Origin of the sequence: Synechococcus sp. CS-205, from assembly GCF_025128255.1 — a bacterium.
In the GTDB taxonomy this organism is placed as follows: Bacteria; Cyanobacteriota; Cyanobacteriia; order PCC-6307; family Cyanobiaceae; genus Regnicoccus_A.
In genome coordinates this window covers 1-53,381 of the sequence record NZ_JAHLZB010000014.1, presented here as the reverse complement: position 1 = coordinate 53,381, position 53,381 = coordinate 1, and the positions used below count along the sequence as shown (strand labels likewise).

The window sequence follows — 53,381 nt, the reverse complement described above, 5'->3', positions numbered from 1 at the left end:
CCACCAGGCCCGTGGCCAGCACCATGCCGAACAGGCTGAGGGTGTTGATCGAGCTGTCCGTCAGGCGCAGCACCGTGAAGCTCCCCACCAGAGCCACGGGAACCGCGACGGCGGTGATGGCCGCCAGGCGGCTGTTGCCCAGGGCCATCAGCAGCACCAGCAGCACCAGCAGCACCGCATCCCGCAGGCTCCTCCAGGTGAGCTGGATGCTTTCCCGCACGCTGTCGGCCACATCAACGATGCGCTGCAGCTCCACCCCCAGCGGGAACTCGGGCTCCAGCCGGGTCAGCGCTGCGTTGACCGCCTTGCTCACCTCAAGGGCGTTGCTGCCGTCGCGCTGGAAGATCAGCACTGCCAGGGTGGGCTGCCCAGCCAGGTTCATGGCCGTGCTCTCGAAGCTTTCCTCATCGAGGACGACCCGCCCCACGTCTTTGAGCTGCACCACACCGCCATTGCCGGCTCGGCTGATCACCAGACCCTCCAGTTCACTGGCGCTGCGCAGCCGCCCTTCCATCTCCAGGGGCAGAGTGATCTCCTGACCGGGTGGGCTGGGTGCATCGCCCACCTGGCCCAGGGCGGCAAGAACGTTCTGCTCCTCCAGGGCGTCTTCGATGTCGGTGATGGTGAGGTTGCGCTGCTCCAGAGCCACGGGATCGAGCCAGAGCCGAAAGGCCAGTTCACTGCCGCCTGCGACCGCCACATTGCCCACCCCGGGCACCCGCTGAAGCTCATCCCTCAGGCGCTGGTCGAGCCAGCCGCTGAGGAAGGCATCGCTGTACATCCCCTTCGGGGTGCTGAAGCTCACCACCATCAGCAGGTCGTCGGAGCTGCGACGCACCTGAACGCCCAGACGGGCAACCTCGGGCGGCAGCCGGCGATTCACCAGAACAGCTTCGTTCTGGGCATTGATCTGGTTGAGCTCAGGATTGCCCCCCTCGAACGTGAGGGTGATCGAACTGCCGTTGGCGGAACTGGTGGAGCGGATGCTCTCCAGCCGTTCCAGCCCATTCAGCTGCCGCTCCAGTGGGGTGGTGACCCCCTGCTCCACAGCCAGAGCCCCACCCCCTGGATAACTGGCGCGCACGTTCACCCGCACAGGAGCGATCGGGGGCAGGTTCTCCACCTGCAGGCCGGGGAGGCTGAGCAGGCCCGCCATCACGATCAGCAGGCTCACCACCAGGGTGAGCACCGGCCGGCGCAGGAAAGGATCGGAGACCGACATCGAAAGGGCCGCTCGGAGCACGCCCGGGGAGTCTGCCTGTCCTGACCATTGTTCTGGGGCCCTCAGTCCCGGGGGCTGACCTCGTCCCATGAAAAACCCCGCCGGAGCGGGGCTTGGCACAACACCACCGACTCACCACGTGAGCGGTTGATTCAGGCCCTGCGGCGGTTGGCTCAGCCGATGCCGGAGAGGTCGACCAGCGGGGAGATCAGAGGCGACCCGGCCAGGAACCAGGCGAAGGCTGCGCCACCACAGCCACCCAGCCAGAAGCCGCTGGCGAATTCGGCCCAGCCCGCTTTGGTGAAAAGATCAGCGGGAGGGTTGTCGATCGTGACGTCGGGCGGCTGCACGCTGGGGCCTGTGCCGGCGGTGCCGTAGATCGAGAGACAGACCGTGAGGATCGTGACCAAACCGATGGCAGCGAGAAGGCCCGAGGTGCTGGCGTAATCGGTGTTGCGAAGGGGCCCCGTCATGGCAAACGGGCCGTACAGCAGGAAGCCATGGGCCATTCCGACCTCAAGGCCCCGGCGGTTGGGCGACAGGGAGGGCCGATAGGCCGGCAGAGCGTTCAGGAACGCCTTGGTGAAGTAGCTGCTGTTGACGGGGGTGGCCAGATTGCCGACGGTGGGGTCGGCGACGGGTTGCACGGTCATGGAGAAGAGAGGAAGAAGGAACGAACGCAGCAGGGTCGCAGGGGTGAATCGAGCCGCACAGGATCGTTGATATCAGTCGCGGGCTTCGATCACGTTGAACAACAGGGCCATGGCCACGGCAGGGCCAAGGATTCCAACGAAGGGAACAAGGATGGACGGCAGCCAGGCGGCGGCGAATTCTCCAGTCATGGCGCGGGCCAATACAGCAACCGCCGGTACTGTAAAGATCACTGCGGGGCAGGCCTTGTCGGCCTGTCGTTGCGACATAAAAGTTCAATCCGATGCAGCAGGTCCTCCCCGCCGCCGCCGCTCTCCTGCTGGCGTTCTGGCTGCTTCGGCGTCGCAGGCACCCCCTGCTGCCCTTCAGTGACGGCAGGGCTGTCGCCGCTCTCAACCGAGCCCAGGCCACCCAGGTGGAGCAGGTGGAGCCCCCTGTCGCTCCCTTTGACGTGGAGGAGCGGCGTCAGGCTCCCCTGCCCGCGGTGGCACCAGGGCTGATCGAGCTGGCGGCTCCCGGCTCCGGACGACTCCTGGATCCCCGTGGGCGGCGGCAGCTTCTCTCAGCACTTCGTGCCGCTGCTTCAAGCAGCGACCAGGAGCGTCTGGCCGCCATGAGCACCTGCCTGGCCTGGGGCGATCGGGCCAGCCTGCCGCTGCTTCGGCGGGCCCGCTTCGATCCCGACCCTCGGGTGGCTGCCCTGGCCGCCGAGGGGATCGCGGCCTTCCGGGGTCGGCCAGCCGCTGCGGCCCTGGGGCCTCAACCCGCCAGGCTGCCGCGCAATGTGGCGCGCACCCGGTAGATCGGGCGGCCCTGACTTTCGTGGTATGTGCGCATCTGCAATTCCGCCAGCAGCCCGAAGCAGAACAGCTGGATGCCGGCCACGATCGCCAGCACCGCCACCATCAGCAGAGGCCGGGCGCCCACGTCGGCATTGAGGAAGATCTTCTCACCGAGCAGCACCACCCCCAGCACAAGGCCAATCGCCAGGCAGGCCAGCCCACCGAAGCCGAACACATGCATCGGACGGGTCAGGAAGCGCTTCATGAACCAGACCGTGAGCAGATCCATCAGCACCCGAAACGTGCGATCGATCCCGTACTTGCTCTGGCCGAAGCGGCGGGCGTGGTGGTTCACCTTCACCTCGGTGATGCGGGCCCCCTCGATGAAGGCCAGCGCCGGCAGGAAGCGATGCAGTTCTCCGTAGAGGTTCATGTCCGCCACCACTTCGCGTCGGTAGGCCTTGAGGGAGCAGCCGTAATCGTGAAGCCGCACCCCGGTGACGCGGGCAATCAGCCGGTTCGCGATCTTGGAGGGCAGCAGGCGCTGGATGGCTGCATCCTGCCGCTGGTGACGCCAGCCGCTCACCAGGTCGTAGCCCTCCTCCAGGCGTTCCAGCAACAGGGGGATGTCGGCGGGATCGTTCTGCAGGTCGCCATCGAGGGTGACAATCACCGCGCCGTGGCTGGCATCAAAGCCGGCGGCCATGGCGGCGGTCTGGCCGTAGTTGCGGCGCAGCAGCACAGCCACCAGCTCAGGGGTCGCTGCGGCAAGCGCCTCCAGCCGCGCTGCGGTCCCATCACTGGAGCCGTCGTCGACCAGCACCAGCTCGAAGCGGCGACCGAGGGGCCTCAGGCTGGCGAGCACCTGCTCCACCAGTGGATCCAGGCTGTCCTCCTCGTTGTAGAGGGGGATCACCACCGAGAGCTCGGGTCCGCGCGACGCATTCATGACGGCCGGTGCTGCATCGGCATGCAACCTACGGGAGCCCCTGGTCAGGGCAGGGTGGTGCCGTCATGGCTGCGCACCACCCGCCCGGCCCCGCGCAGCTCTCTGCGGTAATGCCGCGACACGGGGTGGTCGGCTTCCGGGCTGAGCTGGTCGACACCAAGACCATCGCGGCCATGCTCCCGGCCGGAGCTGTGCAGGTAGCGCCCCGCGCCCAGATACAGCCCCACATGGGTGCAGCGCTGGGGGCGGCCGAAGAAGATCAGATCCCCCGGCCGCAGCAGCGCGAAGACCCCGGGGCGGACCGCCACCGGCTGGCAGAACCGCTCCTGCTGGTAGGCGTCGCGGGGGATCCAGATCCCTTCGCTGGCAAACGCGCTCTGCACGAAGCCGGAGCAGTCGTAGTCGGGGCCGAGTGTGCCCCCCCAGAGATAATGGTTGGGCTGGTGGCGGGCTTTCTCGGCAAAGGCCAGCACCGCCGGCAAGCGGGCACTGATGCGGCTTGACCCCAGGGGGTGGGGGCGGCGGGGCAGGGCTGGGACGGCCCGCTCCAGCAGGTCACTGATCTCCAGCCAGCAGGGGTAGCCATCCTCCAGCAGGCGAGCCCGCACCCGGTTCCCCTCCCGCTGGACGAGCAGCTGCAGCGCGCGGCCGCGACGGGCCTGGGTGGCCAGTCCAGGGCCGCTGGAGCGGGCATGCCCATCGATGTCAGCCGTCAGCCGCCAGCAGCGGCCGGGGACCAGCCCAGCCAGGCTCGTCTCGGTTCCTACGCTCTCCATGGCAGCTGACGGTACCGATGGCGTTCTACAGCCTTGATGCGGCGATGGGCGCGATCCTCGAAGACCACCTCCATGCCATGGAGCTCCAGGGCCGCCCGGGTCTCACCTCCCAGGTTTCGATCACCTGGTTGCGCTACCCACGCAGCCTGATCGGTGCGGCTGAGGCCAACGAGACGTCCGGTCCCTGGCTGCAGCACCCGGCAGGGGCCTCCTGGGCAGGGTCCCGGGCCCGCTATCCCGCCAGCGTGGTCAAGCTCTTCTATCTGGCCGCCACCGAAGCCTGGCTGCAGCGTCAGCTGCTGGAAGACGGGGCTGAGCTGCGCCGGGCGATGGCAGACATGATCCGTGATTCCAGCAACGACGCCACCGCTGTGCTGGTGGACTGGCTCACGGGCACCACCAGCGGCCCCGACCTGCCGGAGCGGCCGCTGCAGGCCTGGATCGAGCGCCGCCAGCTGGTGAACCAGTGGTTCGCCTCCCTGGGCTGGCCGGAGTTCGATGGGTGCAACGTCTGCCAGAAAACCTGGGGGGATGGCCCCTATGGACGGGAGCGGCAGTTCTACGGACCGGCACTGGAGAACCGCAACCGCCTGAGCACCGATGCCACCGCCCGGCTGCTGCACCTGATCATGGCCGGGGGTCTCGTGTCCCCCCCCGCCTGCGCCCGGATGCGGGACCTGCTGGCCCGCTCGCTCGATCCCGGGCTGCTGGCGGCGGATCCTGAAAATCAGGTGGACGGCTTCATCGGTGCAGGCCTCTCGGCCGGCGCACGGCTGTGGAGCAAGGCAGGCTGGATGAGCCAGGCCCGCCACGACGCGGCCTACGTGGAGAGCGAAGGACGCGCTCCTTTCCTGCTGGTGATCTTCAGTGAAGGGACGGAGCGGGCCTGCGATCAGGAGCTTCTGCCCGAGCTGAGCGACGCTCTCAGCCAGGCCAGTGTGCTGAGCTGAGCGCTGCCTGCCGGGCAAGCTGGGATGGCAGGGCCAGGCCGCCGGGGGCAGGACCTTGAAACGGAGAGGGAGGGATTCGAACCCTCGACAGAAGTTGCCTCCTGTAACTCCTTAGCAGGGAGCCGCTTTCAACCACTCAGCCACCTCTCCAGGGGGCCCGCTGAGCTTATCAGCGATCGCGTTCAGCTTCGTCGGTGCGCAAGCGGGGCAGGCGGTGCTTGAAGCCGCAGAGAATTTCCCAGGGGATGGTGCCACTGGCCTGCGCCCACTCCTGGGGCCCGATGCGCTCGCCGCCGTCCTCCCCCAGCAGGGTGACCACGGAGCCCACCTCCAGCTGGGGAGCGTCGGTGGCATCGATCAGCAGCTGATCCATGGTGATGGCCCCCACCTGGGTCAGCCTGCGCCCGGCGAAGAGCACCTCCAGCCGGTTGCTGAGCAGCCTGGGAACCCCATCGGCATACCCGATCGTGACCACCGCCAGACGGCTGGCTCGGCGGGTGCGGTATTGATGGCCGTAGCTGACTCCCACCCCCGCGGGCACCTCGCGGATCAGGCAGACCCTGGCTCGCACGCTCATGGCGGGCTGCAGCGGCACGCGGGCACTCAGGTGGGGAGCCGGCGACTGGCCGTAGAGGGCCAGGCCGACGCGCACCAGGTCGTAGTGGAGCCGGTGGCTGCTCAGGGTGCCGGCGGAATTGGCCAGATGACGGCTGCCGGTGGTGAGCCCCAGCTCTCCGGCGCCACGCAGCACCTTCTCGAAGCGATCCTGCTGGAGGCCCGTGAGGCCATCAGGGTCCTGGTGGGGGGCATCGGCATCGGCCAGGTGGGAGTAGACCCCCGCCACGTTCACCGCGTCCAGTTCATGGAGGGCCTTCAGCAACCTGACCCCATCGCTCCAGTCCACCCCGAGCCGCGCCATGCCGGTGTCGACCTTGAGCTGAAGCGCCATGGAACGGCCACTGCCACTGGCCAGGTTCTGGCAGAGGAGGGCTTCGCGCATGCCGCTGATGGTGGGCATCAGCTCCCAGTCGAGGCAGCTGCGCAGCTCATCCGGGTTGATCAGGTTCCCCATCACCAGCAGCGGCACCTCCAGGCCCGCCTGGCGCAGCTCGATGCCTTCCTGCAAGGTGGCCACCCCCAGCGATGTGGCGCCGCCGTCCAGGGCGGCTCGCGCCACCGGGGCCGCGCCATGGCCGTACCCATCGGCCTTGACCACGGCCATCAGGGATGATCCCGGAGCGAGCCAGCGACTCAACGCCCGGGCATTGCGCTCAATGGCTCCCTCATCCACCTCCACCCAGGCCCTCTGCCGCGGATGCAGCCCTGGGGCTGGGGCCGTGAACGGCTGGGGATCCTCAGGCGGGCGCTGGCTGGGCTGGGGCATCGGTGCCTTCACGAACGGGCATCACAGCAGAGATCGCTGGGTTGTGAACCGTACGACCAATCTCGTGCCAGATGGTTGAGACCCGTTAGCATGCCGGCCATCTGGGGAGCTGGCACCCCTCCCATGGACCATGCGCGGTGAGCCAGGTTCTGGTCCTGAATGCGTCTTATGAGCCACTGAACATCACCAGCTGGCGCCGCGCCACGGTGATGCTGCTCAAAGGGAAGGCCGAGGGCCTCGAGCACGACCCCATGCATCCCATCCGCGGAGAGATGCTGCTCCCTTCGGTGATCCGCCTGAGGCAGTTCGTGCGGGTCCCCTACAAGCAGTTGCCGCTCACTCGCCGCAACATCTTCCAGCGCGACGGCCACAGTTGCCAGTACTGCGGCTATCACGGGGAGCTCCTGTCGATCGACCATGTGATCCCCCGGAGCCGCGGCGGCATGGACACCTGGGAGAACGTCACCACGGCCTGTCTGCGCTGCAATGTGCGCAAGGGAAGTCGCACCCCCCGGGAAGCGGCCATGCCCCTGGCCCGGGTGCCCCGCCGGCCCGTGAGCACCCTTTATTTCGAGGCGACCCGCCACATCCGCTCGGGCCGTCAGGAGTGGGCCAAGTATGTGATCGGGGCCTGAGAGGGCTCTTCCGAACAACCCCCCCTCAGCTTGAGCCCTCCTCAGCCAGCTGCTCCAGCTGGATCTTCTGTTCTTGCGCCACGCAGGCGCCGATCACATCGGCGAGCTGCCCCTGCAGCACCGGTTCGAGGGCGAAGTTGCGGCCCAGCCGGTGATCGGTGACCCGGTTGTCCTTGGCGTTGTAGGTGCGGATCTTTTCGCTGCGCTCTCCGCTGCCCACCTGGGCGCGGCGGGCGGAACTCTCGGCGGCGGCGGCCTCTGCCAGTTCCCGTTCCAGAAGCTTCGCCCGCAGGATCTCCAGGGCACGCTCACGGTTCTGCAACTGTGAGCGCTCCTGGGTGCAGAAGACCCTGATGCCAGTGGGTTTGTGCAGCAGATCCACGGCTGTTTCCACCTTGTTGACGTTCTGCCCGCCGGCGCCGCCTGAGCGGGCCGTGCTGATCTCGAGGTCGCCCGGATCGAGCTCGACTTCCACCGGATCGGCCTCCGGCATCACCGCCACGGTCGCGGTGGAGGTGTGCACCCGTCCCTGGGACTCGGTCGCGGGCACCCGCTGGACCCGATGCACGCCTGCTTCGTACTTGAGCTGGCTGTAGACCCCCTCTCCGCGGATGGCCAGGATCAGTTCCTTGAAGCCGCCCAGGTCGGATTCGGAGGCACTCAGCGGCTGCACCCTCCAGCCCAGGGTCTGGGCAAAGCGTTCGTACATCCGTGCCAGATCGCCCGCCCACAGAGCGGCTTCATCCCCCCCGGTGCCGGCGCGGATTTCCAGCATCACGCTGCGCTCATCGCGGGGGTCCCTGGGGAGCAGGGCAAGGGTGAGCTGCTGCTCGAGCGCGTCGATCTGACCCCCCAGCTCCCTGAGTTCCTCCTGGATCAGGGCATCCATCTCAGGGTCCCCCTTGCTCTGGCGGGCCAGCTGACGGCTGTCCTCCAGCTGGCCCTGGAGGCTGTGCAGGTGGTTGAGTCCCGTGGCCAGCGGTTCCAGCCGGGCCCGTTCCTTGGAGAGCCGACGCAATTCGGCGGGGTCGGCCGCCACGGCGGGATCGGCCAGCTGACGTTCCAGCACGTGGAAGGTGCGATCGGCAGCCTCAAGGCGCTGACGCAGCAGGGATGGATCCATGGGAGCGGGGACCAGACAGCACAAAGCCGGACACCCGTGGGCGTCCGGCTTCCAAAGACAAACCAGCGGGGATCAGGCCTCGGCCTCGCCCTTCGCTTCTTCGCTGCTGGGCTTGGTGTTGGCGCTCTCGGTACTGCCCATGCCGTACTTGCGCATGAAGCGGTCCACGCGCCCCTCGGTGTCGAGGATCTTCTGGGTGCCGGTGTAGAAGGGATGGTTGCCACTCCACACGTCCACGTGAAGCTCGGGCTGCGTGGAGCCGGTGGTCATCACCACCTCTCCGTTGCAGATCACCTTGGCATCGGGAAACCAGGTGGGATGGATGTCGGCCTTGGGCATGGCTGGGTGGGCTGAATGGAGAGGGAAAGGATCAGCGCTTGGAGAACTGGGGCGCTTTACGGGCTTTCTTCAGTCCGTACTTGCGACGCTCCTTGGCCCGGGGATCACGGCTGAGGTGACCTTCAGTCTTGAGGGGTTTGCGGTTGTCGGGGGAGAGCTCGCAGAGGGCGCGGGCAGCGCCCTGCTTGATCGCATCGGCCTGGCCGGTGAGTCCGCCGCCTTTGACGTTGACCAGCAGGTCGTACTCGGCGGAGAGCCCCAGGGTGTCGAGCGGCGACTTGACCGCGCTGAGGTAACTGGGATTGTAGTTGAGGTAGTTGTCGCCGGGGCGGCCGTTGATCGTGATCGAGCCTGTGCCGGGAACGACACGCACACGGGCTACAGCCGTTTTACGACGACCTGTGCCCCAGTAGACGACGCGGTTGGAAGCGGTGCTCATTGGGCGGTGGCGGAAGGATCGAGGGACAGAACCTGAGGCTGCTGGGCGGCGTGGGGGTGCTCGGCACCCTTGTACACCTTCAGCTTGCGGAACAACTGTCGGCCGAGGGCGTTGTGGGGAAGCATGCCCTTGATGGCCTTCTCGACGATCCGTTCGGGCAGGCGCGCCTGAAGAGCGGAGAAGGTTTCAGTCTTCATCCCGCCAGGACGGCCGGAGTGACGGCGGTAGATCTTCTGGCTGGCCTTGTTGCCGCTGATGCGGATCTTGTCGGCATTGATGATGACCACGAAGTCACCGGTGTCCAGGTGGGGGGTGAAGGTGGGTTTGTTCTTGCCACGCAGCACGCTGGCCACCTCACTGGCCAGACGGCCGAGGGTCTGATTCTCGGCGTCCACCAGATACCACTGGCGGTCGAGGGAATCGAGAGAGGGAACGGAGGTCTTGTTCATCGCACCGGCAGGCCGGATCGGAGTAAGGCACCATCCCGAAGGATGGGGCTGGACAGAGGTGGAAGGGCCGTGCCGGCGGAGAGGCTCCAGCGGCGTGACGCGCAGTTCCTGAGCCTAAACCTTGGCCCATTGGCCCGTCTCCGGGACTCCGCTGGACGTATCCAGTGGCGAGCACGCCTCGTTGCTGTCAGACAGCGGGGGTGGGCTCAGGGAAGGAAGCTCCGGCGGATCCTGGCATTCCAGCCAGAGCCGCGGTTGGCAATCATACCAGGCTGAGTGCGGGAAAGGCGATGTGGGATAGCCAACCCGCAGCAGGCAGAGCCCGTGGGCTGGGGCCGCCTCTTTCACCTCCGAGCGTGCACGCCGTCGCCAGCGGGTCTCAAATCCGTCCGGACTCAAGCGATCCTCACCCACGGCCACCAACTGGCCCATGATCAGGCGCACCATGCCGTACAGAAAACCACTGGCCTGGATCTCGGCCACGACCAGGTCGCCGTCACGTTCCAGACTCACGGCCTGCACCTTGGTGCGGGCGTGGGGGCGGCGGCTGCCGGCCCGCTGGTAGGCGCTGAAATCATGGGTGCCGAGCAACCCACGCAGGGCCCGGGCCATCGCGCCCTCGTTCAGACGCCTCTGGTAGCGGTGCCAGCTCCAGGGGGAGAGGAACAGGTTGGGCCTGCGGCCGTTGTAGAGGGTGTAGCGGTAGCGGCGGTAACTGGCGGAGAAACAGGCGTGCCAGCTGGAGGGAACCACTGCGGCCGCCCTCACCCGGATGGAGGCGGGCAGCCGGCCGTTGATGGCCGCGGCCCAGCGCTGGGCGGGGATCGGTCCGCTCGCCTCAAAATGCACCACCTGGCCGGCCGCATGGACTCCGCTGTCGGTCCGTCCGGCGGCCATGGCCCGCATCGGCCGGTGCGGATCAAGTTGGGCCAGGGCCTGCTCCAGGGTCTCCTGCACACTCAGCTGCCCTGGCTGGCGCTGCCAACCACAGAAGGAAGACCCCTCGTACTGCAGACAGAGGGCGATTCGACGAATCCCCTCCTGCGTGGACAACAGGGATGCTGGAGCGAAGTCGTGGGGCGTCAGACCAGCTCGATGATGGCCATTTCGGCGTTGTCACCCCGGCGGGGGACAGTACGGATGATCCGGGTGTAGCCGCCGCTGCGCTCGCCATAGCGCTCCTGCGCCTTGTCAAACAGGGAGTGAACCAGCTGCTTGTCGAAGATGTAGCCAATGGCCCGCCGACGGGCGGCCAGGCTGCCGTCCTTGGCCAGGGTGATCATCCGCTCCGCCTCATCACGCAGGGCCTTGGCGCGAGCCTTGGTGGTGGTGACACGGCCCTCGCGGATCAACTGGGTGGTGAGGCCCCGCAGGAGGGCTTTGCGTTGGTCGGCGGGACGTCCGAGCAGGGGGACGCGGCACTGGTGTCGCATGGTTCCGGGAGAGGAAAGGAAAAGGGAGGAAACGGTGCCGCTCAGGCAGTGGTCCGGCTCTGGGGCAGGGAGATGCCGATGCGCTCCAGCGCTTCGATCACCTCATCAGCCGATTTGGAGCCGAAGTTCTTGATCTCGAGGAGATCCTCGTAGCTGAAGCCCATCAGGTCGGAGACCGAATTGACCTGCGCCCGCTTGAGGCAGTTGTAGGCCCGCACCGAGAGGTTCAGCTCCTCCAGGGGGATCTGGCTTTCAGCCGATGGCTCAGGCTCGAGGCCAGGCTCCTCGACCATGGTCAGGCTGGCCAGGGGCTGGAACAGGGCAATCAGCTGATTGGCTGCCTGGGCCATGGCGTCATCGGGAGTGATCGAGCCACTGGTGACGATCTCCAGGCGCAGGCGTTCCCGGGCCGAACCGCCTTCGCCAACAGCTGTTTCGTCGACCGTGTAGTTCACCCGTCGAACGGGCATGAACACGGCATCGATCTGCAGCAGGTCGATGGCGCTGGTGTCTTCATGGTGGCGATCCACCGGCCGGTAGCCGACCCCACGCTCCACGTGCACCTCAAGCTCCAGGGAGTGACCTTCGGCCACGGTGGCGATCGGGCGATCGAAATCGATCACCTGAACCTGGGAGGAGAACTGAAGATCACCTGCCGAGACGCTGGCTGGACCATTGACGACCAAGCGGCCGATCTCGAGGTCGCGGTTTCGGCTGTTGACCACGACTTCCTTGCAGTTCAGCAGGATGTCGAGGACGTCTTCACGAACACCGGGGATGGTGGCGTACTCATGGTTGACCCCGGCGATGCGCACGGCAGTGATGGCACTGCCTTCCATGCCGCCCATCAGAACCCGGCGCAGGGCGTTCCCCAGGGTGATGGCTTGGCCGCGGTCGAGGGGCCCGATCACGAACACACCGGTCTGGGAGCGGTCGTCGGCGATGGAATGCTCGACCCGATCGATCTGATACTGATGCACGGCCTGATGGTGGTGAGGAGGAACGCCGGGAGGCGGTTGGAAGCGGGGATTCAGACCCGGCGGCGCTTGGAGCGGCGGCAGCCGTTGTGGGGCAGGGGGGTGACATCCCGGATCAGGGTGATCTCGAGTCCGGCCACCTGCAGGGCACGGATGGCGGTTTCACGCCCGGAGCCGGGGCCACGGACCAGCACTTCGATCTGGCGCATGCCTTGGTCCAGGGCCCGGCGGCCGGCGGCCTCGGCAGCCGTCTGGGCGGCGAAGGGGGTGCCCTTGCGGGCTCCCTTGAAGCCGCTGGCCCCGGCCGACGACCAGGAGATCACCTCACCGGCGGTGTCGGTGATCGACACGATCGTGTTGTTGAAGGTGCTCTGGATGTGTGCCACACCGTTGGGCACGTTGCGCTTGGTCTTTTTTGCGCCGGTTTTCTTGGCTGGCTTCGCCATGGACGGGGGCCTGGTGGGGTGAGGTGGTGAGGGATCTGACCGCCGTGGTGGGGTCGGACGGGAGAGTTACTTCTTCTTGCCGGCCACGGTCTTGCGGGCGCCGCGGCGGGTACGGGCATTGGTGCGGGTGCGTTGGCCACGCACGGGCAGGCCCATACGGTGACGGCGACCCCTCAGGCAGCCGATGTCCTGGAGGCGCTTGAGGGCCATGCCCTCCTGACGACGCAGGTCGCCCTCGAGAGTGAAACTTTCGGTGGCAGCCCGCAGTTTCTGGACATCAGCGTCTTCGAGGTCCTTGACGCGGGTGTCGGGGTTGACGCCGGCTTTGGCCAGGATTTTCTGGGCACGGGTGAGCCCGATCCCGTAGACGTACGTGAGAGAAATCTCGACCCTCTTGTCACGAGGGATATCGACACCGGCAATCCGAGCCACGAAGAAAACGATTCAGTAGGGCAGAGGGAGCCCGGCCGTTGAAGGCAGGGCGGTGTGCCCGAAGGGGCACTGGGAAAGAAGAGCTCGGCTCAGGTCAGCCCTGACGCTGCTTGTGCTTGGGGTTGGTGCAGATCACCATCACCCGGCCGTGGCGACGAATCACTCGGCACTTCTCACACATCTTCTTGACTGAGGCACGCACCTTCATGGGCGGCGGCACTCCATTTTGCAAACAGCTACCGTATCACATGGGTCAACCCAGGATGCTGCTGATCCTGGAGGCCACCGCCTCCACCGATCCTTCGGCCTCCACCTCCCGGATCAGGCTCAGGTTGCGGTAGAAGGCGATCAAGGGCGCAGTCTGTTCACGATAGACCTCCAGACGGTGGCGGATCACCGCTTCGTTGTCGTCCTCGCGGCCTCGGCTGAGCAGGCGCTGCAGGAGGATTCCGTCGTCGAGCTGGAGCAGGATCACGTGCTGGATCGGCTTCTGCAGTTCGTCGAGCAGCTCGCCGAGGGCTTCGGCCTGGGCCAGGTTGCGGGGAAAGCCATCCAGCAGCCAGCCACCGTCATGGCCGAGCAGGCGAGCCCGCACGATCGCCAGCACCAGTGCGTCGCTCACCAGCTCACCCCGTGACATCACGGTCTGGGCTTCGGCTCCCAGCTCCGTTCCCGCCTGCACTTCCGCCCGCAGCAGGTCGCCTGTGGAGAGGTGGAGCAGCTGGCGACCTTCGGCCAGCTGCTGGGCCTGGGTGCCCTTGCCGGCGCCGGGGGGGCCGAGGAAGAGAAGACGGTCGGACATGACGGGTGAGGGCGTCTGGGAATGGCGGCCAGGGCTGGAGGGGATCACTCCCTCACCATGCCCTCATAGCGCTGGGAGATCACGTATGTCTGGACCTGTTTGGCGGTGTCGATGGCGACACCGACCAGAATCAGCAGGGAGGTGGCACCCAGACCCTGGAAGGTGCGCACCTGGGTGGCGCCTTCCACGGCGGAGGGAATGATCGCCACCGCCCCCAGGAAGAGACCACCCAGCAGGGTCAGTCGGTTCTGCACGCCGCTGAGGTACTGGGCGGTGGCGGAGCCTGGCCTGACACCGGGAATGGCCACACCCCCTCGCTTGAGGTTGGTGGCGATGTCGATCGGATTGATCGTGAGCGAGGCATAGAACAGGGAGAAGCCACAGATCAGCGCAAAGAAGATCAGGGCATAGAGCCAGGGGGTGCTGCTGTTGGGGTTGAGGTAACCGGCCAGCTGGATCAGCCAGGGAGCCCTGGTGATGTTGGCGATGGTCAGGGGCAGGAAGACGACAGCGGAAGCGAAGATGATGGGCATCACGCCACCGGCGTTCAGCTTGAGCGGCAGGTAGCTCTGGCGACTGGCGAGAGCCGCCTGGCCTGCCTGACGCTTGGCGCTCACGATCGGGATGCGCCGGCTGCCCTCCTGCACGAAGATGATCCCCACGATCGTGACCAGGAAGATCAGAACGAGCACCACGATGCCGCCGATGGTGGCCCGGTCACCACTCTCGGCGAGCTTCACGGTGGAGCCGAGCGCCCTCGGCAGGGTGGCCACGATGTTCACGAAGATCACCAGCGAGGCGCCTTGGCCGATCCCCCGTTCGGTGATCACTTCACTGATCCACATCACCACGATCGCGCCGGTGACGAGCGCCAGGGTGGTCTGGATCACGAACACCGGTACCGGGATGCCGGGAAGGGCGTACTGGCGCAGGATCAGGGCGAAGACGGTGCTCTGAAGAAGGCCCCAGCCCAGGGCCACATAGCGGGTGATCTGGGCGATCTTGCGTCTCCCGGCTTCCCCTTCGTTCTTCTGGAGATCCTCCAGCTGGGGCAGGGCGGCTGTGAGCAGCTGCAGGATGATCGATGCGTTGATGAACGGCAGGATCCCGAGGGCGAACACCCCGAGGGTGGAGATCCCTCCGCCGGTGAAGATGTCGAGGAAGCCGATCAGCTGGCCACCCTGCTGAATGAACTGCTGAAAGGCCACCCGATCGATGCCCGGCACGGGGATGTAGATCCCCAGACGCACAAGCAACAGCAAGCCAAGGGTGGTGAGGACCCGATCCCTCAGTCCCTTGGACTGGACCACCTGGGTGAGGATTTCCGCGGCACTGGGGTTGCGGCCCCGGCTGACGAGCATGGCGAGAAGGGATGAGGGACGGGCTGGCGAAACGGGAGCTGCTATGGCAAAGCCGCCTGCACGGCCATGGGGCGGCGGCAGGCGGCTGGTTGCTCGGCGCACCCTTGAAGAGCAGGGGGCGGACCGTGACCGATCAGTCGATCAGCTCGCAGCTGCCACCTGCTGCCTCGATCTTGGCGCGAGCCGAGGTGGTGAAGGCGGCCGCCTCGACAGTCAGCTTCACATCCAGATCACCGCTGCCGAGGATCTTCAGCGGATGCTTGGGGCTGGTGACCAGACCCGACGCCACGAGGGTGTCGAGGTTGACGGTGCTGCCGGCCTTGAGCCCTGAGAGCTTGGCCACGTTCAGCACGGTGAAGTGCCGGGGGTTGACCAGGGGGAAATGCTTGAGCTTCGGAATCCTGCGGTAGAGAGGCATCTGGCCGCCTTCAAAGCCTGGACGGGTGGGTCGGCCCGAGCGGGACTTCTGGCCGCGCATGCCGAACCCGCAGCTGGCGCCCTGGCCGGCGGCGATGCCACGGCCTTTGCGCAGTTTGCGCCGACGGGCACCGGTCTGGGGGGTGAGGGTGCTGAGAGAGAGGGTCATGGGGCTCAGGAGTAGATCTGCTCGAGGGAGATGCCCCGTTCCTTGGCCGTCTCCTTGTGGGTGCGCAGAGACTGCAGCGCCTGAATGGTGGCGCGGGCATTGTTGAGGGGAGTCTTGCTGCCCAGGCGTTTGGCCAGCACATTCTTGATCCCGGCCAGCTCGAGCACAGTACGGATCGAGCCGCCCGCGATCACGCCGGTGCCAGGGGCCGCCGGGCGCATCAGGATGCTGGCGGCACCGTCGACGCCATGGCCGTCGGTGGGGATGGAGCTGGTGCGGGTCAGGGGAACCTTCACCAGGTGCTTCTTCCCATCGGCGACGCCCTTGCGCACGGCGCCGATCACATCACCCGCCTTGCCGACGCCCACACCCACCTGGCCGCGTTCGTTACCGACCACGACGATGGCTCGGAAGCTCATCTTCTTGCCGCCTTTGACGGTCTTGGAGACACGGCGGATCTGCACCACCCGCTCCTGCCATTCGGAGTCGCGCTCCTGGCCACGGCGGTTGTCGCGGCGTCCGCCGCCACCACGGCGGTCACCACCACCGCCACCACGGTTGCCGCCACCGCGGCGTTCCTGCTGAGCTTCGGCAGCAGCGGGAACGCCGACGGCCGCGGATGGCACGTCGCTGGATTTGGTCTGTTCGTTGGTTTCGGTCATGGTTGGAGGCGGTTCAGAACTGAAGGCCCGCTTCCCGGGCGGCATCGGCGAGGGCCTTGACCCGGCCGTGGTACAGGTTGCCACCGCGGTCGAAGACCACCTGCTGGATTCCCCTGGCGATGGCGCGGGTGGCCAGCAGCTGGCCCACGGCGACGGAGGCGTCGCGGGTGGCACTCGACTCGAGGCTGGTGCGCAGATCCTTGTCGAGGGTCGAGGCTGCACAGAGGGTGGCCTGGGCCGCGTCGTCGATGACCTGGGCGTAGATGTGGTTGTTGGAGCGGAACACGGCCAGGCGAGGACGATCGGCGGTTCCGTTGAGATGGCGACGCAGACGGCGGTGACGCTTCTGGGTCTGCTGTTTTCTGGAAAGGGTGGACATGGCAGTACAGGGTGGGAACGCTCAGGCAGGCCTCATTTCTTACCGGACTTGCCGGCCTTGCGCAGGATGCGCTCACCCGCGTACTTGATGCCCTTGCCCTTGTAGGGCTCAGGAGGACGGATGGCGCGGATCTTGGCGGCTTCATTGCCCACCAGCTCCTTGTCGGCCCCGGACACCATCACCTGGGTGGTGCCCTCCACCGTGAAGCTGACGCCCTCAGGGGGAGTCACCTCCACCGGGTGGCTGTAGCCCGCACTGACCACCAGCTTGCGTCCCTGGACCTGGGCGCGGTAGCCCACTCCCACGATCTCGAGCTTGCGGGTGAACCCCTGACTGACACCCTCCACCATGTTGGCGACGAGGGTGCGGCAGAGGCCGTGACGTTCCCTGGAGCGGCGGCTTCCGTTGGAGGGGGTGACCACCAGGGTGTTGTCCTGCTGGCTGACCGCCACCCCATCGGGGAGGGTGCGGCTGAGCTCACCCTTGGGACCTTTGACCGTTACCGCCAGACCCGCCAGGGTGACATTCACCTTGTCGGGAACGGGGATCGGCGATTTACCAATACGAGACATGGATCGACTCCCTGATCAATAGATGTAGCAAAGCACTTCGCCGCCAACGCCCTGCTTGCGGGCATCGCGGTCGCTCATCACCCCTCTGGAGGTGGAGATGATCGCCACACCCAGGCCGCCAAGGACCTTGGGAAGCTGGCGGGTGTTCTTGTAGATGCGCAGACCTGGCTTGCTCACCCGCTGCACCGAACGGATGGTGGGCTGACGGTGCTTGCCACTGTATTTCAGCTCAAGAACAAGAAAGCGTTCAACGCCTTCTCCCTCCTCGCTGATCTGGGCGATGAAGCCTTCATGCTGCAGCACCTTGGCGATGCTGTGGGAGAGGCGTGAAGCAGGCACCTTGGTGGTCTGGTGCTTCTTCTCACTCGCATTGCGGATGCGGGTGAGCATGTCGGAAATCGGGTCGTGATTAGCCATGGTTGGGATCCGAAGAGGGGGCTCAGTTGCTGCGGAACGGCATTCCCATCTCGCGGAGGAGGGCCCGGCCCTCTTCGTCGTTGCGGGCGCTGGTCACGATGGTGATGTCCATGCCACGGATGGCGTCGATTTTGTCGTAGGAGATTTCGGGGAAGATGATTTGCTCCCGCACCCCCAGGGTGTAGTTGCCACGTCCGTCGAAGCTTTTCGGGCTGACGCCACGGAAGTCGCGGATGCGGGGCAGGGCCAGGTTGATCAGGCGCTCCAGGAAGGCATACATCCGATCCCCGCGAAGGGTGACGGCCACGCCGATCGGCATGCCTTGGCGAATCTTGAAGCCGGCGATGGCTTTCTTGGCGCGCGTTACCACAACCTTCTGACCGGTGATGGTGGCCAGTTCGCTGATGGAGGCTTCAAGAGCCTTGGCGTTCTGGGCGGCTTCGCCGAGTCCCCGGTTGATGGTGACTTTCACCACCTTGGGGACTTCATGGACGTTCGAGAGGGTGAGATCCTTGAGCAACTTGGGCAGGATCGTCTCCCGATAGCGCTGTTTGAGTGACATGGCGGGGATGGGGGGATGCGCTTCTGGGCGTTGTCAGAAAGCGGACAGGGTTCGTTCAGCGGTGGGAGCGGACGTGCTTGCCGTCAGGCAAGAACTTCACCCGTCTTCTTGAGGCGGCGCTTCTTGGTGCCGTCGGCCTCGACGACAAGCTCCACCCGGCTGGGGACGTTGTTGGCGGTGGAGAACACCATCACGTTGGAGGCATGGATGGAAGCCTCTTCGGTGAGGATCCGGCCTGATTCGCCTTCCTGGGTGGGCTTCATGTGACGGGTGCGCAGGTTGATTCCCTGCACCACAACACGGTTCTCGTTGGGAAGGGTGCGCAGGACCTCCCCGGTCTTGCCCTTGTCCTTACCGGCGATCACCTTGACGGTGTCGCCTTTGCGGATGCGCATCTTGACCCGCTGGAGGGGCCTGGTTTTTGGTGTGGCTGTGGCCATCTCAGATCACCTCCGGGGCGAGAGACACGATTTTGGTGAAGTTGCGCTCCCGCAGTTCCCGGGCCACAGGGCCGAACACCCGGGTGCCTTTGGGGTTGTTGTCGGTGCCGAGGATGACGGCGGCGTTGTCATCGAAACGGATGGCATTGCCGGTGTCACGGCGCAGGGTGGCCCTGGTGCGGACTACCACGGCCTTGACCACATCAGACTTCTTCACCCCCATGTTGGGCATGGCGTCCTTGACGGCAGCCACGATCACATCCCCCACGTGGGCATAGCGACGGTTGGTGCCCAGCACCCTGATGCACTGGATGCGCTTGGCGCCGCTGTTGTCAGCGACATTGAGGAAGGTTTCCTGCTGAATCATGGTGGGATCTCCTCAGCTCGCGCCGGATGTGGTGAAAATCTCGGCCACGGCCCAGCGCTTGGTGCGGCTGAGGGGACGGGTTTCTGTGATGCGGACCCGATCACCCACGCGACAACGGTTGTCCTCGTCGTGGGCTTTGTAACGGGCGGTGCGGCTGACGGTCTTCTGGTAGATGGGATGGGGGAAGCGGTTCTCCACCGCCACCACCACCGTTTTGTCCATCTTGTCGCTGACGACGACGCCGACCCTTTCCTTGAGTGCCATGGGTGGTGTGGGGGGATCAGGAGGCGGAGGGGGTGGAGCTCTGACGCTCCTTCTGCACCGTCAGCAGCTGGGCCAGCTTGATGCGGCTCTGCTTGAAGCGGTGAGGATGTTCCAGACGGCGGGTGGCCTGCTGGAAGCGCAGATCGAAGAGATCACGGCGGGTGCCGTTGATCTGTTCGCTGATTTCGGCGTCGGTGAGCTTGTGCACCTCGGCGATGTCAGGACGGGCCATGGGTTCAGGACTCCACAGGGACGGTGATCTCCGGTTCGACCGCACTCACCTGCTCGTCAAGGGCCAGGAACTTGGTCTTGATGGGCAGCTTGTACTGGGCCAGGCGCATGGCCTCCTTGGCGATGGTTTCGGTGATTTCGGCACCGCCCATCTCGAAGAGGATGCGACCTGGTTTGATCACGGCCACCCAGAACTCGGGGTTGCCCTTACCGGAGCCCATGCGGGTTTCGGCGGGGCGCATGGTGACGGGCTTGTCGGGGAAGATCCGGATCCAGATCTTCCCGCCCCGCTTGACGTAGCGGGTCATGGCCCGGCGGCTGGCCTCAATCTGGCGGGAGGTGATCCACCCGCATTCCTGGGCCTGCAGCGCAAACTGACCGAAGGCAATGGTGTTGCCCCGGCTGGCGACACCGCACATGCGGCCTCGCTGCTGTTTGCGGAATTTGACGCGACGTGGACTCAGCATGGTTCAGGCTTCCTGCTCACTCCTCGTTGGAGCGGTCTTCGAACTGTTGGGGCCGCCGGTTGGCGCGGCGCCGTGGTGCTGCCCCGACGGGGAGTTTTTCCTGCTGACCAGGAAGCACTTCACCTTTGAACACCCACACCTTGATGCCCAGCACCCCGTAGGTGGTGGTTGCCACCTTGGTGGCGTAGTCGATGTCGGCGCGCAGGGTGTGCAGCGGAACCCGGCCTTCCCGGGTCCATTCGGTCCGGGCGATCTCGGCGCCATTGAGGCGCCCGCTCACCTGGATTTTCAGGCCGAGCACGCCGGCCCGCTGGGCCCGCTGCACGGTCATGCGCATGACCCGGCGGAAGGCCACCCGCTTCTCAAGCTGCTGGGCGATGTATTCGGCCAGCAAGAAGGCGTCGGCGTCGACCCGCTCCACCTCCACCACGTTGATGCGCACCTGGCGGTTGCGATCACCGACAGTTTTCTGAATGCCGGCGCGCAGGTCCTCGATGCCGCTTCCCTGGCGCCCCACCAGCACTCCGGGTCGGGCTGTCTTGAGCTCCACCTCCAGCTGGTCGGCCTTGCGGGCGATCAGCACATCACTGATGCCGGCGGACGCGTACTTCTTGTGGATGAAGCGGCGAATCCGGTCGTCCTCCTGGAGGAGGGTCGGATAGGTCTTGCTGGGGGCGTACCAACGGGAGTGGTGGTCCTGGGTGATCCCCAGGCGCAGGCCGGTTGGATGGATCTTGTGTCCCATCGGGCGGTGTCCTCGGGGGTCAGGCGGAAGGAGCCACAGCAATGCTGATGTGGCAGGTTTGCTTTTTGATGGCGTAGGCACGGCCCTGGGCCCGTGGCCGGAAGCGCTTCAGGGACGGACCCATGTCGGCGCTGGCGGTGCTGATCACCAGGGTGGTGGGATCGAGGCCCATGTTGTGCTCCGCATTCGCCACCGCCGATCGCAGCACCTTGGTGATGGGGCCGGTGGAGCGGTAGGGCATGAACTCGAGCAGGATCAGCGCCTCGCGATAGGTGCGGCCGCGGATCTGATCGAGAACCCGGCGCACCTTGGAGACGGAACCGCGGATGTAGCGGCCGTGGGCGCGGGCTTCTTGGCTGGGGGTGGTGGTGTTGGCCATGGTGAATCGCTCCTTAACGGGCACCTTTCTTGTCTTTGATGTGGCCCCGGAAGGTGCGGGTGGGGGCGAATTCCCCCAGCTTGTGGCCCACCATCTGCTCGGTCACGTAGACCGGCACATGGCTTTTGCCGTTGTGGACGGCAATGGTGTGGCCGATCATCATCGGCAGGATTGTGGAGGCCCGCGACCAGGTCTTGATCACGGTTTTGTCGCCAGCACTGTTCTGCGCTTCGATCTTGCGCAGCAGATGGTCGGCGACAAAGGGTCCTTTTTTGAGTGAACGTCCCATAGCGAATCAGGCAGACAGCAGAACGGTGTTGAGCATCAGGAATCCCGTCCGCCACGGCTCCGCTTGGAGGTGCGGCGACGCTTCCGCAGCACAAACCGGTTGCTTGGCTTGTTGCGCTTGCGGGTTTTCAGGCCCAGGGCGGGTTTTCCCCAGGGGGTGACAGGGCCGGAGCGGCCGATCGGTGCCCGACCTTCGCCACCTCCATGGGGGTGATCGCAGGGGTTCATCACGCTGCCGCGCACCTGCGGGCGGCGGCCCAGCCAGCGGGTGCGACCCGCCTTGCCGAGGCTGGCGTTGCGCACTTCGGCATTGCCCACTTCGCCGAGGGTGGCGAAGCACTCGCGACGCACCAGCCTTACCTCGGTGGAGGGGAGCTTGAGGGCGACATAGTCGCCTTCCTTGGCCATCACCTGGGCGCTGGCACCAGCGGTGCGGACCATCTGGCCACCACGGCCGGCATAGAGCTCGACGTTGTGGACGCTGGAGCCGAGGGGAATGGCCGAGAGCGGCAGGGCATTCCCCACTTCAATCGGGGCGTCGGGGCCGGATACGACCGTCTGCCCCACGCTGATGCCGGCAGGAGCCAGGATGTAGCGCTTCTCTCCATCGGAGTAGAAGAGCAGCGCCAGCCGCGCATTGCGGTGGGGGTCGTAGTGGATGGCGGCCACCCGGGCGACCACGCCGGTCTTGTCGCGACGGAAGTCGACCAGGCGGTAGAGGCGCTTGTGGCCACCGCCGCGGTGGCGGCAGGTGATCACACCGCGATTGTTGCGGCCTTTCTGACGGTGTTTGGCCACCACAAGCGTGCGCTCGGGGCGTCGCTCCGTGACTTCACTGAAGTCGCTGGAGGAGCGGCCGCGAGTGCCGGGGGTGTAGGGGCGGTAGTTGCGGATTGCCATAACGATTCAGACCCCTCAGGCCTCTGGGAACAACTGGATGGCATCGCCGGCGGCCAGGCGCACCACGGCTTTCTTCACCTGGGCGCGCTTGCCGGCGAAGCGACCGACCCGCCGGCTTCTGCGCGGAGGATTCATGGTGCTCACCCCGATCACATGCACGTCGAACAGATGTTCGACAGCGGCCTTGATGTCGGGTTTGGCTGCCCGGGGGTCCACCTCGAACGTGTACTGGTTGAGTTCCAGGGCACGGGTGGCTTTTTCAGTAATCAGCGGCCGGCGGATCACATCCGCGAGCCGGCCATTGAAACGCTCAGTCATCGCCGTAGATCTCCTGAATCTTCGCCAGTGCCTCTTCGCTCAACACCAGCACATTGGCGTGGAGCAGGTCGAACACATTGAGCTGATCCGCGGCGATCAGCTTCACCTTCTCGAGGTTGCGCACCGAGCGGCGCACCACATCGCTGGGGGCATCAAGCACCAGAAGGACCTTCCTTCCGGCCGGCACGTCCCAGCGCTCCAGCGCGTCCACGATCTCTTTGGTCTTCGGAACCTTGAGATCGGTTGCGAAGCCTTTGACCACGAGGATGTCGGCAGCACGGCTGAGCAGGGCCGTGCGCAGGGCCAGGCGACGTTCCTTGCGGTTCATCGCCAGGCTGTAACTCCGGGGCTTGGGCCCGAAGATCACACCACCACCGGGACGCAGCGGGGTGCGGATCGAGCCCTGACGGGCCCGGCCCGTGCCCTTCTGCTTGTAGGGCTTCCGGCCGCCACCGCGGACTTCCGCCCGGGTGAGGGTGCTGGCGGTGCCCTGACGGGCGTTGGCCAGCTGACGCACCACCGCCCTGTGCACCAGGTCGGCAGCGGAGGATTTCTTGGCGACCTTCAGGTCAAGGCTGGCCTCGCCGGCCTCCTTGCCCTGCCAATCGCGAACAACACAATTCACCATCTGATTTCTCCTCAGTTCGCGGCCTTGGCGCCGACCCGCAGGGCGGGGCGGATGCTGAGCAGGGTGCCGGGCTTGCCGGGCACCGAACCTTTCACCACCAGCAGATTGCGGTCCTGATCCACCTTGAGGATGGTGAGGCCACGGGTGGTGATCTGCTTGCCGCCGTAGCGGCCCGCCATGCGCTTGCCCGGATAGACACGCCCTGGAGTGGTGCCGGCACCGGTGGACCCAGGCTCGCGGTGATTCTTGGAGCCGTGGGTCATCGGACCCCGGCTGAAGCCATGGCGCTTCTGATAGCCGGAGAAACCCCGGCCGACGGTGTCGCCACTGACGTCCACCTTCTGTCCGGCTTCGAAGGCCTCGACCGTGATGGAAGCCCCCAGCTCAAGCCCATCAAGGGAGTCGAGCCGGTACTCCTGGAGATGGCGGAGCAGCTCGTCGCCCGACTTGGCTAGGTGGCCGGCAGCAGGCTTGTTGACGAGCTTCTCGCGGACCTCGCCAAAACCGATCTGCGCGGCGCTGTAGCCGTCAGTGGCGGGAGTCTTGAGTTGAGTGATGCGGCAGGGGCCCGCCTCGATCACGGTGACCGGGATGGATTTGCCGTTGGGGTCGAAGTACTGGGACATGCCCAGTTTCTTCCCAAGGATGCCGAAGGACATAGGAGGGAGAAACGCCAGCGGGACAGCGGCACGCACGGAGGGTGCGAACCACTCGGGACTGAATCGGGCAGACGCGCTGGGCCAGGAACCTGGCTCCGGAGCCGCTGGAAGGCAGATCCTCCTGAGCGGTTTCGGGTGGGCTAGCGGTTGGCGAAACAGTTGGCTGGGACTTGTCCGCACCTGCTGGGCAAGGCGGCAGTATCCCGGCGGCTGTGGCGTTGCGCGGAGCAATCCGGCAAGCCTGGCCGCACTGGCCAGAAGAGACCGTCGCCAGCGACGATCCCGTGCACAGCTCCGGAGGCCCGGCTAGCGGTCGGGCGCAGATCAGTTGCACAAGCAACCAACATACCCCACGGCCTTCACCCAGTCCCGTCACTCCCTGCCAGACTGCCGTCACCAGTTCTGGTGCCGCCCCATGCCTCTGCTGCTCTCCGGACGTCGCTTCCGTGAGGACCTTGAGCAGGCCGGAGCCCTGGCCCTCTATGCACCCCTTGAAGGCGGCGCCGAGACCAGGCTGCTGCGGCGTCTGCGCGCCGCCGGCTACGGCGCCCAGATCACCTCGGCCCGTGGACTGGGCGATCCGGAGGCCTTTCTGTTCCAGAGCCACGGCGTGCGCCCCCCCCATCTGGGTCACCACAGCGTCGGCCGTGGGGCTGCCGTGGGAGAGGTGCAGAGGGTGATGCCCCAGCTCGGAGCCCTGCTGGAGGGCGTCAAGCCGATGGTCCTGTGGTTGCTCGAAGCGCAGGTGCTCTCGTCTGCTGAGCTGCAATCGTTGTGCACGCTCACCCGGCGTGAGCCCAGGCTGAAGATCGTGGCGGAGCTGGGCGGTGCCCGCAGCCTTCGCTGGAGGCCGCTGGAGCAGATGGTTGCGGCCTGAGCAGGCCCTGGCCTGCGGTCGCTGGGTCAAGCTGATCTGCGGGGCCAGCAACCAGGATCTCGCCGCCATCGAAGATCTCTGTGGGCTTTATGCCCTCGCGGGGGTCCACTGCATCGATGTGGCCGCCGATGAGGCGGTGGTGGCCGCCGCCAGGCGCGGCCTGCGCTGGGCCCGTTGCCAATGTCCGGAGCTGGTCACCCCCTGGCTGATGCTCAGCCTCAGCGACGGGGAAGATCCCCATTTCCGCAAGGCCTGGTTCGATCCCAGCCGCTGTCCAGCCGACTGCCCCAGGCCTTGCGCCCGCGTCTGCCCTGCCGAGGCGATTCCGTCCGGCTCGGGCGTGATCGCGGAGCGCTGCTATGGCTGTGGCCGCTGCATCCCTGCCTGCCCCCTGGGATTGATTGAGCCCCGGAGCCATGGGCTGGAGGCCCGGGCGGTGCCGGCCCTGCTGGCGCGTCTGCGCCCGGACGCTGTGGAGATCCACACCCGCCTGGGTCGGGGAGACGCCTTCGCCAGGCGACTGGAGCAGGTGGTGGCCTCGGGACTGCCCCTGCGGCGGCTGGCTGTGAGTTGTGGACTGGAGGCAGGCGCCGGTGCCACCAGCGCTGATGCCGACGCCGACGCCACCCCCGCTCGCCTGGCCCGGGAGCTCTGGCAGCGGTTCGCCCTGCTGCGCCGCCATCAGATGCGCCCCCTCTGGCAACTCGATGGCCGCCCGATGAGCGGAGACGTGGGCCACGGCACCGCCCATGCCGCCGTCAATCTGCTGGTCGCCGTGCGCCCGCTGGCTCCCCCGGGACCCCTGCAACTGGCGGGTGGTACCAATGAACGCAGCCTGCCGCTGCTGCGCCAGCGCAGTGGGGGCATCCGTGCTGCCCGGGCGACAGCCGCAGGCGTGGCCTTCGGTGGTCTGGCCCGCCGAAGGCTCGCCCCTCTGGTCCAGGAGGCGGCGCGCCATGGCCGGCGTGTGCTCGACGATCCAGACCTCTGGCCCCGGGGCCTGGGGCTGGCCCGGGAGCTCGTCTCTCCCTGGCTGGTCGCCGACGGCTAGAACGGCAATGCAGAGGGCCCCCATCCATGCCCAGTTCAAGTGTCGCCGGTCGTCCCTCGGATCCCCTCCCGATCACGCCCCAGGGGATCACCGACGATCTCGACCGCCTGCTGGAGGTGCTTCCCGATCGGGTCGGGGAGGCTCTGGCCAGCCTGGGCAGCAGGGAGCAGTTGCTGGAGGTGGTGCTGGATCTGGGCCGAGCTCCTGAGGCTCGCTACCCCGGACGGGCCAGCGTGCTGGATCAGCGACCGATCGATCGGGCCGATCTGGCGGCCGTGGTCCAGCGGCTCGGGGCCTTCGGCGGCGACAACCGGGCTGGGATCGAGCGCACCCTGCACCGCATCAGCGCCATCCGGAACCGAGCCGGTGAGGTGGTCGGGCTCACCTGCAGGGTGGGTCGGGCTGTGTTCGGCACGGTGGCGATGGTGCGCGACCTGCTTGACAGCGGCCAGTCGCTGCTGCTGATGGGGCGCCCCGGCGTCGGCAAGACCACGGCCCTGAGGGAGATCGCCCGGGTGCTGGCCGACGACCTGGAACGGCGGGTGGTGGTGATCGACACCAGCAACGAGATCGCCGGTGACGGTGACATCCCCCATCCCGCCATCGGCCGTGCCCGGCGGATGCAGGTGGCGCGTCCTGAGCAGCAGCATCAGGTGATGATCGAGGCGGTGGAGAACCACATGCCCGAGGTGATCGTGATCGATGAGATCGGCACCGAACTCGAGGCCCAGGCCGCCCGCACCATTGCCGAGCGGGGCGTGATGCTGGTGGCCACGGCCCACGGCAACGAGCTGGCCAACCTGATCAAGAACCCCACGCTCGCCGATCTGATCGGAGGCATCCAGTCGGTCACCCTGGGCGATGAAGAGGCCCGCCGCCGCGGCTCCCAGAAGACTGTTCTGGAGCGTTGCGCCGAGCCCACCTTCCCCCTGGCGGTGGAGATGCACAGCCGCCACCGCTGGTCGGTTCATGCCGACGTGGCCCGCACCGTTGATCAGCAACTGCGGGGCCAGCCCGTGCGCCCCCAGATCCGTGAGTTGGACAGCGACGGCCGCCTGCGCCTCAATGATCCCGAGCCTGCCCCGCCCTCCCCCCGGATGCCCCGGCGGGGCCTGGCCCCGGTCGCCACCCCGCCCTCCCGCCGCCCGGCCCTGGCGCCGGTGCCCCTTCCCGATCCTTCGCTGCCCCCGCCCCATCGCCGGACGGCCTCTCCCACCACGGCCGCGGCGCCCCTGCGCCTCTACTGCTGCGGGGTCAGCCCCCAGCTGCTGGAGCAGGTGGTGCGCAGCCGTCAGCTGCCCGTTCAGCGCGCCAGCCAGGTGGAGGAGGCCGACGCGGTTCTCAGCCTGCGCCAGCAGCTGGGCCGTGATCCACAGGTGCGCAGCCAGGCCCTCGAGCGCCATGTGCCGATCCTGGTGATCAAGGCCGACACCCTCCCCCAGATCCAGCGGGGCGTTGAGCGGCTGCTGCGCCGTCGCGGGGGTGATGGGGTTCCCCCGCCCACTGGTCGTGCCAGTGCTCCTGACGACGCCCATGGCGCCATGGAGGAATGCCGTCTGGCGGTGGAGCAGGTGGTGCTTCCCCAGGGGCGGCCGGTGGAGCTGTTGCCGCGCAGCCCATCGGTGCGCCGCATCCAGGCCGATCAGGTGAACGGCTACGGCCTGCGTAGTGCCGAGTTCGGCAGCGGCGACCAGCAGCGGCTTCGGGTCTTTCCCCCCTGACAGTCCCGGCCCTGGTGCACCGGGTTCCCCACCGGTCCGGAGAGATTGACGAAGGACGGCCCGCTGTGGGTAACTAACAAGGCAACCGGCCAAGCCCCTTCCCCTCGAGATCCATCCGCTTGGATCCCCTCGATCGGTAGGTCGCTGCTGGAGCGTTGGGCCGTCGCCAAGTGGTAAGGCAGCGGGTTTTGGTCCCGCCATTCCTAGGTTCGAATCCTAGCGGCCCAGTTCTGAGAGATTTCTGTGTGGCCCCCGGCCCTCTGCTGGTGTTCGACTTCGACGGCGTACTCGTCGACGGCATGGCGGAGTACTGGTGGGCGGCCCGCCAGGCGGCCCTGAGGCTGTCTCCGGATCTGCCCCTCCCCGAGCAGGCTCCCGCCGCCTTCGCCCGGCTGCGCCCGCTGATCCACAAGGGGTGGGAGATGGTGCTGGTGGCCGCGGAGCTCGCCCGCCATCCCAGCGCCCTCAGTGCCCCTGGCGTCGCTTACGACCAGGCCCTGCCTCTGGCCCTGGCCCACTGGGGCTGGAGCCCGCCGATCCTGCAGTCCACGCTCGAGGATGTGCGCCGGGAGGCGATCCAGGCGGATCGCTCCCACTGGCTGGCGTTGCACCGGCCTTATCCAGGAGTGCCACAACGGCTGCGGGCCCTGGCGGCGGAGAGGGCCGACTGGGCCGTGCTCACCACCAAGGGCGGCGACTTCGCCAGGGAGCTGCTGGCGGCCCAGGGTCTTGTCCCCCTGCAAACCTTCGGCCACGAGGACGGCACCAAGCCCGAGGTGCTGCTGCGCCTGCTTGCCCTGCAGCGTCCGCTCTGGTTCATCGAAGACCGCCGAGCCACCCTCGAGGCCGTTCGGGCCACCGCAGGCCTCGAGGCCGTGCGTTGCTTTCTCGTGAGCTGGGGCTATCTCGGCCCCCGGGATCTGGCCGATCTGCCCGAGGGCCTGACGGTGCTGGAACCGACGGCCTTCGCCGCCCCCTTGGCGGAGTGGCCCTGACCCGTTAGCGTACGCCTGTACTAATCTCCGGGCGTACGGGTCGTCGCCCTGATACATCCGACGGCTTTGGTGGCACCTGTAGCTGTGAGGCCGCAGGACGACATCCCCTTCAGGGTCCGTCCCTTTCCGGCCTGTTCCTTCATCCTCCACTGACCATGCCTGCCGACCCCAAGAGCACCGATCTCAGGTCCGCCCAGCCCCGTTCCGCGAGCGCCGCGGCGTCCTCCGGCGCCGCCGGTGCCGCCGAGCGCGACAAGGCCCTCAACCTGGTGCTGGGCCAGATCGAGCGGAACTTCGGCAAGGGCTCGATCATGCGCCTGGGGGATGCGTCCCGGATGCGGGTGGAAACGATGTCCACCGGGGCGCTCACCCTGGATCTCGCCCTTGGTGGCGGCTATCCCAAAGGGCGGGTGGTGGAGGTGTACGGGCCGGAGAGTTCCGGCAAGACCACCCTCACCCTCCATGCCATCGCCGAGGCCCAGCGCCGCGGCGGGGTGGCCGCTTTCGTGGATGCCGAGCATGCGCTCGATCCGGTCTATGCCGCCGCCCTCGGCGTCGATGTGGAGAATCTGCTGGTGTCGCAGCCCGACACCGGTGAGATGGCCCTGGAGATCGTTGATCAGCTGGTGCGTTCCGCTGCGGTCGATATCGTCGTGGTCGACTCGGTGGCGGCCCTGACCCCCCGCGCCGAGATTGAGGGGGAGATGGGCGACCTGGCTGTCGGCAGCCAGGCCCGACTGATGAGCCAGGCGATGCGCAAGATCACCGGCAACATCGGCAAGTCGGGCTGCACGGTGATCTTCCTCAACCAGCTGCGTCAGAAGATCGGCGTCACCTATGGCAATCCTGAAACCACCACCGGTGGCAACGCTCTCAAGTTCTATGCCTCCGTGCGGCTCGACATCCGTCGCATCCAGACCCTCAAGCGCGGCACGGAGGAATACGGCATCCGCGCCAAGGTGAAGGTGGCCAAGAACAAGGTGGCTCCCCCGTTCCGCATTGCCGAATTCGACATTCTCTTTGGCCGTGGCATCAGCACCCTGGGCTGCGTCCTCGACCTGGCCGAGGAAACCGGTGTGGTGATCCGCAAGGGAGCCTGGTACAGCTATGGCGGCGACAACATCGGACAGGGGCGTGACAACACCATCACCTGGCTGGAGCAGAACGCCACGCAAAAGGAACAGATCGAGGCGGAGGTCCGGCAGAAGCTCACGGAGGGAGCTGATGTCACCGCCAATTCGATGAAACCGCTGGCGGAGGCTGCCGCCAAGCTGGCGACCTCCAGTGGAGCAGGCGAGCCGAAGGCCCCAGCCGGTGGTTCTGTGCTTGAGGCTGCCTCCCGATGAACGGCCTGACGGTGAGCTGGATCTCTTGATCAGCTCAGAGGAGCCCCAAGCTTCTTGGCTTGGGGCGGTTCGCTGGTGTCAGGGCTTGCCGCAACAGGCTGGGACTGTTGCAGAAACGTGGCCACCCGCTGCAGTTCCTGGATGGCCTCGGCACCTTCCAGCTTCACCAGTTCGCAGCCGTTGCGCGATTCAACCCAGCTGATGCCGAAATCGGAGACAAGAAAGCGGACCATGTGGGCATCCCCGAGGTCGGCCACGAAGGACGCTCCATGGCCATCACGGCCATCACCGCAGACATAGCAGGTGGCCACAAGGCCCTTGCGCTGCAGGCTGCTGGCCAGGGCCTGCAGGCTCATCACCAGATCCAGCACCACGGAGCGGTACTGCTCAGCGAGGCGGGGAAACATCGGCCAGCTCTGAAGTTTGAGCGATCCTAAGGTTTTCTTCCACTTCCTGCCAGCTCTTGAGGCTCTGTGGGCAAAGGCGCACCCGATCAGTCGGCGAGGGTCCACCAGCCGGCAGCCGGTCCGATGAATCGCACCGTCACCCAGAACAGCACCAGAGCCGCGATCCCCACCCAGGCCCCCCGGGTGGACACCTCAACGAAACGGTCTGCCTGGCGGCGGGTCAGCGGAAGCCAGGGGGCCAGCCGGGGGGAGCTCTCCTGAGCAGCGCCGGGCTTGTTCTGTGGCCCTCGGGGTGGCAATCCCTGCTCCGTGCGACGTCTGGCCTCTCCCATGCTTCTCGGCGTCATCCTGGCGGCCACCAGGCTACGGGCTGCTCCTCGAGCTCTTCAGCCCTGTTGTCCTCACGGTGGCAGCAGACGCTGCAGGGCCACCCATGGTTCAAGAGCGCTGAGCACCTGCTGCCCCCAGCTGCGGCTGCGCAGGCGTCCGTCCAGCACCGCCAGCCGCCCGCCGCCCCGGCGCAGCCCCGCCAGTGCCAGCTGCAGACGGGTCATGGCCTCCGGCAGCAGCAGCTCTCTGAACCAGTCGTGGCCGGCCTGGCGCAGCCGGGTGACCCTGGCCTCCGTGAGGGGATCTTCGAGACTGGCGATCGGCAGAGGTCCGACGATCACCTGACGGGGCAGTGGCAGGCGCCCCTGGTGCTCCAGCCACCACACCCAGCCGCAACAGATCACTCCATTGCTCTCGGGGGCCGTGGTCTCGTGGCCCACCCTGCGGCCGAATTCCGCCGCCAGGGCGCTGGCGAGGCTGAGCCGCTGGGGAAGCTCGTCCACCAGCACGATCGTCAGTCCGCTCTGGCCGAGCACGAGCCGTCTGCAGTGATCGAGCAGATGGGTGCCGAAGTGGGGGCTGTTGGGGAAGGGTTGCCCCAGGGGCGCATAGAGCGGCAAAGGGTCGCAGAGGGGCGGATCCGCCAGGTTCACGCTCACCTGCGGAGTGATGCCCGCCAGGCTGTCGCTGCGCCCGAACTGGCCCACCAGCACGGCGCCGCGGTTGTGCAGCAGACCATCCATGGCCTCCAGGGGCTCCAGGGGCTGGCGGTGCAACCGCCACTGCAACAGGTCCCGGTCCACGCTGGCCCAGCTGGTCCAGCCGGGTCCGGCGGCGGCCCGCCAGAGTTCCCAGGGTTCCGGCAGCGGCCCGAGCAACGCCAGCAGATGCCGGAGGGGGGCTTCCTCTTCGGGGCTGATCGGCACCAGACCCGAGGGTGTGGGCGGATGGGCGAAGATCCGCCGGCTCATGCGTTCATGCAGGGTCAGCAGGCTGGGTTCGGCACTGGGAAGAACCCGGCGCAGCCGCTCCCAGTCGCTGTTGTCGAGGGAGCGATCCAGGGACTGGCGCAGCTGATGGTGCAGCCGTTCGGCCTCCGGCACGACCAGCTGCCGCTCCCCCAGCTCATTCTTGCGCCAGGCCCGTTCCAGTTCAGCGTGGCTGAGCAGCCAGAGAAGGGATTCCGCTGGTGCAGCGGTGGGCCCTTCCCAGCAGGGCAGGTGCAGGCCCACGGCCCTCAGCCTTGGCATCTCCACCTGTTGGAGGCGGCGCCGCAGCGGATCACTCGCCACCAGGGCGAGAGGAGCCTCGCTCAGGGCCAGGGGCACCAGCAGCCCCACCAGCCAGTCGGGGTCACTGCCCGGGGCCAGGCGCACGAGGGTGTGATCGCTGCGCCGCAGACTGCGCGCCACCAGCCGGCTCATGGTCAGATGGTGAGGCCAGCGGATGCCCCCCTCCTGATGCAGGAGCTGTTTGAGCTGCTGGTGGGCGCGGGCTTCCAACATCGCGGAATCGTAGGAAGGTGGGGCGAGTGGGCCCGTACCAGTGATGACAACCCTCTGGCGTGAGCGACCGGTGGGGGTGGTGGGTCTGGGGCTGATCGGCGGCTCGATCGGGCTGGACCTGATGGCTCTGGGCCTTGATGTGCGCGGGCTGGTTCATCGCCAGGCCACGGCGGAGCGGGCCCGGAAGCGGGGCCTGGCCCGCCAGGTGAGCACCGATCCAGCGGTGCTCACAGACTGCGCGCTGGTGCTGTTGGCCTTGCCGCTCGACCAGTTGCTTGAGCCCTCCCGGGACCTGCTGGCGGCTCTGCCGCCGGGGGCGGTGATCGCGGATCTGGCCTCGGTGAAGGCCCCGGTGCTGGCGGCCTGGGAGCCGTTGGTTCCCCGCTTCGTGGCCACCCATCCGATGGCTGGCACCGCCGAGGCCGGGGTCGAGGCCGGCCTGCCCAACCTGTTCCGCGGCCGCCCCTGGGTGGCCACCCCCACGACCCACACCGACCGTGAAGCGCTCGGGCAGATGCGGGCCCTTGCGGGCGCCCTCGGGGGCCACTGGCTGGAATGCGACGCCCATTCCCACGACCGGGCCGTAGCCCTGATCTCCCACCTGCCTGTGTTCGTGGGCGCGGCCCTGCTGCGGTCGGCGGAGCGGGGGGCTGAGGTGCCGCCTGCTGAAGGGCTGCCGCAACTGGTGCGTGCCCTGGCCTCCAGCGGCTTCGCCGACACCACCCGGGTGGGCGGCGGCAACCCGGAGCTGGGCGCTCTGATGGCGCGCAGCAACCGCAAGGCCTTGGCAGAAGCCCTGGGGCAGTACCGGCTGGCCCTCGACGGCCTTGAAGAACTGCTTCTGCGGGACGACTGGGTCGGGCTGCTCCGGGAACTGGAGGGCTGCCGCGATCTCAGGCCTGAGTTTCTCTGAGCCCCTGGCCCGGGAGCCAGGGCCAGGGCTTCAGGGGACGCGCAGGTTCCTGCCCCGTCCCTGCAGCAGTTGCCTGCAGGCCATCAACGCCGAGAGACTCACACCTGCGGTGCCTTCCCCGGGGTGGATGCTGTCGCCGCAGAGCCAGAGCCCCGGCAGGGGGGTGCGGCTGGCCAGGCCGAACGGCCCGAAGCGGGAGGGATGCTGGCCAAGCCCCCCCACGAAGCCGAAGGGCCGCCCGGTCCAATGGGCAAATCCCCGGGGTGTCGCCAATTCCGCGTGGCGCCAGGCTGTCGCGCTCACCCCCAGGTTCCGCTCCAGACCAGCCTGGATCAGGCCCATGGCCTTCCCTTTGGCCAGGTTGTAGGCCTCTCCCTCCAGGGCCAGCCAGGGGCGAGCGGGCGTGAACACGCTGGCGATCACTGTGGCCTGCCCTGCCGGCGCCCGCCCGTCACCTTCCCGGCTCACCGACAGGAAGAGCGAACCGGGATCATCCCAGTCGATCTGCAGGTGGGCCGGACACTCCGCTGGCAGCAGAGCCCGTTCGACGGCCCCATAGAACACCAGGGCCCCGCTGGGGTCTGGGAAACCGTTGATCCGGCGGCGGTAGGTGTCAGGCATGGCCTCTCCCAGCAGATCGGCCAGGCTCTGGGGAGGCAGGGCCACCACCACATCCCGGCAGGAGACGCTGAAGGGGCGCCGACCTGGCCCCTGTCCACCCACGCTCCAGAGCTTCGGGCTGGGGTCCGCCTCGGAGCCAGAGCCACCCTCCGTTTCCGCCCGCTGCAGACTCAACGCCCGATGGCCAAGGCGCAGGTGGCCGCCATGGGCGCGCAGGGCGGTTTCAAGGCTTGTGCTCAGGGCCTGCATCGAACCCTGGAGGTGCCACAGGCCCAGGGGGGCCTGAGCCATGGTCAGCACACTGGCGCCGTAGAGGGCGGCTGTGCCCGCCGCCGGTTCCTGGGAATAGAGGCGGAGCTGCAGATCGAGGAAGCGCCGCAGGCGACGATCCCCCGCGCAGCCGCTCAGGCGCAGCAGGTCGGCCACGCTGGCGAAGGCGAGCGCCGAACTGGCGAGATTGGCGGGCCTCAGTGCCCCCAGCAACTGCCTCAGATCCCAGAGGCTTCGGGGAGGCAGCACCGGATCGCGCCGGGCAAACGACCAGTTGGCGTCATGCAGGGCGGCGCACAGGGTCCAGAAAGGTTCGCTGCCGGGGAACTGGCGCTGCCTCTCCCGGCGCCAGCGTTCGGGATCCCTCCAGAGCCTGATGGAAGGCTGGCCGTCGCCCAGATCCACCACACAGCCTGGATCGAGCGGGTTGGCCAGCGGCGGTTCGACCCCCAGATGGCGGAACAGACGTTCATGGATGCCGCCGGGTTCCAGCCCCGCCACCTGAGTGGCTCCCACATCGAAGACATAGGGGCCTCGGCGAAAGGTGCCGGCGCAGCCCCCGCTCTGGCTGTGGGCCTCCAGCAGCTGCACCGAGAGCCCTTCCCGGGCCAGCAGGGCGGCGGCGGTCAGCCCGGCGATGCCGCCGCCGATCACCGCCACATCCAGCACCTGCACGGCCTTGATGGAGGAATCCAGGGGAGAAGGGCTGACGGCCAAGCGATGGGCGATAGGGGCAGCCGGCATGCTGGCAGGCCCGGCATGGCCCGCGATGCGTGAATCCTGGGTGCGTTGGCTGGAGGAGACCCTTGGCCAGGACGTGGAACGGTGCCGCCCTGTGGGAGGTGGCTGCAGCCACAGGGCCTGGGCCCTGGAGCTCGCCGATGGCGGCCGCCTGTTCGCCAAAACGAACCAGGCCGATCTCCTGCCCGTGCTGGAGGCGGAGCAGGAGGGGTTGATGGCGCTGGCCGCGGTCGCAGGCCCGGAGCTGGTAGTGCCCAGGCCCCTGCACTGCGCCCTGGCTGGTTCCCAGGCCCTGCTGGTGATGGAGTGGCTGGATCTGCGCGCAGGCGGATCTGAGCAGGCCTGGGCTGCTGCAGGGGCGGGGCTGGCGCGGCTGCATCGCCGCACGGCCTCCGAGGGGGGCGCCGGTTTCGGTTGGCCGCGCGACAACTACATCGGCAGCGCGCTTCAGGCCAACCGCTGGAACCCCGATTGGGGTCTGTTCTTCGCCCAACAGCGACTGGGCCCCCAGCTGACGCTCGCGGAGCGATCGGGCCGGTCGCTGCCTGGCAGTCAGCGGCTGATGGAGTGCACTCCGCAGTGGTTGAACGGCCATGGAGCCGTTCCCTGCCTGGTGCACGGAGATCTCTGGGGAGGCAATGCCGCCGGCTTGTCCTCCAGCTCAGACTCCCCGGGCTCAGCTGGGGTGGCTCTGTTCGATCCAGCCGTCTACAGGGGTGACCGGGAAGTGGATCTGGCGATGGCCCATCTCTTCGGCGGCTTCCCGGCTGCTTTCTTCAGCGGCTACGAGCGAGAATGGCCCAGGCCCGATGGTCACCGCCTTCGGCAGAAGCTCTACGACCTCTATCACCTGCTCAACCACGCCAATCTGTTCGGTGGTGGCTACTGGGGTCAGGCCAAGTCCCTGATCACCGAGCTGGTGGGCTGAGCCTGAGGCTTCAGCCGAGGTACTCCTGACGCACGGACTGCAGACGGGAGACCACTGCGGAGCGCTTTTCGCTGGTGCTGAGGTTCTTCCAGCTCCACTGGCCGACCACCACCAGGCCCAGCAGCTCCAGCAGACCCGGCACCACTGGCAGCAGGTTGATGGTGTCGAGCACGCCCTTGATCAACACCTGGGCCACGATCACCACCAGCAGGATGCCGACACCCTTGCCGATCCGGCTGACCTGGGACCAGTCCACCTGATCCAGAGTCTGGTTGACCTTGGAGAGGATCTCGCCGTAGCGCTCACTGAAATTGGCGCCAGCTTCGCTCTCCGCCCATGTGGTGCCGCCCTCGGTGGTCGTCGGCTCCTGTTCGGTGGTTGCGTCGCTCATCAAAGGGGGGGGCGATGGTGTGAGAGTCAAGGGCTCAAGGTATCGGCATGGACAGCGGCTGGCCAGCGCGGCTTCTGGTTGATTCGCATCAGCTGACCGTTCTGCGGGCGGTGCTGACTGCCGCGGCGCCCCAGGAGGGATGTGCGCTGCTGCTCGGCGAGCCCAACCGTGCAAGGGCGCCGGCGCCGGCTGACGCTGCATCACGGATTCATGCCATCTGGCCTTGCCTGAACGTCTGGTCGCGCCCTGAGCAGCGCCATGAGCGTTTCGCCATCGACCCCCGAGAGCAACTTCTGGCGCAGAAGTGGGGTCGACTTCGGCGTTGGCAGGTGCTCGGCACGGCCCACAGCCATCCGGGTTCGGAAGCGATTCCTTCGACCACCGACCGCGCCTGGGCCTTCCCCCCGGCCCTGATGCTGATTCTCGGCGCCTCGGGCGAGCTGAGGGCCTGGTGGCTGGAGGAGCCGCAGGCAGCCCCTCGGGCCCTGCCGACTGCCCGGGAACTGGATCTGGTCACGCCGGATGTCCGGCCATCACGGGGGGGCGAGGATTTGGGAGAGTAGGGAGAGGGCTGCCACGCGCGGTCCCTTCTGCGGCCCTTGGCCTTCTCGCCCATGCTTCCCCCCGACATCAGCGGTGTTCAGCTCAGTCCCGATGAGGTGGCGCGCTTCTCCCGTCATCTGATCCTGCCGGAAGTGGGGATGGATGGACAGAAGCGCCTCAAGGCGGCCTCAGTGCTGTGCGTGGGCACCGGCGGCCTCGGCTCCCCGCTTCTGCTCTATCTGGCGGCCGCCGGCGTGGGCCGGATCGGCATCGTCGACTTCGACGTGGTGGACCACTCCAATCTCCAGCGTCAGGTGATCCACGGCACCAGCTGGGTGGGCAAGCCAAAGATCGAGTCGGCCAAGGCGCGGATCCATGAGATCAATCCCCACTGCCAGGTGGACCTCTACGAAACGGCCCTCACCAGCGAGAACGCCCTGGCGATCATCGAGCCCTACGACCTGGTCTGCGACGGCACCGACAACTTCCCCACCCGCTACCTGGTCAACGACGCCTGCGTGCTGCTGGGCAAGCCCAACGTGTATGGCTCGATCTTCCGCTTCGAGGGCCAGGCCACCGTGTTCAACCTGGATGCCGAAAGCCCCAATTACCGCGATCTCTTCCCCGAACCGCCGCCGCCGGGCATGGTCCCCTCCTGCGCCGAGGGCGGTGTGGTGGGAGTGCTGCCTGGCATCATCGGCGTGATTCAGGCCACCGAGGCCGTCAAGATCATCACCGGCATCGGCACCACCCTCAGCGGCCGCCTGCTCCTGTTTGATGCCCTCGCCATGAAATTCCGTGAGCTGAAGCTGCGCCCCAATACCGAGCGGCCGGTGATCGACAGGCTGATCGATTACCAGCAGTTCTGCGGTGTGGGCGGCACGGCTCCCGGACAGGAGGAAGCGGCCAGCGTGCCAAGCATCACCGTGGCTGAGCTCAAGACAGTGATCGATGGCCAGCTGGAGGACATCCTGCTGCTCGATGTGCGCAACCCCCCCGAAGCCGACATCGCGGTGATCCCCGGCTCGGTGCTGATGCCCCTCGATCGGATCGAGAGTGGCGAGGCGATCGATGACGTGCGCCGGATGGCCGAGGGCAAGCGGCTCTACGTGCACTGCAAGCTGGGTGGCCGCAGCGCCAAGGCTCTGCTGGCCCTGGGGCGCCACGGCATCGAAGGGGTCAACGTGAGTGGCGGCATCCAGGCCTGGAGCCAGGAGGTGGATCCTGCCGTGCCGATCTACTGACCCGGATCGGTTCAGCTGATGCCAGCGGGCGCCCATGGGGTGGTGGTCTCAGTTGTCCGCTTCGCTCAGTAATCCACCCCTCGCTTGAGGTCGACCCCACGCTCGGCGTAGTGCTTGTGACACACCATCTCGGAGTGCACACTGGCCAGATCGAAATAAGCGGGGGGATTCTTGCAGCGCCCCGTGATGATCACCTCTGTTTCAGAGGGTTTGCGAAGCAGCGTCTGCATGATCGGTTCGACGGGCAGCAGTTCCAGGTCAACGGTGGGATTGAGCTCATCGAGGATGACTGTTTTGTAGAGTCCGCTGGAAATGGCGGCCCGGGCGATTTCCCAGGCTCGCTCAGCTTCCACATAGTCAATCGGCTGCTGTTGACCCCTCCAGACGATGGCGTCACGGCCGGACCGGAGATGATCCACCAGGTGGGGGTAGCTTTCACGCAGTGCTGCGATTGCCGCGTCTTCGGTATAGCCGCTGCCCCCTTTGAGCCATTGCAGGATCAGGACCCGATGGCTCTTGTCCTGGCTGATGCCGCGACCGATCGCCTGCAGAGCCTTGCCCAGGGCACTGGTGGATTTCCCCTTGCCCTCACCGGTGTAGATCTCGATGCCGGCAATGCCGGCGCTGTCGCTGCCCTCACGTCGGTGGGCCCGCATCTCCGAGTGCAGGTCGGCCAGTTGCACCAGCGATCGCGGCGCACCCCGGCCGGTCACGATCACCTCCATGCCGGCCGGTTTGGCCGCCAGGGTGCGCACCACCTCCTCCACCTCCAGGAGCCCCAGGTCGAGCACCGGACTCAGTTCATCGAGCACCACCACGGAATAGAGCGCGCTGGCGATGGCACCGCGCGCGATGTCCCAGCCGCGCTGCGCCTCCTGGCGATCGAAGCGGGTGGCCTCCTCAGCGCCGAAGTGGTCGCCACGGCCCGTGCGTACCTGATCGATCAGGTGGGGAAATCCCTGCTGCAGCGCCTCGATCGCCGCGTCCTCGTCGTAGGCGCGACCGGGGCCCTTGAGGAAGCGCAGCAGCAGCACCCGGGTGCGCCTGCGTTCGCAGATTCCCAGGCCGATGGTGCGCAGCACCACCCCCAGGGCCGCCTGACTCTTGCCCTTGCCGTCACCGTCGTAGACGTGCAACTGGCCATGGCTGCGCTCATGACCGCCGGCGGCTGTGCGGATGCCGATGGCGCGGGACGGTGCACCGGAGGCCGCGCTGGAGGTCGGTGCCATGGGCTGGCCTTCTACGGTTGGATCTTAACGACCTCTGCCCCAGGCGATGAGCTCCCCGGCCCTGCACCCGTTGGTGGAATGTCTGCCGCCGCCTCTGGAGCAGGCTCTCGGCGGCCTGCGCCAGAGCATCAAGGCGCTGGGCTCCACACTGGTGGCCTACTCAGGTGGCGTCGACAGTGCCCTGGTGGCGGCCATCTCCGCCGAGCAGCTGGGGGCTGATGCCGAAGCCGTTACGGGTGTCTCGCCGGCCCTGGCCCCCCATCTGCTGCGCGAGGCCCGCTCCCAGGCGGCCTGGATGGGCATCCGGCACCGTGAAGTGGCCACCCGTGAACTGGAGGATCCCGCCTACAGCAGCAATCCGATCGACCGCTGTTATGCCTGCAAGCGGGAATTGCATGGGCTGCTGGCCTCCCTCTCAGCCGGTGGGATTCAGGTGCTGGATGGGGTGAACCTCGACGACCTCGGCGATCACCGTCCGGGCATCCGGGCCGCCCGCGAGCGGGGGGTGGTTTCGCCTCTGGCCGAACAGGGCATCGACAAGGCCGCCGTCCGTCAGATCTCCCGGGCGCTGGGGTTCCCCTGGTGGGACAAGCCGGCCCAGCCCTGCCTGGCTTCGCGCTTTCCCTATGGCGAGCCGGTCACGGCTTCGAGGCTGCAGCGGGTGGCCGCGGCCGAAGACTGGCTGCGCCGGCGCGGACTGGAGCAGTTGCGGGTGCGCTGCCAGGGAGCGACAGCCCGTCTGGAAATTCCAGCTGCCCAGCTCGATGACCTGTTCAGCTGGCTGCCACGTCAGGAGCTGGTGGAAGCCTTCAGGGCCTTCGGTTTTGTGGCCGTGAGCCTTGATCTCGAAGGGCTGATCAGCGGCAAGCTCAACCGCGAGCACGGTCTGCAGCCATCGGCCCCCGATCCGCTGACCTCAGATGGTTTCAGGCGGCCAGATCCAACGGTTCCCGGGTCTGGTCGCTGATCGCCTCGGGAGTTTCCCGGCGGAAGCTCTTGAGGTTGCAGCTGGATGCCTCCAGCTCTTCCCCCAGCACCTGGCAGGCCCGCTCAGGCATGGTGTGGTCGCCGCAGGTGAAGACATCCACCGCCGCATACCCCGATTCGGGCCAGGTGTGAATCGAGATATGGGACTCGGCCAACAGTGCCAGGCCCGTGACCCCCTGCGGTTCGAAGCGGTGGGTGATCAGATTGAGCAGGGTGGCGCCGGCACGTTTCGCTGCAGTCGTGATGGCGTCCCTGAGAAAAGCTTCGTCGTCGAGCTTCCCTGAATCGCAGTCGTAAAGCTCGAGGATGCAGTGTTTCCCCACCATGTCGCTGGTCGTGGGGGGTTGGGCTTGAAGGCTCTGGGGGCTTTGGGCTCCACTCCATCCCGGGTTGGGGTGGAGGCAGGGCAGGCTCTGGGTCATCGAATGCAGCCAAAGAGGATGCCATCTTACGCATCCCTTCAGATTTCTTACCGATTGGTCGGGGAATCCACCAGCTTCCCCCGGCTGATCCGCACCACCTGGGAGTCGCCCCCCTGCCAGGTGTCGCTGAACGAAGCCAGATGGGTGGCGCTCACCAGGCACTGGTGGCCTGTTCCCACCATCTCCAGCAGCAGCTCCTGCCGCCTCGGGTCCAGCTCCGCGAGCACATCGTCGAGCAGAAGCAGTGGTGGCTCACCCCAGAGCTGTTGCACCAGCTCCAGTTCAGCCAGCTTCAGGGCCAGCACCAGGGTGCGCTGCTGACCGGCGGATCCGAACCGGCGAGCCGGCTCCTCCCCCAGCAGCATCGCCACCTCATCGCGGTGGGGACCCACCTGGCAGGCCCCCAGCCGCCGTTCCTGCGGGCGCTGCCTTCTCAGTTGTTCCAGCAGCGCCTCCCGCCAGGGGGCCTCCGCTTCCTCCCCCTCCAGGCGACTGCCCGCCTGGTAGCGCAACTCCAGCCGCTCGCGACCACCACTGAGCCGCTCCTGCCAGGCTGCGGCCAGCGGTTGCAGGCGAACCAGGGCGCGGCGGCGACGCCGATGCAGCCGCGTGCCGATCAGGGCCATCTGCTGATCGAAGGCATCAAGAAGTGACTGCAGCTGCTGCTCCCCCTGACTCACGCCCCGGCGCAGCAACTGGCTGCGCTGGCGCAGAAGTCGGCCGTAGCGAGCCAGCAGCTCTGCGTACACCGGCTCCAGCTGCAGCACCACCCTGTCGAGCCACTGACGGCGCTGGGAGGGCTCCCCCCGCACCAGCTCCAGATCCAGGGCACTGAAGCCCACGCACCGCAGGGGGCCCACCAGATCGAGCTGACGGTCGAGAGCCTTGCCGTTGCGGCGGGCCTGACGCCCTCCCTGACGCCGCAGTTCCAGCTCCAGCTGATCGAGCGAAGATCCCGGAGCACCGGGTCCATGGCCTTGGCCGTCGCCGCACCAGCCGCGCACCAGCGCCCGGCTCTGGCCGTGACGGACCATGTCGCGGTCGTGACCGCTGCGGTGGGAGCGCAGGCTGCCGAGCAGCTCCACCGCTTCAAGCAGATTCGACTTGCCTTCTCCGTTGGCACCGACCACCAGCAGACGCGGGGCAGCGAGCTCGATCGAGAGCTGGGCGTAGTTGCGAAAATCGAGCAGCTCCAGGCGGTGCAGCCGAATGGGTCAGGAGCGACGTGCGGGTAAGCTACGACCACCGGGACAGGGATGACCTCCCCGCTCGGGCATGTAGCTCAGTTGGATAGAGCGTCAGATTCCGGTTCTGAATGTCGGGGGTTCGAGTCCCTCCATGCTCGCTTCACTCGACTCCCCCAGCTGCTGCTCACGGCCCTTCTCCAGCACCAGTCCCATGGCGCGGATTCCGCCGGGATCCACCAAGAACCCGTGCTGCTGAAGTGCTGAGAGCGCCTCAGGCGGGGCTGCCACCGAAATGCTGCAACCGCTGAGCTCACGGCGCAGGCGGCTCAGGGCGCCGTGAACCAGCACCGCCAGCACCGTCGACTGCTGGGGATCCAGAGGGCAGGCCGAGAGATCCCAGAGATTGGCGTTGAGGGCCTGATCGCTGGTGGCCCTCACGAAACCCACCAACCGTCCCTGAGGATTGCGCACGCACAGCTGCCAGGCGCTGCGTTCCAGCACCAGAGCCAGGCGGGTTTCATCCCGTGGCGCCTCGCCGCAGTCCACCAGCAACAGGTTCAACTCCCCGGGCTCAGGGGCCTCGACCTCCGTTCGGTAGCCCTCGGGAAGGCGTGGGGCGGGCGGTTGGCTGCGGAAGGGAATCAAGCGCGGCTCAACCGGTGTTGCGCATGCCCGCGGCGATGCCGTTGATGGTGAGCAGAGCTCCGCGCAGCAGTTCGCTGCGGCTGTAGGTGCGTCCATCCTGGCCTTCCCCGCTGCTGGCTTCGCTCATGGGGGGCTGTCGGTTCTGATCGCGCAGACGCCGCAGCAGGGCCACCTGCAGATACCCCAGGGGCACGATCGTCTGGTTCCGCAGCTCGACGGAGAGCTGCAGGGCCGGATCCCCATCGAGCAGGCGGGTGTGGCCCGAGATCATCAGCACCAGATCCCGGGTGAGCACGAATTCGGCAGCGATCACTTCGAAGATCCCCTCGAAGGCCTCGCGGTGGCTGGGGCGCCCCAGGGCCTGCACGTAGTGGTGGGCCAGGTCGAGATCCACCTTGGAGAGGGTCATCTCCACCTTCGAGATCAGCATCCGGAAGAAGGGCCAGCGCTGGTACAGCAGCCGCAGCAACTCCAGCTGTCCGGGGTCCTCGGTCAGTTCCTCCTCCAGGGCCGCCCCAACGCCGAACCAGCTGGGCAGAAGGAAACGGCTCTGGGTCCAGCCGAACACCCAGGGGATCGCCCGCAGGCTGGAGAGGTCCTTGGCGCCACTCTTGCGGCGGGCGGGGCGGCTGGAGATCTGCAGCTTGCTGATCTCCTCGATCGGCGTGACCTGCTGGAAGAACGCCACCAGGTCGGGGTTTTCATGCACCAGCCGGCGGTAGTGAACCCTGGAGCGGGCCGCCAGGCGGCCCATCAACTCGTTCCAGGTGGGGGTGTCATCGACGCTGGTGCTCACCAGGCTGTTCTGCAGCACGGCTGTGGTCACCGTTTCGAGGTTGTAGAGCGCCAGTTCAGGCAGGGAGTACTTGGAGGCCAGCACTTCACCCTGCTCGGTGATCTTGATGCGGCCGTTGAGGGTGCCACTGGGCTGGGCCAGGATCGCCTGGTAGGCCGGTCCGCCCCCCCGTCCCACCGAGCCACCACGGCCGTGGAAAATACACAGGGCCACATCGTGCTCGGAGGCCAGCCGCTGCAGGGCGATCTGGGCCTTGTGAATTTCCCAGTTGCTGGAGAGGAACCCCGAGTCCTTGTTGCTGTCGGAATAGCCGAGCATCACCTCCTGAAGGGGCTTGTCGGATTCGGAGCTGCTGGCCAGCAGGGTTCGGTAGAAGGGTTCGCTGAACAGGCGTTGCATCACCGCTGGGGCGCGCTGCAGATCCTCCACCGTCTCGAACAGGGGCACCACCAGCAGCTGGGTCTGCACGGCCTTGGGGTCCACCAGGCCGGCCTCCTTGGCCAGCAGCATCACTTCGAGCAGATCGGAGACCGTGTGCGCCATCGAGATGATGTAGCTGCGGCAGATGCGCGGGCCGAATTCCTCCTGCAGCCGCTGCAGCATGCGGAACACGGCGAAGGTTTCGTCGGTCGCGGGGCTCCAGCGGGCGGCTGGGGGCAGCAGCGGCCGCCGGGTCTGCAGTTCCTGGAGCAGCCACTGCACCCGCTGTTCCTCGTCCATGTCCCCGTAGGGGACGGGCAGTTGCAGGTAGCGGGTCAGTTCGTCGAGAGCATCGCTGTGGCGGGTGCTCTCCTGGCGGATGTCGAGACTGGCCAGGCAGAAGGCGAAGATGTGGACCTGGCTGAGCAGGGTCTGCAGGGGTGCACAGCTCAGGCCTGTGGTCTCGAGGCTGTCGCGCAGCAGTTCCAGGTCCTGGCGCAGCTCGTTCACCGAGCCGTAGTGCAGTTCGGGCGGGGCGGCGGCCATCGGCCCGGTGCCTGTGATCAGCACAGCCGGCCCGGCGTTGTCGCAGGGGGATTCCCAGCCGGCTTCGGCCAGCTGCTGGTTGCGCTGATGGGTCAGGCGCAACCGCTCCACGATGTAGCTGAGCTTGAGGCGGTAGGGCTCGAGCCGGTAGCGGGCCGCCCGCTCCTCGTAGATCTCGGGGAACCGCAGGCGGTCCATCTCCAGAGACTCGAGCAGGGGGGCGCTCACCTGGGACCACTGCATGGAGATGCTCAGCTGGTCGCGCAGGCCCTGCACCGCCGTGATGTAGCGCTCGATCATCAGCTGGCGCTGATAGCAGGCGGTACGCCAGGTGATGTCGGGGGTGACGGAAGGGTTGCCATCGCGGTCGGAGCCCACCCAGGAGCCAAAGGTGCAGAAGGCATCGCGCGGTGCCACCACGTCCGGGTAACTGCCGCTGAGGGCATTGATGATGCGCTGGCGTAACAGCGGCATCGCATCGAAGAGCACCTGCTGGAAGTAGTGGAGCGCGTAGTCCACCTCGTCGAGCACCGAGGGTTTGAACTGGTGCAGCTCGTCGGTGCGCCACCAGAGCCGGATCTCCTCCTCCAGCTGCAGCCTGAGGCTGCGTTCGTCCTGCAGTTCGGTGGGACTGTCCTGCTGCAGGCGATGGATCAGGGCGGCCACACGCCGCTGTTTGTGTCGCACGGTGTGGCGCACGATCTCCGTGGGGTGTGCCGTGAACACCAGGCGGATGTCGAGTTCCCGCAGCAGGTTCTCGATCTGGGCCGGAGGAACGTTCAGTCCCCGCAGCCGCGTGAACAGCTCCCGGAAGGTGGCGGGATCGGTCTGACTGGCGAGCGGGGGCGCGAAGGGATCGGGGCTGGTGGGAGGGGAGGTCTCCTGCAGGCTGGCGAGGTAGCTGTCTTCCTCGATGTGCTGCTCGAGGATGTTCACCAGCTGGAAGTACAGGGAGAAGGCGCGGGCGGCCGCGATCGCCTCCGAGAGGTCCATCTCCCTGATCAGCTGGACGATGGCCGCGGTGGTATCCAGAGTTCCATCGGCGGCCTCCGTCGGGTCACTCAGCCGCTTGAGGCGCAGCAACCTCTCGGACTGATCGGGCGGACATTCGCTGCGCAGCACTGTTCGCCACAGGTCTTCGACCAGCTCCAGCCGCTCTCCCAGCAGCCTGGTGACACGGGGAGACGGAGCCGTTGGCACGGCCTGGGAAGCCTGGGCGAGAACGGCTGATGGGGCGGACAGGGGCTGCCGCATGGGGGCCGACGCAGGCGAGGAAGGCTCCATGATCATCCCAAAGGGTGAGAAGTCGCTGTGTTGCGTGGTGCTGGTTCCGCTTCCGCCAGCTGCATGGCCTTGGCTTCATCCGAGAGGATCTCAGCCAGAGGCACGCCTTGGGCGTGCCTCTCCAGCCAGCGCATCGCTTCATTGCCCTGTCCCAGGATCAGCTGGAGCGGCTCAAGCCAGGGGCTCAGGCCGAGCTCGGCGGCAAGCGGCGCCATCCCATCGAGCTCCCGTTGAATCCAGGTGGCGGCCTCGATCTCTTCCCCCGAGCGCCAGTCGCTGAGCGTGGCCTTCAGGCTCAGGCGGGCGGCGGCACGGTCGTTGCGGTCGGCAAGCTCGGCCAGCCGATCCGGCTCCAGTGAGCTGGCCAACAGAGGATCGTGGGCCGCCGGATCCTCCAGCATCTGGAGCAGGCGCAGCTCCGCGAACACGGTGACGGCCAGGAGCTGGCGCGGTTGGCTGATCAGATCACAGATCCGGATCTCCAGCCGGTTGAGGTCGTGGGGTCGATTCTCCCCATTGGGCCGCACGGAGGTCCAGAGATGACGCACGTTGCGCATGGACCCGGCGGCCAGCTGGGCCTCCATCCACTGGATGTAGTGCTGATGATCGAGAAACAGCGGCACCCTGGCCGGCGTGAGCGGAAACTGCAGCCAGCGCTGGGAGTGGGCACCGGTGGCGACCCCATCGAGGAAGGGTGAGCTGGCACTGAGGGCCAGCAGCAGGGCCCCCTCGCAGCGCAACAGCCGACAGCCGGCGAACAGGCCGTCCATCTCGGTGAGCCCCAGGTTGATGTGCACACTGGCGGTCACCACCCGGGTGCCGTAGGTGGCCTCGATGTAGCCGTGGTAGGGGTTGCTGGGATCGGAGCGCTCGAAGCGCCGGCTGTCCCCGCGGCTGAGGGTGCTGCCTGGGAGCAGCGTCAGGCTCCGCTCGTTCAGCCAGCGGCGCAGGCGTCTGCGGGGCTCCAGCAGCAGCTCCAGCTGGTGGCCGTAGTCGGCATCCGGCGAGGTGATGTACTCGAGGTTGCGGTGGTCGGGTTCGGTGACGAAGCCCTCCAGATCGGTGGCGGCTTGCTCCGCCACGCCCACCACCGTGCCATCGGCCCTGCCGGTGAACAGTTCCACCTCGAAGCCCTTGAGCAGGAGACGATCGTTCATGAGCCGCTTCCCTGCAGGCAGGCCAGAGCCTTGAGCAGGCCGCGGGCCTTGTTCAGGGTTTCCTGGTACTCGGCGGCCGGCTGGGAGTCGGCCACCAGTCCTGCGCCGGCCTGCACCTGCACACGCCAGCCACCGGCGCCGTCGGGGAGCACCACCATGGTGCGGATCGTGATGGCGGTGTTGAGGGCGCCGGCCAGATCCACCGCTCCGTAGACCCCGGAATAGGGGCCGCGGGCATCCGGTTCGTGGGCGTGGATGAGCTGCATGGCCCGGATCTTGGGCGCGCCGCTGACTGTTCCGGCGGGGAAGGCGGCCTTGAGCAGATCCCAGACGTCCTGGTCGGGATCGAGCAGGCCCTCCACCTGACTGACGATGTGCATCACGTGGGAGTAGCGCTCGACAACCATCAGCTCGGTGACCCGGACACTGCCCGGCCTGCAGACCCGGCCCAGGTCGTTGCGACCCAGGTCCACCAGCATCACGTGCTCGGCGCGCTCCTTGGGGTCGGCCAGCAGCTCCTGCTCCAGAGCCAGGTCCTCGGCCTCGTCGGCTCCGCGGGGGCGAGTGCCGGCGATCGGGCGCAGTGAAGCCTGGATGCCGCCGGTCACCGGTTCGGCCTTCACCATCACCTCCGGGCTCGAGCCGATCAGATACCAGCCGCCGAAGTTGAAGAAAGCCATGTAGGGCGATGGGTTCACCATCCGCAGGCTGCGGTACAGCTCGAACGGATCCCGATGGATGCGCGTCTCCAGCCGTTGGCTGAGCACCAGTTGGAACACGTCACCCGCGGCGATGTGCTCACGGGCGGCCACCACCGCCGCCTCGAAATCGGCCTGGGTGCGGTTGCTGCGGGTGTCCAGGTCCTGCTCGGGCTCAGCCTCCCACTGAAGGGGTGTGACGCCAGCCGGCAGGGGGCCGTGCATGCGCTCCTCAAGTGACTGAATCCTGGCGGCGGCCTCGGCGTAGGCCGCCAGGGGATCGGCCCCAGTGCTGAGGTCGGCATAGGCCACGGCCGTGATCTGTCGCTTCACCTGGTCGAACACCAGCAGGCTGTCGGCCAGCATCCAGCAGCCGTCGGGAGGGCCCTGGGGATCACTGGGATGGACGGGCACGCTCGGCTCGATCCAGCGGATCAGCTCGTAGCCCCAGAAACCGAACAGTTGCCCCAGGGGTGGCAACCCGGGGATGACCGTGGGATGGATCGAGGCCAGGCAGCCAGCCAGCAGCTCGAAGGGATTCCCTTGAAACTGCGTCTGGCGGCCATCACGCCAGCACTGCTGTCCGCTGTTTCCGCGGGCGGTGAAAGTCCAGACCGGATCGGACACCACGACGCTCCAGCGCCCCAGCCGCTCGCCCCCTTCCACCGACTCCAGCAGGACGCCATGGCTGCTGGCGGCCCCCACCTTCAGCCAGGTGGTGAGCGGGGTTTCCAGATCAGCAGGCCAGCGCTTCCAGAGAGGGATGAAGGTGCTGTCGTTGCCGTCCGCCGCCTGGGCAAGGAATGCGTTGCGATCGGGGAAGGGCATCACGGCAACGGGCAGACAAAAAAAACGGGGCACCCGGCCCCGCCTTTCTAAGGGTTGGAGGAATCAGGCCAGAGTGCCGATCCCCCAAGGAGATTCCAGGAAGGATCAAGAAGTGCACCCAGGCCCGGAACTCAGGAATCGAAGGTGTTGCGGCCGGAGAACTTGAGGGTGGAGGGATCGGGGTTCTCTCCGATGCTGCGGGGGTTGTGACCCACGATCGGACGACCTTCGTTCACTTTCTCGGGGAAGACACCATCTTTGGGGTGCAGGTATTCGGTATCACCGCCGGGGAAGATGCGGTAGATCTTGAAATCCTCGATGCGTGGCTTGAACTTGGTACGCAGCTGGGTACCGAGGGCCAGGCACTGCTCCTTGCGGGAGAAGTACATGATGTTCTCGCCTTCGTTCATCTCTGCAGCTCCACCGGTGGGAAGCTCAAACACCTGGCCCTTGGCGCTGGTCCAGGTGATGGCGTACTTCTCCTCGGTTTCGGCGGAGTTGAGCAGACCGCCCGTGCTGCCGATGGACTTGGGAAGTTGACCGCTCAGCGCCGTTGCTGTCATGGCTGTTGGGGGTGTTGAGTCGGCGGACCCGTCGGGGAGTCGGCGGACCATGTCGGCTGGAAGCTAGCACTGCAATCTTGGCCCCCCTGGCTGCTGCCCCGCTCTCTTCACACCCGTCAACAAACGTCTGTGTCGTGGACGGTTTCACCCCCCGCCACGGGAAAGAACACGGTCAGACCCTGGCCGGCCCGTTCCGTGAAACGTCCTCCCAGGCTGTGGAAGAGACGCTGGGTGGCCTGGCGGCTCAGTTGCAGGCTGCCCGTGAGGGGATTCCAGCGCAGCACCGGACCAACGTCGTCGGCCGTGTCTTCTTCGGGTGTGCTGGCCAAGGTCGTTGCGCTCCCGGGCGGTTCGGTACAGCGCAGCTGCAGCTTCAGGCGCGAGCCTGCGGGTTGCAGGCGGATCAGCACCGTGCTGCCCGAGGGCAGACTGCGGATGAAGCGATCCACCAGCCCCCCAAGCATCGTCTCGAGCCGGTTCGGGTCGCTCAGTACCGGTGGCAGCTGACCGCTGATCGCCAGCTCCAGTTTCAGTCCGCGGCGCCTCAGCTGCCGTTGCCAGAGCTCTTCGAACCCTTGCAACAGCTCGGCCAGGTCGGTGCGGGCCAGGGTCTGGTGGGGCTGTGGCCGCCGCTGCAGCTCGGCGGCATGGAAGATCAGGCCGAAACGGTCGATCTGTTCGCTGCATTCCCCGTCGATCTGCTCCAGCCGTTGGCGCACCACAGGCGGCAGGTCGGTGCGCCGCAGCACCGAGCGGATCAGGGTGCGGATCGTGGCCAGGGGCGTGCGCACCTCGTGGGTGAGGGCCTCCAGCAGGGCCAGTTCCCCGTTGCTCTCCGCCCGGTCGTCTTCCTGACCCTGCACCAGGGGCTGCAGGGTCAGGCTCGGGGCCATCGCCGCCAGCCGCTCAGCCAGCCTCGGCCAGAAGCGCAGTGCTGTGCTCTCCTCGCTGCGCAGGGGGCCGAGCTCCTGGAGGGCCTTGCGCAAGCGCAGGGCCGACTGGGGGGCCGTGGCCCTCAGGCGCTCATCCACCAGAGCCAGGGTTTCCGAGAGGGTGGTGGGATCGAAGCGAAGCACCAGCCGCCGCTGCTGTGGGCTGCCTTCGAGGGCCATGGCCAGCTGCAGCTGGGGTGTGATCAGTACAAGCAGGGGGTCGGTGCCGTCTTCTGGCTCCAGGGCCAGGCGTTCGTAGGGGTTGGCGCCGCCGGGGGAGCCTGGTTTCGCTGCGGATTCCGCTCCGGGCAGCAAGGGACCTGATGGGCCCAGGCCAGTGCCGATCTGTGCAGGAGCCCACACCCAGCCCTGCAACTGCTCCAGCAGCGCGGGCTCGTAGAGGGCCGGCAGCGGTGAGGCCAGCCAGACGCCCCGCAGCGGTTGCAACGGAAGCAGGAAATCGTCCTGCAGGGTGGCCAGCGCGGCCCACCACTGGCGCCGCACCGTGTCGTCATCGCTGCGGCCCGGCGGGACTCCCTGCGACAGCCTGGCCTGCAGGACGGGCAGGCTCACCATCGCCGATAAGGCGCTCGGCCGTGGCGGGACACCGAGGCGCACAGCCCCAGGGAGATGAAGTTGACGAGCATCGCCGAGCGCCCGTAACTCAGCCAGGGCAGGGGAATGCCGGTGATTGGGCCCAGGCCGATGGTCATGTTGATGTTCACCACCACCTGGAACATCAGCATCGCCCCGATGCCCACAACCACCAGGGATTCGTAATCGTTGCGTGCCCCCCCGGCGATCTGGAGGAGGCGCCACATCAGCACCACGAAGCCCACCACCACCAACATCGAGCCGATGAAACCGGTTTCCTCCCCCAGGGCACTGAAGATGAAATCGGTGTGCTGCTCCGGGATGAAGCGCAGCAGGGTGAGATGGCCCTGCATCAGGCCGGTGCCCCAGAGCCCCCCCGAGCCGATGCCCACCGTGCTCTGTAGCAGGTGGTAGCCACCTCCGAGGGGATCCTGGGAAGGATCGAGAAACATGGTCAGGCGCGCTCGCTGGTGCTCCTTGAGGCCGTGGGACCAAAGCCAGGGGGTGCCCAGGGCGAACACCCCCTGAATCAGAACGGTGAAGGAAGCCGCCTGGGCCTTCCAGGGGAGGCTGCGCCAGGCCAGCAGGCCCATGGCGGGGATCCAGGCCACCAGCGCCCAGGGAATGGTGCCGGCGAGGATCGCTGTGAACAGTGGCGAGAGCAGGAGCAGCAGCCAGGCCCCGGGCATCCCCGACCAGAACATCATCACCAGCAGCAAGGCGCCGAACACCAGGGAGGTGCCCAGGTCGGGCTGGACGAACACCAGCAGCCAGGGCACGCTGATCATTGCCACGGGGCGGATCAGGTCCACCGGACGCTCCACAGGATGGCGGGAGAGCACCCCAGCCAGCAGCAGGATCGCGGCCACCTTGGCGAACTCCGAGGGCTGCACGTTGAAGCCGGCGATGTTGATCCAGCTCTGGGCACCGAGGGCGCTCACCCCCACCACCCGCACCGCCACAAGGCTCGCCACCATGACCCCATAGATCAGCCAGCGGAACGGCTGGTAACGCTCCAGCGGGATCCGGGCCAGCACGAGGGCGAGGCCCAGGCCCACCGCCGCGGTGATCCAGTGCTGGTACCAGACGGCATAGGGGGCCTGGCGCTGGGTGCTGGCGATCAGGAGGCCGGCCACCGCCACCATGGCCAGGGGAATGCCCCACAGCACCAGATCCACCCCTTCGAGGGGCCGCCGCCGGGACGGCCGCGCCGTCGAGAACATGCTGCGCCGGGTGCCCAGCCAGGCCATCGTGATCAGGCGGCGGCCAGGCTGAGGCTGGTGATCCGCTGGGCCAGGGACTGGAAGGCGCGGGCGGTGGCCGACTCGGGTCGAGCGATCACCACGGGCCTGCCCTGGTCACCCCCATCCACAACGGCCATCTCGAGGGGCAGCTCGGCCAGCAGGGGAACGTCGGCTTCAGCGGCCAGGGTGGCCCCACCGCCACTGCCGAAGATGGCGTAACTGGCCTCGGGCCGGTCGGGGGGGATGAAGGTGCTCATGTTCTCGACAACGCCCAGGACGGGAACACCCATCTGCATGAACATCGCCAGGCCGCGGCGGGCGTCCTGCAGGGAGACCCGCTGGGGGGTGGTCACGATCACCACGCCGGCCATCGGCACCGCCTGGGCGAGCGTGAGCTGGGCATCGCCGGTGCCGGGTGGCAGGTCCACCACCAGCACGTCACGCTCCCCCCAGTCGGCCTGGTAGAGGAACTGACGGATGATGCCGTTGAGCATCGGGCCTCGCCACACCACCGGTTGGTTCTCCTGGATCAGCAGGCCCATCGACACCATGCCGATGCCACAGGTCTCGATCGGCACCAGCACCTGCTCGTTGCCGCTGCCGCTGCCGCGCACCTCCGGGGTGCGGTCGGCCACCCCGAGCATGGTCGGGGCGTTCGGGCCGTAGATGTCGGCGTCGAGCAGACCCACCCGAAGACCGCTCTGGGCCAGGGCGCAGGCCAGGTTCACAGCCACGGTGCTTTTGCCCACGCCTCCCTTGCCGCTGCTCACGGCGATGATCCGGCCCACGCCGGGGATGCCCTGGCGCTCGGGCAGGTTGCCGCCGCCACCGGGGCCGTGGCCCGCGCCACCGATCGGTGACCCCTCAGGCCGTCCGCCCCCGCTGGGCTGGGCCAGCTCGATCTGCACTTCCTCGATGCTCTCGAGCGCCATCAGCGCCGCGCGGGCTTCGGCGGCGATGCGCTCCCGCTGGCTGGTGGCATAGCCCGGCAGGGCCAGGCTGAAGACCACACGGCTTCCCTGGGGACGCACCTGCTGGATCCAGCCCATTTCGAGCAGACTCCGCCCCGTGCCCGCATCGCAGAGGGGCTCAAGGGCGGCAAGGGCCTGTTCAGCGGTGGCCATCCGTGGGTGCCGGCATCAGGGGCGATCCTAGGGGCCGCCCCCATGACAGAGGCTCTCGAAGGCTTGTGCGCCGGTTCGGCTGGCTGGAATGGTGGAGAGGTTTCGGACGTCCGGCGGGGCGTGATCGTCAGTGGTGGAGCAGGGACAGACGGGTGTGGCCGGTGGGGAGCAGGGCCGGGCAGTGCCAGAGCCCCTGCAGCGCCCCCCGGCCGATTCCCGTGCCCGTGCCCGCGCCCTGCTGATGGGCCTGCAGGACAGCATCTGCACGGGCCTGCAGGCCCTCGATGGCGAGGGGGTGTTCCAGGAGGAGAGCTGGGAGCGGCCGGAGGGGGGCGGAGGTCGCTCGCGGGTGATGAAGGCCGGGCGGGTCTTCGAGCAGGGCGGCGTGAATTTCTCCGAGGTGGAGGGTGACCAGCTCCCTCCATCAATCCTCAGCCAGCGGCCGGAAGCCGCCGGCCAGCGCTGGTTCGCCACCGGCACCTCGATGGTGCTCCATCCCCGCAGCCCCTATGTGCCCACGGTGCACCTCAACTACCGCTATTTCGAGGCGGGGCCGGTGTGGTGGTTCGGCGGCGGCGCCGATCTCACGCCCTACTACCCCTTTCTGGCGGATGCCCGTCACTTTCACCACACCTTGAAGGGGGCCTGTGACAGTGTCGATCCCACGCTGTATCCGGTGTTCAAGCCCTGGTGCGACGAATACTTCTTCCTGAAGCACCGCGGTGAAACCCGGGGTGTGGGCGGCATCTTCTACGACTACCAGGACCCCGGTGGAGCCCTCTACAAGGGGCAGGATCCCAGCGGTCGGGCTGCGGCGATGGCCGCAGC

At 67.2% G+C, this 53,381-nt stretch carries 65 protein-coding genes and 3 tRNA genes (1 of these 68 running past the window's edge); 16 read left to right on the top strand and 52 right to left on the bottom strand.

Translation table 11 applies throughout. The features are described 5' to 3' along the window. The 3 genes from KQ297_RS03190 to KQ297_RS03180 all read right to left on the bottom strand — a co-directional run. A protein-coding gene (locus KQ297_RS03190) for an efflux RND transporter permease subunit (protein WP_259738138.1) crosses the window boundary here: on the bottom strand, positions 1–1,222 show its 5' end (the start). Its footprint begins 1,913 nt before the window's first position; 1,222 of the gene's 3,135 nt are visible here — the first part of the coding sequence; it begins with the start codon at positions 1,220–1,222; its stop codon lies off the left edge, out of view. Positions 1,223–1,395: 173 nt separating this feature from the next. Beyond that, entirely contained in the window at positions 1,396–1,875 is a 480-nt protein-coding gene (locus KQ297_RS03185; RefSeq protein WP_185464208.1) for a photosystem I reaction center subunit XI, read from the bottom strand. 72 nt (positions 1,876–1,947) lie between these two features. Next, on the bottom strand, positions 1,948–2,064 hold the full coding sequence (locus tag KQ297_RS03180; RefSeq protein WP_255089390.1) for a photosystem I reaction center subunit VIII: 117 nt from the start codon (positions 2,062–2,064) through the stop codon (positions 1,948–1,950). Between the two features lie 92 nt (positions 2,065–2,156). Between KQ297_RS03180 and KQ297_RS03175 the strand changes: the two genes are divergently transcribed. After that, positions 2,157–2,675 (top strand): hypothetical protein, encoded by a 519-nt coding sequence (locus tag KQ297_RS03175; protein ID WP_259738137.1) that lies wholly within the window; start codon positions 2,157–2,159, stop codon positions 2,673–2,675. Here KQ297_RS03175 and KQ297_RS03170 read toward each other — a convergent pair. Together KQ297_RS03170 and KQ297_RS03165 are read right to left on the bottom strand one after the other, a co-directional pair. Continuing rightward, complete coding sequence (locus KQ297_RS03170) at positions 2,633–3,604, bottom strand: glycosyltransferase family 2 protein (protein ID WP_259738136.1); 972 nt, start codon at positions 3,602–3,604, stop codon at positions 2,633–2,635. The two genes, KQ297_RS03175 and KQ297_RS03170, sit on opposite strands and share 43 nt — an antisense overlap. 44 nt (positions 3,605–3,648) lie before the next feature. Next, complete coding sequence (locus KQ297_RS03165) at positions 3,649–4,380, bottom strand: C40 family peptidase (protein WP_259738135.1); 732 nt, start codon at positions 4,378–4,380, stop codon at positions 3,649–3,651. Between the two features lie 17 nt (positions 4,381–4,397). Between KQ297_RS03165 and KQ297_RS03160 the strand changes: the two genes are divergently transcribed. Next, complete coding sequence (locus KQ297_RS03160) at positions 4,398–5,330, top strand: class A beta-lactamase-related serine hydrolase (protein ID WP_259738134.1); 933 nt, start codon at positions 4,398–4,400, stop codon at positions 5,328–5,330. Between the two features lie 61 nt (positions 5,331–5,391). Here the strand turns inward: KQ297_RS03160 and KQ297_RS03155 are convergent. After that, positions 5,392–5,480: transfer RNA gene (locus KQ297_RS03155), tRNA-Ser, on the bottom strand. Positions 5,481–5,499: 19 nt separating this feature from the next. Further along, positions 5,500–6,714 carry an alanine racemase gene (alr, locus tag KQ297_RS03150; RefSeq protein ID WP_259738133.1) on the bottom strand — a complete coding sequence of 405 codons (1,215 nt, stop codon included), beginning with the start codon at positions 6,712–6,714 and terminating at the stop codon, positions 5,500–5,502. A gap of 137 nt (positions 6,715–6,851) precedes the next feature. Between alr and KQ297_RS03145 the strand changes: the two genes are divergently transcribed. Then, complete coding sequence (locus tag KQ297_RS03145) at positions 6,852–7,349, top strand: HNH endonuclease (RefSeq protein WP_259738132.1); 498 nt, start codon at positions 6,852–6,854, stop codon at positions 7,347–7,349. 25 nt (positions 7,350–7,374) lie between these two features. On the opposite strand, the gene prfA is transcribed toward KQ297_RS03145, so the two are convergent. The 30 genes from prfA to rplC all read right to left on the bottom strand — a co-directional run bounded on the left by prfA (position 7,375) and on the right by rplC (position 24,014). Next, positions 7,375–8,472 carry a peptide chain release factor 1 gene (gene prfA, locus KQ297_RS03140; RefSeq protein ID WP_259738131.1) on the bottom strand — a complete coding sequence of 366 codons (1,098 nt, stop codon included), beginning with the start codon at positions 8,470–8,472 and terminating at the stop codon, positions 7,375–7,377. Between the two features lie 72 nt (positions 8,473–8,544). Next, entirely contained in the window at positions 8,545–8,811 is a 267-nt protein-coding gene (rpmE, locus tag KQ297_RS03135) for a 50S ribosomal protein L31 (protein ID WP_185464200.1), read from the bottom strand. Positions 8,812–8,842: 31 nt separating this feature from the next. Beyond that, positions 8,843–9,250, bottom strand: coding sequence for a 30S ribosomal protein S9 (gene rpsI / locus KQ297_RS03130; RefSeq protein ID WP_185464199.1), 408 nt, complete (start codon positions 9,248–9,250; stop codon positions 8,843–8,845). After that, the gene (rplM, locus tag KQ297_RS03125) at positions 9,247–9,699 is read right to left on the bottom strand and encodes a 50S ribosomal protein L13 (protein WP_185474724.1); all 453 of its coding nucleotides are present in this window, start codon (positions 9,697–9,699) and stop codon (positions 9,247–9,249) included. Before rplM ends, rpsI begins: the two co-directional genes overlap by 4 nt. Positions 9,700–9,813: 114 nt before the next feature. Then, positions 9,814–10,755 (bottom strand): tRNA pseudouridine(38-40) synthase TruA, encoded by a 942-nt coding sequence (gene truA, locus KQ297_RS03120; RefSeq protein ID WP_399251118.1) that lies wholly within the window; start codon positions 10,753–10,755, stop codon positions 9,814–9,816. Between the two features lie 26 nt (positions 10,756–10,781). Beyond that, the gene (gene rplQ / locus KQ297_RS03115; RefSeq protein ID WP_185464197.1) at positions 10,782–11,132 is read right to left on the bottom strand and encodes a 50S ribosomal protein L17; all 351 of its coding nucleotides are present in this window, start codon (positions 11,130–11,132) and stop codon (positions 10,782–10,784) included. A 41-nt stretch (positions 11,133–11,173) separates the two neighbouring features. Beyond that, positions 11,174–12,112 (bottom strand): DNA-directed RNA polymerase subunit alpha, encoded by a 939-nt coding sequence (locus KQ297_RS03110; protein ID WP_185464196.1) that lies wholly within the window; start codon positions 12,110–12,112, stop codon positions 11,174–11,176. 50 nt (positions 12,113–12,162) lie between these two features. Continuing rightward, on the bottom strand, positions 12,163–12,555 hold the full coding sequence (gene rpsK, locus KQ297_RS03105; RefSeq protein WP_255110681.1) for a 30S ribosomal protein S11: 393 nt from the start codon (positions 12,553–12,555) through the stop codon (positions 12,163–12,165). Positions 12,556–12,621: 66 nt separating this feature from the next. Then, positions 12,622–12,987 carry a 30S ribosomal protein S13 gene (gene rpsM, locus KQ297_RS03100; RefSeq protein ID WP_185464195.1) on the bottom strand — a complete coding sequence of 122 codons (366 nt, stop codon included), beginning with the start codon at positions 12,985–12,987 and terminating at the stop codon, positions 12,622–12,624. A gap of 94 nt (positions 12,988–13,081) precedes the next feature. Further along, the gene (gene rpmJ, locus KQ297_RS03095) at positions 13,082–13,195 is read right to left on the bottom strand and encodes a 50S ribosomal protein L36 (RefSeq protein ID WP_007100636.1); all 114 of its coding nucleotides are present in this window, start codon (positions 13,193–13,195) and stop codon (positions 13,082–13,084) included. Positions 13,196–13,240: 45 nt separating this feature from the next. Beyond that, a complete protein-coding gene (locus tag KQ297_RS03090) occupies positions 13,241–13,789 on the bottom strand; it encodes an adenylate kinase (protein WP_259738129.1) in 549 nt (182 codons plus the stop codon). A gap of 44 nt (positions 13,790–13,833) precedes the next feature. Next, a complete protein-coding gene (gene secY, locus KQ297_RS03085; protein WP_259738128.1) occupies positions 13,834–15,150 on the bottom strand; it encodes a preprotein translocase subunit SecY in 1,317 nt (438 codons plus the stop codon). Between the two features lie 133 nt (positions 15,151–15,283). Further along, positions 15,284–15,736, bottom strand: a complete 453-nt coding sequence (rplO, locus tag KQ297_RS03080) for a 50S ribosomal protein L15 (RefSeq protein ID WP_259738127.1) — start codon at positions 15,734–15,736, stop codon at positions 15,284–15,286. Between the two features lie 5 nt (positions 15,737–15,741). After that, positions 15,742–16,398, bottom strand: a complete 657-nt coding sequence (gene rpsE, locus KQ297_RS03075) for a 30S ribosomal protein S5 (RefSeq protein ID WP_259738126.1) — start codon at positions 16,396–16,398, stop codon at positions 15,742–15,744. 13 nt (positions 16,399–16,411) lie between these two features. After that, a complete protein-coding gene (gene rplR / locus KQ297_RS03070) occupies positions 16,412–16,777 on the bottom strand; it encodes a 50S ribosomal protein L18 (protein ID WP_259738125.1) in 366 nt (121 codons plus the stop codon). A 32-nt stretch (positions 16,778–16,809) separates the two neighbouring features. Next, positions 16,810–17,349 carry a 50S ribosomal protein L6 gene (gene rplF, locus KQ297_RS03065; RefSeq protein ID WP_185464189.1) on the bottom strand — a complete coding sequence of 180 codons (540 nt, stop codon included), beginning with the start codon at positions 17,347–17,349 and terminating at the stop codon, positions 16,810–16,812. Positions 17,350–17,364: 15 nt separating this feature from the next. Continuing rightward, on the bottom strand, positions 17,365–17,766 hold the full coding sequence (gene rpsH / locus KQ297_RS03060; RefSeq protein WP_185464188.1) for a 30S ribosomal protein S8: 402 nt from the start codon (positions 17,764–17,766) through the stop codon (positions 17,365–17,367). 22 nt (positions 17,767–17,788) lie between these two features. Further along, positions 17,789–18,328 (bottom strand): 50S ribosomal protein L5, encoded by a 540-nt coding sequence (gene rplE / locus KQ297_RS03055; protein WP_185464187.1) that lies wholly within the window; start codon positions 18,326–18,328, stop codon positions 17,789–17,791. An 83-nt stretch (positions 18,329–18,411) separates the two neighbouring features. Beyond that, positions 18,412–18,768, bottom strand: a complete 357-nt coding sequence (gene rplX, locus KQ297_RS03050) for a 50S ribosomal protein L24 (RefSeq protein WP_185464186.1) — start codon at positions 18,766–18,768, stop codon at positions 18,412–18,414. Position 18,769: 1 nt separating this feature from the next. Then, positions 18,770–19,135 (bottom strand): 50S ribosomal protein L14, encoded by a 366-nt coding sequence (gene rplN, locus KQ297_RS03045; protein ID WP_006173346.1) that lies wholly within the window; start codon positions 19,133–19,135, stop codon positions 18,770–18,772. A gap of 12 nt (positions 19,136–19,147) precedes the next feature. Beyond that, entirely contained in the window at positions 19,148–19,399 is a 252-nt protein-coding gene (rpsQ, locus tag KQ297_RS03040; protein ID WP_185464185.1) for a 30S ribosomal protein S17, read from the bottom strand. Between the two features lie 16 nt (positions 19,400–19,415). After that, the gene (gene rpmC, locus KQ297_RS03035) at positions 19,416–19,631 is read right to left on the bottom strand and encodes a 50S ribosomal protein L29 (RefSeq protein ID WP_259738124.1); all 216 of its coding nucleotides are present in this window, start codon (positions 19,629–19,631) and stop codon (positions 19,416–19,418) included. A 4-nt stretch (positions 19,632–19,635) separates the two neighbouring features. Continuing rightward, a complete protein-coding gene (gene rplP / locus KQ297_RS03030; RefSeq protein ID WP_185464183.1) occupies positions 19,636–20,097 on the bottom strand; it encodes a 50S ribosomal protein L16 in 462 nt (153 codons plus the stop codon). A gap of 16 nt (positions 20,098–20,113) precedes the next feature. Then, a complete protein-coding gene (gene rpsC, locus KQ297_RS03025) occupies positions 20,114–20,842 on the bottom strand; it encodes a 30S ribosomal protein S3 (protein WP_259738123.1) in 729 nt (242 codons plus the stop codon). Between the two features lie 19 nt (positions 20,843–20,861). Further along, positions 20,862–21,221 carry a 50S ribosomal protein L22 gene (gene rplV, locus KQ297_RS03020; protein WP_185464181.1) on the bottom strand — a complete coding sequence of 120 codons (360 nt, stop codon included), beginning with the start codon at positions 21,219–21,221 and terminating at the stop codon, positions 20,862–20,864. A gap of 13 nt (positions 21,222–21,234) precedes the next feature. Continuing rightward, a complete protein-coding gene (gene rpsS, locus KQ297_RS03015; RefSeq protein WP_185464180.1) occupies positions 21,235–21,510 on the bottom strand; it encodes a 30S ribosomal protein S19 in 276 nt (91 codons plus the stop codon). Between the two features lie 35 nt (positions 21,511–21,545). Then, positions 21,546–22,409, bottom strand: a complete 864-nt coding sequence (rplB, locus tag KQ297_RS03010) for a 50S ribosomal protein L2 (protein WP_259738122.1) — start codon at positions 22,407–22,409, stop codon at positions 21,546–21,548. Positions 22,410–22,424: 15 nt separating this feature from the next. After that, complete coding sequence (locus KQ297_RS03005) at positions 22,425–22,727, bottom strand: 50S ribosomal protein L23 (RefSeq protein ID WP_185464178.1); 303 nt, start codon at positions 22,725–22,727, stop codon at positions 22,425–22,427. After that, positions 22,720–23,355: a 50S ribosomal protein L4 gene (gene rplD / locus KQ297_RS03000; RefSeq protein WP_185464177.1), complete on the bottom strand. Its 636-nt coding sequence runs from the start codon at positions 23,353–23,355 to the stop codon at positions 22,720–22,722. Before rplD ends, KQ297_RS03005 begins: the two co-directional genes overlap by 8 nt. An 11-nt stretch (positions 23,356–23,366) precedes the next feature. Next, complete coding sequence (gene rplC, locus KQ297_RS02995; RefSeq protein WP_259738121.1) at positions 23,367–24,014, bottom strand: 50S ribosomal protein L3; 648 nt, start codon at positions 24,012–24,014, stop codon at positions 23,367–23,369. 415 nt (positions 24,015–24,429) lie between these two features. On the opposite strand from rplC, the gene KQ297_RS02990 reads away from it, so the two are divergent. The 6 genes from KQ297_RS02990 (at position 24,430) to recA (ending at position 30,004) form a co-directional block, all read left to right on the top strand. Further along, entirely contained in the window at positions 24,430–24,891 is a 462-nt protein-coding gene (locus tag KQ297_RS02990; RefSeq protein WP_259738207.1) for an NAD(P)H-quinone oxidoreductase subunit N, read from the top strand. Next, positions 24,842–25,942: an LdpA C-terminal domain-containing domain gene (locus KQ297_RS02985; protein WP_259738120.1), complete on the top strand. Its 1,101-nt coding sequence runs from the start codon at positions 24,842–24,844 to the stop codon at positions 25,940–25,942. Before KQ297_RS02990 ends, KQ297_RS02985 begins: the two co-directional genes overlap by 50 nt. A 26-nt stretch (positions 25,943–25,968) precedes the next feature. Next, positions 25,969–27,663 carry an AAA family ATPase gene (locus KQ297_RS02980; RefSeq protein WP_259738119.1) on the top strand — a complete coding sequence of 565 codons (1,695 nt, stop codon included), beginning with the start codon at positions 25,969–25,971 and terminating at the stop codon, positions 27,661–27,663. 156 nt (positions 27,664–27,819) lie between these two features. After that, positions 27,820–27,891: transfer RNA gene (locus tag KQ297_RS02975), tRNA-Gln, on the top strand. Between the two features lie 17 nt (positions 27,892–27,908). Beyond that, positions 27,909–28,658, top strand: a complete 750-nt coding sequence (locus tag KQ297_RS02970) for an HAD family hydrolase (protein ID WP_259738118.1) — start codon at positions 27,909–27,911, stop codon at positions 28,656–28,658. Positions 28,659–28,813: 155 nt separating this feature from the next. Beyond that, positions 28,814–30,004, top strand: a complete 1,191-nt coding sequence (gene recA / locus KQ297_RS02965; RefSeq protein ID WP_259738117.1) for a recombinase RecA — start codon at positions 28,814–28,816, stop codon at positions 30,002–30,004. A 29-nt stretch (positions 30,005–30,033) separates the two neighbouring features. On the opposite strand, the gene KQ297_RS02960 is transcribed toward recA, so the two are convergent. From KQ297_RS02960 to KQ297_RS02950, 3 genes are all read right to left on the bottom strand, one after another. Further along, positions 30,034–30,411 (bottom strand): DUF1815 family protein, encoded by a 378-nt coding sequence (locus KQ297_RS02960; protein WP_259738116.1) that lies wholly within the window; start codon positions 30,409–30,411, stop codon positions 30,034–30,036. Between the two features lie 86 nt (positions 30,412–30,497). Further along, positions 30,498–30,743 (bottom strand): DUF2839 domain-containing protein, encoded by a 246-nt coding sequence (locus tag KQ297_RS02955; RefSeq protein WP_185464394.1) that lies wholly within the window; start codon positions 30,741–30,743, stop codon positions 30,498–30,500. A 69-nt stretch (positions 30,744–30,812) separates the two neighbouring features. Next, the gene (locus tag KQ297_RS02950; RefSeq protein ID WP_259738115.1) at positions 30,813–32,246 is read right to left on the bottom strand and encodes a helicase; all 1,434 of its coding nucleotides are present in this window, start codon (positions 32,244–32,246) and stop codon (positions 30,813–30,815) included. A gap of 43 nt (positions 32,247–32,289) precedes the next feature. On the opposite strand from KQ297_RS02950, the gene KQ297_RS02945 reads away from it, so the two are divergent. Continuing rightward, positions 32,290–33,159: a prephenate/arogenate dehydrogenase gene (locus KQ297_RS02945; RefSeq protein ID WP_259738114.1), complete on the top strand. Its 870-nt coding sequence runs from the start codon at positions 32,290–32,292 to the stop codon at positions 33,157–33,159. A 30-nt stretch (positions 33,160–33,189) separates the two neighbouring features. On the opposite strand, the gene crtD is transcribed toward KQ297_RS02945, so the two are convergent. Then, complete coding sequence (gene crtD, locus KQ297_RS02940; protein ID WP_259738113.1) at positions 33,190–34,794, bottom strand: C-3',4' desaturase CrtD; 1,605 nt, start codon at positions 34,792–34,794, stop codon at positions 33,190–33,192. A gap of 25 nt (positions 34,795–34,819) precedes the next feature. Here crtD and KQ297_RS02935 point away from each other — a divergent pair, with 25 nt between their 5' ends. After that, on the top strand, positions 34,820–35,719 hold the full coding sequence (locus KQ297_RS02935; protein ID WP_259738112.1) for a fructosamine kinase family protein: 900 nt from the start codon (positions 34,820–34,822) through the stop codon (positions 35,717–35,719). A gap of 10 nt (positions 35,720–35,729) precedes the next feature. Here KQ297_RS02935 and KQ297_RS02930 read toward each other — a convergent pair whose 3' ends face one another. Next, positions 35,730–36,110 carry a CAAD domain-containing protein gene (locus KQ297_RS02930; RefSeq protein WP_185464167.1) on the bottom strand — a complete coding sequence of 127 codons (381 nt, stop codon included), beginning with the start codon at positions 36,108–36,110 and terminating at the stop codon, positions 35,730–35,732. 47 nt (positions 36,111–36,157) lie between these two features. Between KQ297_RS02930 and KQ297_RS02925 the strand changes: the two genes are divergently transcribed. Continuing rightward, a complete protein-coding gene (locus KQ297_RS02925; protein ID WP_259738111.1) occupies positions 36,158–36,673 on the top strand; it encodes a M67 family metallopeptidase in 516 nt (171 codons plus the stop codon). A gap of 51 nt (positions 36,674–36,724) precedes the next feature. Further along, a complete protein-coding gene (moeB, locus tag KQ297_RS02920; protein ID WP_259738206.1) occupies positions 36,725–37,897 on the top strand; it encodes a molybdopterin-synthase adenylyltransferase MoeB in 1,173 nt (390 codons plus the stop codon). Positions 37,898–37,962: 65 nt separating this feature from the next. On the opposite strand, the gene KQ297_RS02915 is transcribed toward moeB, so the two are convergent. After that, a complete protein-coding gene (locus KQ297_RS02915) occupies positions 37,963–39,126 on the bottom strand; it encodes a cob(I)yrinic acid a,c-diamide adenosyltransferase (RefSeq protein WP_259738110.1) in 1,164 nt (387 codons plus the stop codon). 46 nt (positions 39,127–39,172) lie between these two features. Between KQ297_RS02915 and larE the strand changes: the two genes are divergently transcribed. After that, on the top strand, positions 39,173–40,093 hold the full coding sequence (gene larE, locus KQ297_RS02910) for an ATP-dependent sacrificial sulfur transferase LarE (RefSeq protein WP_259738109.1): 921 nt from the start codon (positions 39,173–39,175) through the stop codon (positions 40,091–40,093). Here the strand turns inward: larE and speD are convergent. Then, on the bottom strand, positions 40,053–40,535 hold the full coding sequence (gene speD / locus KQ297_RS02905) for an adenosylmethionine decarboxylase (protein WP_259738108.1): 483 nt from the start codon (positions 40,533–40,535) through the stop codon (positions 40,053–40,055). The genes larE and speD overlap by 41 nt on opposite strands. A 47-nt stretch (positions 40,536–40,582) precedes the next feature. Further along, positions 40,583–41,725, bottom strand: coding sequence for a DNA replication/repair protein RecF (recF, locus tag KQ297_RS02900; protein ID WP_399251114.1), 1,143 nt, complete (start codon positions 41,723–41,725; stop codon positions 40,583–40,585). An 81-nt stretch (positions 41,726–41,806) separates the two neighbouring features. Between recF and KQ297_RS02895 the strand changes: the two genes are divergently transcribed. Beyond that, positions 41,807–41,880: transfer RNA gene (locus tag KQ297_RS02895), tRNA-Arg, on the top strand. A gap of 494 nt (positions 41,881–42,374) precedes the next feature. On the opposite strand, the gene ppc is transcribed toward KQ297_RS02895, so the two are convergent. From ppc to KQ297_RS02855, 7 genes are all read right to left on the bottom strand, one after another. Then, entirely contained in the window at positions 42,375–45,419 is a 3,045-nt protein-coding gene (ppc, locus tag KQ297_RS02885; RefSeq protein ID WP_399251074.1) for a phosphoenolpyruvate carboxylase, read from the bottom strand. Next, positions 45,416–46,570: a glutamate--cysteine ligase gene (gene gshA, locus KQ297_RS02880; protein ID WP_259738106.1), complete on the bottom strand. Its 1,155-nt coding sequence runs from the start codon at positions 46,568–46,570 to the stop codon at positions 45,416–45,418. Before gshA ends, ppc begins: the two co-directional genes overlap by 4 nt. After that, positions 46,567–48,096, bottom strand: coding sequence for an anthranilate synthase component I family protein (locus tag KQ297_RS02875; protein WP_259738204.1), 1,530 nt, complete (start codon positions 48,094–48,096; stop codon positions 46,567–46,569). Before KQ297_RS02875 ends, gshA begins: the two co-directional genes overlap by 4 nt. 131 nt (positions 48,097–48,227) lie before the next feature. Next, entirely contained in the window at positions 48,228–48,659 is a 432-nt protein-coding gene (locus KQ297_RS02870; protein WP_185464158.1) for a photosystem I reaction center subunit II PsaD, read from the bottom strand. Between the two features lie 116 nt (positions 48,660–48,775). Continuing rightward, complete coding sequence (locus KQ297_RS02865) at positions 48,776–50,167, bottom strand: HAMP domain-containing sensor histidine kinase (protein WP_259738105.1); 1,392 nt, start codon at positions 50,165–50,167, stop codon at positions 48,776–48,778. Further along, positions 50,161–51,435: a rod shape-determining protein RodA gene (gene rodA, locus KQ297_RS02860; protein ID WP_259738104.1), complete on the bottom strand. Its 1,275-nt coding sequence runs from the start codon at positions 51,433–51,435 to the stop codon at positions 50,161–50,163. The genes KQ297_RS02865 and rodA overlap by 7 nt, the downstream gene beginning before the upstream one ends. Positions 51,436–51,440: 5 nt before the next feature. Further along, a complete protein-coding gene (locus tag KQ297_RS02855; protein ID WP_259738103.1) occupies positions 51,441–52,553 on the bottom strand; it encodes an Mrp/NBP35 family ATP-binding protein in 1,113 nt (370 codons plus the stop codon). A gap of 241 nt (positions 52,554–52,794) precedes the next feature. On the opposite strand from KQ297_RS02855, the gene KQ297_RS02850 reads away from it, so the two are divergent. Continuing rightward, on the top strand, positions 52,795–53,381 hold a 587-nt coding region (locus KQ297_RS02850), incomplete at its 3' end, for a coproporphyrinogen III oxidase (protein ID WP_259738203.1).

Coding starts and splice junctions, on each gene's coding strand:
- KQ297_RS03185 (WP_185464208.1), bottom strand. CDS start 1,875: ATGACCGTGCAACCCGTCGCCGACCCCACCGTCGGCAATCTGGCCACC.
- KQ297_RS03180 (WP_255089390.1), bottom strand. CDS start 2,064: ATGACTGGAGAATTCGCCGCCGCCTGGCTGCCGTCCATCCTTGTTCCC.
- KQ297_RS03175 (WP_259738137.1), top strand. CDS start 2,157: ATGCAGCAGGTCCTCCCCGCCGCCGCCGCTCTCCTGCTGGCGTTCTGG.
- KQ297_RS03170 (WP_259738136.1), bottom strand. CDS start 3,604: ATGAATGCGTCGCGCGGACCCGAGCTCTCGGTGGTGATCCCCCTCTAC.
- KQ297_RS03165 (WP_259738135.1), bottom strand. CDS start 4,380: ATGGAGAGCGTAGGAACCGAGACGAGCCTGGCTGGGCTGGTCCCCGGC.
- KQ297_RS03160 (WP_259738134.1), top strand. CDS start 4,398: ATGGCGTTCTACAGCCTTGATGCGGCGATGGGCGCGATCCTCGAAGAC.
- alr (WP_259738133.1), bottom strand. CDS start 6,714: ATGCCCCAGCCCAGCCAGCGCCCGCCTGAGGATCCCCAGCCGTTCACG.
- prfA (WP_259738131.1), bottom strand. CDS start 8,472: ATGGATCCATCCCTGCTGCGTCAGCGCCTTGAGGCTGCCGATCGCACC.
- rpmE (WP_185464200.1), bottom strand. CDS start 8,811: ATGCCCAAGGCCGACATCCATCCCACCTGGTTTCCCGATGCCAAGGTG.
- rpsI (WP_185464199.1), bottom strand. CDS start 9,250: ATGAGCACCGCTTCCAACCGCGTCGTCTACTGGGGCACAGGTCGTCGT.
- rplM (WP_185474724.1), bottom strand. CDS start 9,699: ATGAACAAGACCTCCGTTCCCTCTCTCGATTCCCTCGACCGCCAGTGG.
- rplQ (WP_185464197.1), bottom strand. CDS start 11,132: ATGCGACACCAGTGCCGCGTCCCCCTGCTCGGACGTCCCGCCGACCAA.
- rpsK (WP_255110681.1), bottom strand. CDS start 12,555: ATGGCGAAGCCAGCCAAGAAAACCGGCGCAAAAAAGACCAAGCGCAAC.
- rpmJ (WP_007100636.1), bottom strand. CDS start 13,195: ATGAAGGTGCGTGCCTCAGTCAAGAAGATGTGTGAGAAGTGCCGAGTG.
- KQ297_RS03090 (WP_259738129.1), bottom strand. CDS start 13,789: ATGTCCGACCGTCTTCTCTTCCTCGGCCCCCCCGGCGCCGGCAAGGGC.
- secY (WP_259738128.1), bottom strand. CDS start 15,150: ATGCTCGTCAGCCGGGGCCGCAACCCCAGTGCCGCGGAAATCCTCACC.
- rplO (WP_259738127.1), bottom strand. CDS start 15,736: ATGACCCTCTCTCTCAGCACCCTCACCCCCCAGACCGGTGCCCGTCGG.
- rpsE (WP_259738126.1), bottom strand. CDS start 16,398: ATGACCGAAACCAACGAACAGACCAAATCCAGCGACGTGCCATCCGCG.
- rplR (WP_259738125.1), bottom strand. CDS start 16,777: ATGTCCACCCTTTCCAGAAAACAGCAGACCCAGAAGCGTCACCGCCGT.
- rplF (WP_185464189.1), bottom strand. CDS start 17,349: ATGTCTCGTATTGGTAAATCGCCGATCCCCGTTCCCGACAAGGTGAAT.
- rpsH (WP_185464188.1), bottom strand. CDS start 17,766: ATGGCTAATCACGACCCGATTTCCGACATGCTCACCCGCATCCGCAAT.
- rplE (WP_185464187.1), bottom strand. CDS start 18,328: ATGTCACTCAAACAGCGCTATCGGGAGACGATCCTGCCCAAGTTGCTC.
- rplX (WP_185464186.1), bottom strand. CDS start 18,768: ATGGCCACAGCCACACCAAAAACCAGGCCCCTCCAGCGGGTCAAGATG.
- rplN (WP_006173346.1), bottom strand. CDS start 19,135: ATGATTCAGCAGGAAACCTTCCTCAATGTCGCTGACAACAGCGGCGCC.
- rpsQ (WP_185464185.1), bottom strand. CDS start 19,399: ATGGCACTCAAGGAAAGGGTCGGCGTCGTCGTCAGCGACAAGATGGAC.
- rpmC (WP_259738124.1), bottom strand. CDS start 19,631: ATGGCCCGTCCTGACATCGCCGAGGTGCACAAGCTCACCGACGCCGAA.
- rplP (WP_185464183.1), bottom strand. CDS start 20,097: ATGCTGAGTCCACGTCGCGTCAAATTCCGCAAACAGCAGCGAGGCCGC.
- rpsC (WP_259738123.1), bottom strand. CDS start 20,842: ATGGGACACAAGATCCATCCAACCGGCCTGCGCCTGGGGATCACCCAG.
- rplV (WP_185464181.1), bottom strand. CDS start 21,221: ATGGCCAACACCACCACCCCCAGCCAAGAAGCCCGCGCCCACGGCCGC.
- rpsS (WP_185464180.1), bottom strand. CDS start 21,510: ATGGGACGTTCACTCAAAAAAGGACCCTTTGTCGCCGACCATCTGCTG.
- rplB (WP_259738122.1), bottom strand. CDS start 22,409: ATGGCAATCCGCAACTACCGCCCCTACACCCCCGGCACTCGCGGCCGC.
- KQ297_RS03005 (WP_185464178.1), bottom strand. CDS start 22,727: ATGACTGAGCGTTTCAATGGCCGGCTCGCGGATGTGATCCGCCGGCCG.
- rplD (WP_185464177.1), bottom strand. CDS start 23,355: ATGGTGAATTGTGTTGTTCGCGATTGGCAGGGCAAGGAGGCCGGCGAG.
- rplC (WP_259738121.1), bottom strand. CDS start 24,014: ATGTCCTTCGGCATCCTTGGGAAGAAACTGGGCATGTCCCAGTACTTC.
- KQ297_RS02990 (WP_259738207.1), top strand. CDS start 24,430: ATGCCTCTGCTGCTCTCCGGACGTCGCTTCCGTGAGGACCTTGAGCAG.
- KQ297_RS02980 (WP_259738119.1), top strand. CDS start 25,969: ATGCCCAGTTCAAGTGTCGCCGGTCGTCCCTCGGATCCCCTCCCGATC.
- recA (WP_259738117.1), top strand. CDS start 28,814: ATGCCTGCCGACCCCAAGAGCACCGATCTCAGGTCCGCCCAGCCCCGT.
- KQ297_RS02960 (WP_259738116.1), bottom strand. CDS start 30,411: ATGTTTCCCCGCCTCGCTGAGCAGTACCGCTCCGTGGTGCTGGATCTG.
- KQ297_RS02955 (WP_185464394.1), bottom strand. CDS start 30,743: ATGGGAGAGGCCAGACGTCGCACGGAGCAGGGATTGCCACCCCGAGGG.
- KQ297_RS02950 (WP_259738115.1), bottom strand. CDS start 32,246: ATGTTGGAAGCCCGCGCCCACCAGCAGCTCAAACAGCTCCTGCATCAG.
- KQ297_RS02945 (WP_259738114.1), top strand. CDS start 32,290: ATGACAACCCTCTGGCGTGAGCGACCGGTGGGGGTGGTGGGTCTGGGG.
- crtD (WP_259738113.1), bottom strand. CDS start 34,794: ATGCCGGCTGCCCCTATCGCCCATCGCTTGGCCGTCAGCCCTTCTCCC.
- KQ297_RS02935 (WP_259738112.1), top strand. CDS start 34,820: ATGCGTGAATCCTGGGTGCGTTGGCTGGAGGAGACCCTTGGCCAGGAC.
- KQ297_RS02930 (WP_185464167.1), bottom strand. CDS start 36,110: ATGAGCGACGCAACCACCGAACAGGAGCCGACGACCACCGAGGGCGGC.
- KQ297_RS02925 (WP_259738111.1), top strand. CDS start 36,158: ATGGACAGCGGCTGGCCAGCGCGGCTTCTGGTTGATTCGCATCAGCTG.
- moeB (WP_259738206.1), top strand. CDS start 36,725: ATGCTTCCCCCCGACATCAGCGGTGTTCAGCTCAGTCCCGATGAGGTG.
- KQ297_RS02915 (WP_259738110.1), bottom strand. CDS start 39,126: ATGGCACCGACCTCCAGCGCGGCCTCCGGTGCACCGTCCCGCGCCATC.
- larE (WP_259738109.1), top strand. CDS start 39,173: ATGAGCTCCCCGGCCCTGCACCCGTTGGTGGAATGTCTGCCGCCGCCT.
- speD (WP_259738108.1), bottom strand. CDS start 40,535: ATGACCCAGAGCCTGCCCTGCCTCCACCCCAACCCGGGATGGAGTGGA.
- ppc (WP_399251074.1), bottom strand. CDS start 45,419: ATGATCATGGAGCCTTCCTCGCCTGCGTCGGCCCCCATGCGGCAGCCC.
- gshA (WP_259738106.1), bottom strand. CDS start 46,570: ATGAACGATCGTCTCCTGCTCAAGGGCTTCGAGGTGGAACTGTTCACC.
- KQ297_RS02875 (WP_259738204.1), bottom strand. CDS start 48,096: ATGCCCTTCCCCGATCGCAACGCATTCCTTGCCCAGGCGGCGGACGGC.
- KQ297_RS02870 (WP_185464158.1), bottom strand. CDS start 48,659: ATGACAGCAACGGCGCTGAGCGGTCAACTTCCCAAGTCCATCGGCAGC.
- KQ297_RS02865 (WP_259738105.1), bottom strand. CDS start 50,167: ATGGTGAGCCTGCCCGTCCTGCAGGCCAGGCTGTCGCAGGGAGTCCCG.
- rodA (WP_259738104.1), bottom strand. CDS start 51,435: ATGGCCTGGCTGGGCACCCGGCGCAGCATGTTCTCGACGGCGCGGCCG.
- KQ297_RS02855 (WP_259738103.1), bottom strand. CDS start 52,553: ATGGCCACCGCTGAACAGGCCCTTGCCGCCCTTGAGCCCCTCTGCGAT.